58 protein-coding genes and 1 pseudogene (2 of these 59 running past the window's edge) are annotated in these 57,671 nt (G+C 37.0%); 51 read left to right on the forward strand and 8 right to left on the reverse strand.

The features are described from left to right. The 15 genes from AMET_RS03020 to flhA all read left to right on the forward strand — a co-directional run. Window positions 1-1,268, forward strand: partial view of a B12-binding domain-containing radical SAM protein gene (locus AMET_RS03020; protein ID WP_011971736.1) — the 3' portion only. The gene continues 94 nt to the left of window position 1, outside the view; 1,268 of the gene's 1,362 nt are visible here — the last part of the coding sequence; its start codon lies beyond the left edge, outside the window; its stop codon occupies window positions 1,266-1,268. Between the two features lie 124 nt (window positions 1,269-1,392). Continuing rightward, complete coding sequence (locus AMET_RS24090) at window positions 1,393-3,276, forward strand: ABC transporter substrate-binding protein (RefSeq protein WP_011971737.1); 1,884 nt, start codon at window positions 1,393-1,395, stop codon at window positions 3,274-3,276. Continuing rightward, window positions 3,263-4,048 (forward strand): Na-translocating system protein MpsC family protein, encoded by a 786-nt coding sequence (locus AMET_RS03030; RefSeq protein WP_011971738.1) that lies wholly within the window; start codon window positions 3,263-3,265, stop codon window positions 4,046-4,048. Before AMET_RS24090 ends, AMET_RS03030 begins: the two co-directional genes overlap by 14 nt. 313 nt (window positions 4,049-4,361) lie before the next feature. Further along, window positions 4,362-5,717 carry a uracil-xanthine permease family protein gene (locus AMET_RS03035; RefSeq protein WP_011971739.1) on the forward strand — a complete coding sequence of 452 codons (1,356 nt, stop codon included), beginning with the start codon at window positions 4,362-4,364 and terminating at the stop codon, window positions 5,715-5,717. 2 nt (window positions 5,718-5,719) lie between these two features. Continuing rightward, a complete protein-coding gene (locus AMET_RS03040) occupies window positions 5,720-6,523 on the forward strand; it encodes an FAD binding domain-containing protein (RefSeq protein WP_011971740.1) in 804 nt (267 codons plus the stop codon). After that, on the forward strand, window positions 6,513-6,980 hold the full coding sequence (locus tag AMET_RS03045) for a (2Fe-2S)-binding protein (RefSeq protein WP_011971741.1): 468 nt from the start codon (window positions 6,513-6,515) through the stop codon (window positions 6,978-6,980). The genes AMET_RS03040 and AMET_RS03045 overlap by 11 nt, the downstream gene beginning before the upstream one ends. Next, entirely contained in the window at window positions 6,964-9,258 is a 2,295-nt protein-coding gene (locus AMET_RS03050; RefSeq protein WP_011971742.1) for a xanthine dehydrogenase family protein molybdopterin-binding subunit, read from the forward strand. The genes AMET_RS03045 and AMET_RS03050 overlap by 17 nt, the downstream gene beginning before the upstream one ends. 534 nt (window positions 9,259-9,792) lie before the next feature. Continuing rightward, window positions 9,793-11,346 (forward strand): flagellar basal-body MS-ring/collar protein FliF, encoded by a 1,554-nt coding sequence (gene fliF / locus AMET_RS03055; RefSeq protein WP_011971743.1) that lies wholly within the window; start codon window positions 9,793-9,795, stop codon window positions 11,344-11,346. 10 nt (window positions 11,347-11,356) lie between these two features. Beyond that, a complete protein-coding gene (gene fliG, locus AMET_RS03060; protein ID WP_011971744.1) occupies window positions 11,357-12,376 on the forward strand; it encodes a flagellar motor switch protein FliG in 1,020 nt (339 codons plus the stop codon). After that, window positions 12,369-12,545, forward strand: a complete 177-nt coding sequence (locus AMET_RS24755) for a hypothetical protein (protein ID WP_330368673.1) — start codon at window positions 12,369-12,371, stop codon at window positions 12,543-12,545. Before fliG ends, AMET_RS24755 begins: the two co-directional genes overlap by 8 nt. A gap of 24 nt (window positions 12,546-12,569) precedes the next feature. Further along, window positions 12,570-12,986 (forward strand): flagellar basal body-associated FliL family protein, encoded by a 417-nt coding sequence (locus AMET_RS03065; RefSeq protein WP_011971745.1) that lies wholly within the window; start codon window positions 12,570-12,572, stop codon window positions 12,984-12,986. A 3-nt stretch (window positions 12,987-12,989) separates the two neighbouring features. After that, entirely contained in the window at window positions 12,990-13,994 is a 1,005-nt protein-coding gene (fliM, locus tag AMET_RS03070) for a flagellar motor switch protein FliM (RefSeq protein WP_334290549.1), read from the forward strand. Beyond that, complete coding sequence (gene fliN, locus AMET_RS03075; protein ID WP_011971747.1) at window positions 13,987-14,418, forward strand: flagellar motor switch protein FliN; 432 nt, start codon at window positions 13,987-13,989, stop codon at window positions 14,416-14,418. Before fliM ends, fliN begins: the two co-directional genes overlap by 8 nt. Before the next feature lie 133 nt (window positions 14,419-14,551). Then, on the forward strand, window positions 14,552-14,914 hold the full coding sequence (locus AMET_RS03080; RefSeq protein WP_011971748.1) for a response regulator: 363 nt from the start codon (window positions 14,552-14,554) through the stop codon (window positions 14,912-14,914). Window positions 14,915-14,978: 64 nt separating this feature from the next. Further along, window positions 14,979-17,006, forward strand: a complete 2,028-nt coding sequence (flhA, locus tag AMET_RS03085) for a flagellar biosynthesis protein FlhA (protein ID WP_011971749.1) — start codon at window positions 14,979-14,981, stop codon at window positions 17,004-17,006. Between the two features lie 94 nt (window positions 17,007-17,100). Here the strand turns inward: flhA and AMET_RS03090 are convergent, their stop codons facing one another. Beyond that, window positions 17,101-18,432 (reverse strand): MATE family efflux transporter, encoded by a 1,332-nt coding sequence (locus AMET_RS03090; RefSeq protein ID WP_011971750.1) that lies wholly within the window; start codon window positions 18,430-18,432, stop codon window positions 17,101-17,103. Window positions 18,433-18,519: 87 nt separating this feature from the next. On the opposite strand from AMET_RS03090, the gene AMET_RS03095 reads away from it, so the two are divergent. The 7 genes from AMET_RS03095 to ltrA all read left to right on the forward strand — a co-directional run bounded on the left by AMET_RS03095 (window position 18,520) and on the right by ltrA (window position 25,745). Continuing rightward, entirely contained in the window at window positions 18,520-19,341 is an 822-nt protein-coding gene (locus tag AMET_RS03095) for a MerR family transcriptional regulator (RefSeq protein WP_011971751.1), read from the forward strand. Between the two features lie 504 nt (window positions 19,342-19,845). Then, window positions 19,846-20,574 carry a LytR/AlgR family response regulator transcription factor gene (locus AMET_RS03100; protein WP_011971752.1) on the forward strand — a complete coding sequence of 243 codons (729 nt, stop codon included), beginning with the start codon at window positions 19,846-19,848 and terminating at the stop codon, window positions 20,572-20,574. 9 nt (window positions 20,575-20,583) lie between these two features. Beyond that, window positions 20,584-21,906 carry a sensor histidine kinase gene (locus AMET_RS03105; protein WP_011971753.1) on the forward strand — a complete coding sequence of 441 codons (1,323 nt, stop codon included), beginning with the start codon at window positions 20,584-20,586 and terminating at the stop codon, window positions 21,904-21,906. 119 nt (window positions 21,907-22,025) lie between these two features. Beyond that, on the forward strand, window positions 22,026-22,607 hold the full coding sequence (locus AMET_RS03110; protein WP_011971754.1) for an accessory gene regulator ArgB-like protein: 582 nt from the start codon (window positions 22,026-22,028) through the stop codon (window positions 22,605-22,607). A 32-nt stretch (window positions 22,608-22,639) separates the two neighbouring features. Beyond that, window positions 22,640-22,762: a cyclic lactone autoinducer peptide gene (locus AMET_RS24760; RefSeq protein WP_083760809.1), complete on the forward strand. Its 123-nt coding sequence runs from the start codon at window positions 22,640-22,642 to the stop codon at window positions 22,760-22,762. Between the two features lie 157 nt (window positions 22,763-22,919). After that, entirely contained in the window at window positions 22,920-23,750 is an 831-nt protein-coding gene (locus AMET_RS03115; RefSeq protein WP_011971755.1) for a hypothetical protein, read from the forward strand. A 756-nt stretch (window positions 23,751-24,506) separates the two neighbouring features. Further along, on the forward strand, window positions 24,507-25,745 hold the full coding sequence (ltrA, locus tag AMET_RS03120; RefSeq protein WP_011971756.1) for a group II intron reverse transcriptase/maturase: 1,239 nt from the start codon (window positions 24,507-24,509) through the stop codon (window positions 25,743-25,745). An 86-nt stretch (window positions 25,746-25,831) separates the two neighbouring features. Here the strand turns inward: ltrA and AMET_RS03125 are convergent, their stop codons facing one another. Then, entirely contained in the window at window positions 25,832-27,439 is a 1,608-nt protein-coding gene (locus AMET_RS03125; RefSeq protein WP_011971757.1) for an IS1634 family transposase, read from the reverse strand. 253 nt (window positions 27,440-27,692) lie between these two features. Between AMET_RS03125 and AMET_RS03130 the strand changes: the two genes are divergently transcribed. From AMET_RS03130 to AMET_RS03200, 21 genes and pseudogenes are all read left to right on the forward strand, one after another. Beyond that, window positions 27,693-28,028: a hypothetical protein gene (locus AMET_RS03130; RefSeq protein ID WP_041720288.1), complete on the forward strand. Its 336-nt coding sequence runs from the start codon at window positions 27,693-27,695 to the stop codon at window positions 28,026-28,028. Window positions 28,029-28,105: 77 nt separating this feature from the next. Further along, complete coding sequence (locus AMET_RS25510; protein WP_011971758.1) at window positions 28,106-28,270, forward strand: hypothetical protein; 165 nt, start codon at window positions 28,106-28,108, stop codon at window positions 28,268-28,270. Window positions 28,271-28,405: 135 nt separating this feature from the next. Next, window positions 28,406-28,717, forward strand: coding sequence for a hypothetical protein (locus tag AMET_RS03135; protein WP_011971759.1), 312 nt, complete (start codon window positions 28,406-28,408; stop codon window positions 28,715-28,717). 159 nt (window positions 28,718-28,876) lie between these two features. Further along, window positions 28,877-29,029, forward strand: coding sequence for a hypothetical protein (locus AMET_RS26145; protein ID WP_198135383.1), 153 nt, complete (start codon window positions 28,877-28,879; stop codon window positions 29,027-29,029). 23 nt (window positions 29,030-29,052) lie between these two features. Beyond that, on the forward strand, window positions 29,053-29,181 hold the full coding sequence (locus AMET_RS24765; protein WP_011971761.1) for a cyclic lactone autoinducer peptide: 129 nt from the start codon (window positions 29,053-29,055) through the stop codon (window positions 29,179-29,181). Window positions 29,182-29,214: 33 nt separating this feature from the next. Continuing rightward, entirely contained in the window at window positions 29,215-30,099 is an 885-nt protein-coding gene (locus AMET_RS03140; RefSeq protein WP_011971762.1) for a hypothetical protein, read from the forward strand. A 355-nt stretch (window positions 30,100-30,454) separates the two neighbouring features. Then, window positions 30,455-31,186 carry a hypothetical protein gene (locus tag AMET_RS03145; RefSeq protein ID WP_011971763.1) on the forward strand — a complete coding sequence of 244 codons (732 nt, stop codon included), beginning with the start codon at window positions 30,455-30,457 and terminating at the stop codon, window positions 31,184-31,186. A 268-nt stretch (window positions 31,187-31,454) separates the two neighbouring features. After that, on the forward strand, window positions 31,455-31,640 hold the full coding sequence (locus AMET_RS03150) for a hypothetical protein (protein ID WP_011971764.1): 186 nt from the start codon (window positions 31,455-31,457) through the stop codon (window positions 31,638-31,640). A gap of 90 nt (window positions 31,641-31,730) precedes the next feature. Beyond that, window positions 31,731-32,150: a GHKL domain-containing protein gene (locus AMET_RS03155; protein ID WP_207636411.1), complete on the forward strand. Its 420-nt coding sequence runs from the start codon at window positions 31,731-31,733 to the stop codon at window positions 32,148-32,150. Between the two features lie 231 nt (window positions 32,151-32,381). Continuing rightward, a pseudogene (locus tag AMET_RS27260) lies at window positions 32,382-32,489 on the forward strand (accessory gene regulator B family protein); the annotation flags it as partial. 6 nt (window positions 32,490-32,495) lie between these two features. Further along, window positions 32,496-32,996 carry a hypothetical protein gene (locus AMET_RS25340; RefSeq protein WP_011971766.1) on the forward strand — a complete coding sequence of 167 codons (501 nt, stop codon included), beginning with the start codon at window positions 32,496-32,498 and terminating at the stop codon, window positions 32,994-32,996. A 3-nt stretch (window positions 32,997-32,999) separates the two neighbouring features. Further along, window positions 33,000-33,356: a hypothetical protein gene (locus AMET_RS25345; protein WP_011971767.1), complete on the forward strand. Its 357-nt coding sequence runs from the start codon at window positions 33,000-33,002 to the stop codon at window positions 33,354-33,356. A 7-nt stretch (window positions 33,357-33,363) separates the two neighbouring features. Continuing rightward, window positions 33,364-33,837 carry a hypothetical protein gene (locus AMET_RS03165; RefSeq protein ID WP_011971768.1) on the forward strand — a complete coding sequence of 158 codons (474 nt, stop codon included), beginning with the start codon at window positions 33,364-33,366 and terminating at the stop codon, window positions 33,835-33,837. 154 nt (window positions 33,838-33,991) lie between these two features. Next, a complete protein-coding gene (locus AMET_RS03170; protein ID WP_157047139.1) occupies window positions 33,992-34,561 on the forward strand; it encodes a transposase in 570 nt (189 codons plus the stop codon). After that, window positions 34,562-34,801 carry a hypothetical protein gene (locus tag AMET_RS24770; protein ID WP_083760813.1) on the forward strand — a complete coding sequence of 80 codons (240 nt, stop codon included), beginning with the start codon at window positions 34,562-34,564 and terminating at the stop codon, window positions 34,799-34,801. 367 nt (window positions 34,802-35,168) lie between these two features. Next, window positions 35,169-35,672 carry an ECF transporter S component gene (locus AMET_RS03175; RefSeq protein ID WP_011971769.1) on the forward strand — a complete coding sequence of 168 codons (504 nt, stop codon included), beginning with the start codon at window positions 35,169-35,171 and terminating at the stop codon, window positions 35,670-35,672. Between the two features lie 171 nt (window positions 35,673-35,843). Further along, window positions 35,844-36,581, forward strand: coding sequence for a DUF881 domain-containing protein (locus tag AMET_RS03180; RefSeq protein ID WP_011971770.1), 738 nt, complete (start codon window positions 35,844-35,846; stop codon window positions 36,579-36,581). A gap of 202 nt (window positions 36,582-36,783) precedes the next feature. Then, complete coding sequence (gene nuoE / locus AMET_RS03185) at window positions 36,784-37,293, forward strand: NADH-quinone oxidoreductase subunit NuoE (RefSeq protein WP_011971771.1); 510 nt, start codon at window positions 36,784-36,786, stop codon at window positions 37,291-37,293. Between the two features lie 11 nt (window positions 37,294-37,304). Beyond that, window positions 37,305-37,694 (forward strand): (2Fe-2S) ferredoxin domain-containing protein, encoded by a 390-nt coding sequence (locus tag AMET_RS03190; RefSeq protein ID WP_011971772.1) that lies wholly within the window; start codon window positions 37,305-37,307, stop codon window positions 37,692-37,694. A gap of 18 nt (window positions 37,695-37,712) precedes the next feature. Beyond that, window positions 37,713-39,356, forward strand: a complete 1,644-nt coding sequence (locus AMET_RS03195) for a NuoF family protein (protein ID WP_011971773.1) — start codon at window positions 37,713-37,715, stop codon at window positions 39,354-39,356. A gap of 91 nt (window positions 39,357-39,447) precedes the next feature. Then, on the forward strand, window positions 39,448-41,196 hold the full coding sequence (locus tag AMET_RS03200; protein WP_011971774.1) for an NADH-dependent [FeFe] hydrogenase, group A6: 1,749 nt from the start codon (window positions 39,448-39,450) through the stop codon (window positions 41,194-41,196). A gap of 111 nt (window positions 41,197-41,307) precedes the next feature. Here AMET_RS03200 and AMET_RS03205 read toward each other — a convergent pair whose 3' ends face one another. From AMET_RS03205 to aroF, 3 genes are all read right to left on the reverse strand, one after another. Next, entirely contained in the window at window positions 41,308-43,278 is a 1,971-nt protein-coding gene (locus AMET_RS03205; protein ID WP_011971775.1) for a TRAP transporter permease, read from the reverse strand. A gap of 141 nt (window positions 43,279-43,419) precedes the next feature. Further along, window positions 43,420-44,409, reverse strand: a complete 990-nt coding sequence (locus AMET_RS03210) for a TAXI family TRAP transporter solute-binding subunit (RefSeq protein ID WP_011971776.1) — start codon at window positions 44,407-44,409, stop codon at window positions 43,420-43,422. Between the two features lie 37 nt (window positions 44,410-44,446). Further along, complete coding sequence (aroF, locus tag AMET_RS03215; RefSeq protein ID WP_011971777.1) at window positions 44,447-45,445, reverse strand: 3-deoxy-7-phosphoheptulonate synthase; 999 nt, start codon at window positions 45,443-45,445, stop codon at window positions 44,447-44,449. Between the two features lie 593 nt (window positions 45,446-46,038). On the opposite strand from aroF, the gene AMET_RS03220 reads away from it, so the two are divergent. The 6 genes from AMET_RS03220 to AMET_RS03245 are packed head-to-tail and all read left to right on the forward strand — an operon-like array spanning window position 46,039 to window position 52,322. Beyond that, window positions 46,039-47,166: a prephenate dehydrogenase gene (locus AMET_RS03220; RefSeq protein ID WP_011971779.1), complete on the forward strand. Its 1,128-nt coding sequence runs from the start codon at window positions 46,039-46,041 to the stop codon at window positions 47,164-47,166. Then, the gene (gene aroA / locus AMET_RS03225) at window positions 47,150-48,427 is read left to right on the forward strand and encodes a 3-phosphoshikimate 1-carboxyvinyltransferase (protein WP_011971780.1); all 1,278 of its coding nucleotides are present in this window, start codon (window positions 47,150-47,152) and stop codon (window positions 48,425-48,427) included. Before AMET_RS03220 ends, aroA begins: the two co-directional genes overlap by 17 nt. Before the next feature lie 32 nt (window positions 48,428-48,459). Continuing rightward, window positions 48,460-49,287, forward strand: coding sequence for a prephenate dehydratase (gene pheA, locus AMET_RS03230; RefSeq protein WP_011971781.1), 828 nt, complete (start codon window positions 48,460-48,462; stop codon window positions 49,285-49,287). Window positions 49,288-49,299: 12 nt separating this feature from the next. After that, entirely contained in the window at window positions 49,300-50,442 is a 1,143-nt protein-coding gene (gene aroC / locus AMET_RS03235; protein ID WP_011971782.1) for a chorismate synthase, read from the forward strand. Beyond that, window positions 50,418-51,488, forward strand: coding sequence for a 3-dehydroquinate synthase (gene aroB, locus AMET_RS03240; RefSeq protein ID WP_011971783.1), 1,071 nt, complete (start codon window positions 50,418-50,420; stop codon window positions 51,486-51,488). The genes aroC and aroB overlap by 25 nt, the downstream gene beginning before the upstream one ends. Window positions 51,489-51,512: 24 nt before the next feature. Next, on the forward strand, window positions 51,513-52,322 hold the full coding sequence (locus AMET_RS03245) for a chorismate mutase (RefSeq protein WP_011971784.1): 810 nt from the start codon (window positions 51,513-51,515) through the stop codon (window positions 52,320-52,322). 82 nt (window positions 52,323-52,404) lie between these two features. On the opposite strand, the gene argH is transcribed toward AMET_RS03245, so the two are convergent. The 3 genes from argH to AMET_RS03260 all read right to left on the reverse strand — a co-directional run bounded on the left by argH (window position 52,405) and on the right by AMET_RS03260 (window position 55,668). Further along, entirely contained in the window at window positions 52,405-53,787 is a 1,383-nt protein-coding gene (gene argH, locus AMET_RS03250) for an argininosuccinate lyase (RefSeq protein ID WP_011971785.1), read from the reverse strand. Continuing rightward, a complete protein-coding gene (locus tag AMET_RS03255) occupies window positions 53,784-55,028 on the reverse strand; it encodes an argininosuccinate synthase (RefSeq protein ID WP_011971786.1) in 1,245 nt (414 codons plus the stop codon). The genes argH and AMET_RS03255 overlap by 4 nt, the downstream gene beginning before the upstream one ends. 205 nt (window positions 55,029-55,233) lie before the next feature. After that, entirely contained in the window at window positions 55,234-55,668 is a 435-nt protein-coding gene (locus AMET_RS03260) for a C40 family peptidase (RefSeq protein WP_011971787.1), read from the reverse strand. 399 nt (window positions 55,669-56,067) lie between these two features. Between AMET_RS03260 and AMET_RS03265 the strand changes: the two genes are divergently transcribed. Continuing rightward, a complete protein-coding gene (locus AMET_RS03265; RefSeq protein ID WP_011971788.1) occupies window positions 56,068-57,558 on the forward strand; it encodes a sensor histidine kinase in 1,491 nt (496 codons plus the stop codon). Further along, a protein-coding gene (locus tag AMET_RS03270) for a response regulator transcription factor (RefSeq protein WP_011971789.1) crosses the window boundary here: on the forward strand, window positions 57,530-57,671 show its start. It continues 548 nt past the right edge of the window; the window shows 142 of its 690 coding nt (coding positions 1-142); the start codon lies at window positions 57,530-57,532; its stop codon lies beyond the right edge, outside the window. The genes AMET_RS03265 and AMET_RS03270 overlap by 29 nt, the downstream gene beginning before the upstream one ends.

The raw sequence follows: 57,671 nt of genomic DNA on the forward strand, positions 1-57,671 counted from the left end.
ATGCCATGTTGGAGAATCAACATCATGTGGAGATTGTTGATATGATGTCAGAAAAAATTACATTGGAGGATAAATTAAAGGCGTTTCAACCAGAGGTAGTTGGGATTACATCCCTCTGTATAGATGTGTTTGCAGTCAGAGCCTTAGCAGAAGCTGTGAAAAAGTATGATCCTAGTATCATTACAATGGTTGGCGGAACTCAAAGCTTTCTTAATCCTGAAGCTTTTTTTACAGAGACAATCGATCATGTCATGAAATATACCAACACTGAAAATATGACAACATTGTTTGGTTATTTACAGAGAGGAGAACAACCTCCCATCATCCATGGAATCTGTAGTGGTGTGAATGATTTCAAAACCACAGATAAATGTGGAATGAACCAATATGTTCATCCCAATAGGAAGGCCACAGCTAAATACCGAAGACAATATTCTTATTTTGGATATAGGCCCTGTGCCATCATGGGAACATCCCAGGGCTGTTCCAAGACCTGTAGCTTTTGTTTAAGATGGAGAATAGAAGGGGCTACAGAAAGATATTTGCCCATGGATTTTGTAAAAGAAGAAATTCGAAGCATTGAAGAAGATAATATTATGGTTTTTGATAATGATTTTTTGCATAATGGGGATAGGATCGAAGAACTTTGCAATTTTTTACAAGAAGAGGGAATCCATAAGAATTTTATTTGCTATGCCAGTGTCAATAGTATTTTGAGCAATAAAGAAGTGATTAAGAGGTTTACAAAGCTAGGCTTAAGCACTGTATTAGTGGGTTATGAAACATTTAAGGAAGAGGAGCTAAAAAAATATCAAAAGAAATCAAGTACCGATGACAACCTAAATGCCAGTCAGTTTTTAAAAGAGATAGGACTAGATGTATGGGCATCCTTCATGATCCATCCCGATTGGAGTGTAGCGGATTTTAAGGAATTTAGAAGGTATTTAAAGAAGTTAAATCCTGAAATATCAACATTTTCTCCCCTGACACCCTTTCCCAATCTGCCTTTATACAATGAGTACAAGGATAGGCTTCTGATTCAGAAGGAAGAATATGAAAAGTGGAGCTTTGGACAAGTTACCATCAATCCTTCAAAAATGAGTCTAAGAAAATATTATTACGAGATATTAAAAACGATTCTATATGTAAATTTAGTCAGAAACAATATCCTATATATGATCAGTAGGTTTGGCATCACAAGCATTTTGAGACTTTTTAAAGGTTCGATCAAAGCATTTATAAAATATATACAGCTGATGATGCAGTAAAAATTACCTGTGAATTAAATGACGTTTTATGAAGGAAATGAGGCTTATTTGCAGAAAAAGAGTATAGAATAGAAAAGAGTTTAGCACAGGAAGAACGAATGAGAAATATTTAGGGGATGTGCAAATGAATAAAAATAAGACATATATTGTTGTGATCATCATCATGATTCTATACATCTTTCCCATAGATAGAGTGCAGGGATTGGATGAGGCTGTATTGCAGCTACGATGGGATCATCAGTTTCAGTTTGCAGGTTATTATACAGCCCTATGGAATGGCTATTATGAGGAAGAAGGATTGGAGGTAGAGATACGCTCTGCCTTTACAGAAGAGGGAGATGTGCTGCAGGCCACACAGGAGGTAGCAGAAGGTGATGCGGATTTTGGTGTGGGAGCCGTAGACATTCTGATCGCCAATGATGAAGGATTGGATTTGGCGGTGCTGGCATCTATATTCCAACGAAGTGCAGTGGAATTTTTTATGAAGGAAGAGACTCCCTTTAGTACCATGGCAGATTTAGTGAATTTGCAGGTGGCAAGAAGAAAAGATGATTTGATGGATATTGAGCTACAGGCCATGCTGATGGCGGAAGGAATTGATCCTAAACAATTGAAGTTATATGAACACCGAGGGAATTTCGCTATAGAAGATTTAGGTGATGATGGTTTTGACATGGTACCAATATATTTGAGAAATATTCTGACTTACCCTGAGGAGGAAGGGGTGCAATTAAAATCAATCAGGCCAATAGATTATGGCATCGATTTTTATGGAGATAGTCTTTTTACAAGGGGCAGTCTGGCCAAAGAAAATCCTGACAAAGTAGAAGCATTCAAAAGAGCCAGCCTAAAGGGCTGGGAATATGCATTGGAAAACCCTGAAGAAATAATTGAAAAGATGGTTGTAGCCTTTCCACCACAGGAAAAAACAGAGAAAGAATTTAGAGCCTTTAATGTATTTCAAGCTAGGGAGGTTCTGGAGCTTACCCTTCATCCCGTGGTTGAGATTGGAAATATCAACCCACATCGATGGTGGGGCACCCAGGAAGTATTAAAAAAATTAAATCTAGTTTCTGGTGATCTAGATAGAGAGAATTTTATATTTAGCTATGACAGAATATTGCAACAACAGGCAGAGCGAAAAGAGAAATTTCTACAAATATTTTCTTTAATAAGTGTAGTGATCCTTTTGATTGTGCTGATTATCTATTTAACGGCCAAAAGTACCATTAGAAAGTTAGAGAAAATGTTTCAGCGGGAATGGGAGGAAAATAAAAGAAAAGAGGGAATTATTATCTATCAAGCAAGATTAGCTGCCATGGGGGAAATGATTGCTAATATAGCCCACCAATGGCGACAACCGCTGAATAATCTAGGCTTGATTCTTAATAATATAGAGGATGCCTATCACTATGAGGAGTTAACAAAGAAAAGTCTAGAGGAGGATATAGAGCGCTCTAGGAGATTGATTCACAAAATGTCAGAGACCATTGATGACTTTAGAAATTTTTCCAATCCTAACACAAAAAAAGATGAATTTTCAATACATGAAAACATCATGATGGTGTTAGACCTAATGGAAGAAAGAATAAAGCTTCACCATATTGAGGTGGTTTTTAAAGATATTTCTACAAAGAAGGCCTATGGATATAGTAATCAATTTGCCCAAGGGATTTTTAATGTGATCAGCAATTCAATAGACGCATTAATAGACGAAAAAGGTGGAAAAAGACAAATTTTTATTGGTATTTATGAACAAGGCAATGATGTGATTACAGAAATAGAAGATACTGGTGGGGGAATCAGTGAGGCCATAGCAGATAAAGTATTTGATCTCTACTTTACCACCAAAGAAGACACACAGGGAACGGGATTGGGATTGTATATGACTAAGGTGATTATAGAGAAAAATTTAAAGGGAAGCCTTCATTGGAAAAATACAGACAGAGGGGTTAAAATGATGATCAGGATACCTTGTAAGGGGGTGGATGGAAATGTCACAGACTGAGAAGAATAGTGTGCTCTATCATTTAAAGGTACTCTACGTAGAGGATGAACCTGATACCAGAGAGGAAATGACAAAGTTTCTAAAGAGGCGGGTTGGAAAGCTCTATGTTGCAAAAAATGGACTGGAGGGCATAGCCGCATTCGACCAAAATCAGCCACATATTGTTGTAACTGATTTGAAGATGCCGGTTATGGATGGCCTAGAGATGATCAAGGCCATTAGAAACAGGGAGCATCAACCTGCCATTATCATTACCTCAGCCCTTTCAGATAGTGAGACAATACTGGCGGCAGTGGATATCGGGATTGTGAAATATGTCGTTAAACCCATTCATCCTAAGGAGCTTATGATGAGCATGGAATCCATTGGTAAGGAAATATTAAGCCATCAAATTGACATAGGAGATGTAAACCATATTTGGCTAGGAGATAAAGAAAAAAAAGCAGAGCTAGAGAAAAGAATAAAAAGTGAATTGGCTCATTTTATAAAAAAATATAGTGGGAGGGGGCCAAAGGATCTTCAGGTTTTTATAGAGGGAAATCACATACAGGTCAATATATTCGAATCCCTAACAGCCTTTGAACTTCAGCTGATTGCTAATAATAGAAACCATAGCTTAGTGGAGTATAATCGGAAATTATTTTATATGGAAGGATCCAGCAAAATAGAGAAGGCCCTGACGCTTATTATTGGGATGCCTGTTACATTAAAAGAAGTATATTGTGATTGCAGGAAAAAAATTGACGAGATAACGTTTTCAATCTCTACTTGAAGTTAATCTAAAAATACGTTATAATATTATCAAAGTATTATCGAAAGATTGTGAATTTTAGATGGAATTTAATCCTCAGCAAATTTATATTAAACCCAAGATGAAATGAAGTGCTACAGGAGATCCCAGATCCCATAGGTAGGCTCCTTTGGTAAAAGATTGTAATATTATAAAACTGCATATATGTTGATAATGAGTAAAGATAACGAATTTTGTTAGGCTTTAAAGGATCAGCACTGAAGAAGGAAAACTTCTTTTGTGCTGATCTTTTTTATTGATAAGAAACAAAAAAATTCATGGGGGCGATTATTGTATGGTTGAAAATTCGAGTAAAAGTAGGTCTGTATTTAATGTAGATGGAGTTCCTTCTTTGGGGAAAGCGGCACCTCTAGGGCTTCAGCATGTCTTGGCCATGATTGTAGGAAATGTCACACCAGCCATTATTATTGCAGGGGTTGTTGGACTGAATTCACCAGACCGAACATTATTGGTACAAATGGCTATGTTTATCGCAGGGATCGCGACACTCATACAACTGTATCCCATAGGGAGAGTTGGATCTAGACTGCCGATTATAATGGGTGTTAGTTTTGCTTATGTACCTTCTATGATTGCTATAGGAGCACAGCATGGTATTGCAGGGATTTTTGGAGCTCAGCTGGTAGGTGGATTAGTTGCAATCGTAGTGGGTATATTTATCAAACCAATCAGAAAATATTTTCCACCTCTTGTTGCAGGAACCGTTGTATTTACCATTGGACTCTCTCTTTATCCCATCGCCATTAACTATATGGCTGGGGGAGTAGGAGCAGCAACCTATGGATCTTTTACCAATTGGGGGATTGCGTTGATCACCCTTACTGTGGTATTATTCTGTAATCAATTTGCAAAGGGTTATTTCAAATTAGCATCGATATTAGTTGGTATTATTGTGGGGTATGTGATTGCTATTATGATAGGAATTGTTAATTTCACGCCAGTTGCGGAAGCTGCATGGATAGCTATTCCAAGACCATTGCACTTTGGAATTGAATTTTACCCATCGGCTATTATTACCATGGTGATTATGTATATCGTCAATTCTGTTCAAGCTGTGGGGGACTTATCTGCCACAACCATGGGGGGCATGGGTAGAGAGGTAACGGACGAAGAACTGTCAGGGGGCATTATAGGTAATGGGGTATCCAGTGTGGTTGCATCCTTCTTTGGAGGACTACCTACTGCAACCTATAGCCAAAACGTTGGTATTGTAGCCATGACAAAGGTAGTGAGCAGATTTGTATTGGCCCTGGCTGCAGGATTAATTTTAATTGGTGGATTTGTTCCTAAATTCGGAGCCATCATGACCACCATTCCCCAAAGTGTATTGGGAGGGGCTACCATTACGGTCTTTGCCATCATCACCATGACGGGGATTAAGTTGATTATTCAAGATGAATTATCCGGTAGGAATGTGACCATCGTTGGATTAGCTGTAGCCCTTGGTATGGGGATTACAACAGTTCCACAATCACTGGAATTATTTCCAGATTGGGTTATGATGGTATTTGGTAGTTCTCCAGTGGTCATTGCCACTGTTGTTGTATTTACTTTAAATATCATACTACCTAAAAAATCCTTAGCCGATGAAAAAGCGGAAAGAGAAGAGATGGAAATGAAGGAGGGATAAAGTTGATTGACATAAAAAATTATGTCGTCCCTAAAAGCATAGATGAAGCATATGAAGTCTTAGCTTCCAATAGATTAGCAATGCTATTGGGAGGGGGCGCCTTTATTAGGATGGGAAATAAGAGAACGAACTATATGATAGATCTTTCAAAATGTAATATTGAGGGAATCATAGAAACGGAAACAGATATTGAAATAGGCGCCATGACTACATTTGGAGAGATGGAAAGATCTGATGTACTAAAAAAACATTTTAATGACTTACTAGCATGTTCTGTTAAGGAAATCGTAGGGGTACAGCTTAGAAATATTGTAACAGTTGGAGGCACCGTTTATTCTAGATATGGTTTTTCTGATTTGATTACAGGGTTATTGGCTCTAGATACCTATGTGAATCTCCATAAAGGAGGCCTCATTCCCTTGGAGACGTTTTTAATAAAAGGTCCTGAAAGCAAGGATATACTTAAAAGCGTCCTCATTAAAAAAGACAACAGAAAAGCTGCCTTTAAAGCCATGAGAAACTCAAAGGGAGACTATGCCATTTTAAATGCTGCTGTATCAAAGGTAGGAAATGATATTAAAATCGCTGTAGGAGCAAGACCTGGAAGAGCTACATTAGCATATGAAACCATGGCATATCTCAAGGAAAATGGAATCTCAACAGAGAGTTTACCCCATGCCTTGGATCTTTTAACTAAAGAAATGAACTTTGGAACCAATGGAAGAGGAAGCCAAGCCTATAGAGAAAAAATCTGTAGGGTATTGGTGAAGAATGGACTGGAGGAGGTGGGTTTTCATGAAGATTAATGTCAAAATTAATGATGAAAATACATCCTTTGAAATTAGTCCCGATGAATACTTAGTGGAGACCCTAAGGAAAAATGGCTATATAGGAGTCAGACAGGGCTGTGATACTGGAACCTGTGGTGTCTGTACCATTCATGTAGATGGAAAGGCTGTGTTATCCTGTGTACTGCTGTCCGCAAAGGTAGATGGCTCTGAAATTACCACCATAGAAGGTGTGCAGGAGAAAGCAAAGGTAATTGGAAAACATTTAGTTGATGAAGGTGTGGACCAATGTGGATACTGTAGTAGCGGGACCATCATGAGTATTTTGTATTTGGAAAAGTGCATTGAAAATCCTACAGACGAAGAAATCCTTCACTATTTAAATGGTAATTTATGCAGATGCACAGGATATGTTGGACAACTAAGGGCGATCAAAAAGTACTTTGGAGGGAGATTACATGAAAATCGTAAATAGTAGCATACCTAAAATAGATGGCATGAGTTTAGTCACAGGGAAGCCTGCTTATACTGATGATCTCGCTCCTAAGGATGCATTGGTGGTAAAGGTATTGAGAAGTCCCCACGCCTTTGCAAAAATCACAGACATTAATACTGCCATTGCTGAAAAGGTGCCTGGGGTAGCCTGTATTTTTACCTACAAGAATGTCATCAGAAAGGCCTTTACAAGGGCGGGACAATGCTATCCAGAGCTAGCACCCTATGATAAATTTTTATTGGATGAATATGTGAGGCATGTGGGCGATGATGTGGCCATTATTGCAGCTAAAGATGAAAAAACAGCCACAAAGGCCATGAAATTAATTAAAGTAAAATATGATGTACTACAACCCATATTAAATCTGGAGAAAGCAGAAGAAAGTGCCCCAGTCCATCCAGAGGAAGATATTTATACTAACTTAGAGGTGGGCTTTGACCGAGAAAAAAATACCGTGGCAAAGGTGGCATTTGAACTAGGAGATCTCGAAAATGCTTTAGAGGAAAGTGACGTCATCATAGAAAGAACCTATCGTACCCAAGCCCAAGCCCAAGGGATGATGGAAAGCCAAGCAAGCTATAGTTATTTAGATAATTACAATAGGCTAGTGGTGGTGTCTTCAACCCAAATCCCCTTTCATGTAAGACGGATTTTAGCACAGGCATTAGACATTCCCGCCAGTAAAATTAGAGTGGTCAAACCTCGAATAGGAGGAGGCTTTGGGTCGAAACAAACAGCTCAATCGGAATTTTACCCAGCCCTTGTCACCTTGAAAACTGGAAAACCTGCAAAAATTGTCTATAGTAGAAGAGAGGTTTTTAGAGGTACCAATTCAAGACATGCCATGACATTTACAATCAAAATAGGAGCCAGTCAATCAGGAAAGATCAAGGCAATTGATATGAATGGTTTGTGGGATACAGGGGCCTATGGAGAACATGCCCTAACCACCCTTGGATCAGCAGGTAAAAAGGTATTAACCCTATACAATAAAGTAGATGCCTGTCGCTTTTCAGGAAAGGCCTTTTATACAAACCATGTTCCTGGGGGCGCATTCAGGGGATTTGGTGTGACCCAGGGGATTTTTGTTTTGGAATCAGCGGTAAATGAGTTGGCCCATGAGCTTAAGATGGACCCTGTGAAATTAAGAGAAATCAATATGATCAAAAAAGGGGAAACAACCCGCTTATACAATATGGTGACAAAGGGTGCAGGAGATGCCCCCATGTATATGGACAGCTGTTTACTAGAGGAATGTGTAACAAGAGGAAAGCAGTTGATAGACTGGGATCATAAATATCCTAGGACAGAGCGTAGTGCCACAAAGGTAAGGGGAGTGGGAATGGCCATTTCACAACAGGGCTCAGGTCTTCCCAATATTGATATGGCTGCTGCCACCTTGAAACTCAATGATGATGGATTTTTTACTTTATTTTTAGGGGCATCTGATATAGGTACCGGTAGTGATACGATCTTGACACAAATAGCCGCTGAAGCCCTAGGGGTGGATATGGATAAAATTGTAACCTATACATCGGATACGGATTTAACACCCTTTGACAGTGGGGCCTATGCCTCTAGTACCACCTATACAACTGGGAATGCAATCATCGATGCGGCAGAAAAGATGATTCAACTGATCATCGCTACTGGAGCTAAGTACTTTGAGACCCAAGAAGAAAATATCCTATTTGATGGGACTAAAATTACATGTCAGGATAGTGGAGAAGAAATTACATTGGCGTCATTTTCGCAGAAAATCACCTATAGCATGATACATGAGCAATTATCCGTAACGGGCTCCTATGTGCCTAAAAAGGCAGCCCCCCCTTATATGGCTGGATTTGCTGAGGTTGAAGTAGATCTTGAAACCGGAAAGGTAGAAGTCATTGACTTTGTTGGTGTGGTGGATTGTGGTACTCCCATTAATCCAAATTTAGCCAGGATACAGGTGGAGGGTGGCATCGTTCAAGGAATTGGTTTTGCCCTTTATGAAGAAGTTAATTATACCAAGGAAGGAAGACTTATGAATGATACCTTCATGGAATATAAGATGCCCACTAGAAGGGATATCCAAAATATACAGGTGGAATTAGTTGCGGGATATGATGAAACGGGACCCTATGGAGCTAAATCCATAGGAGAAGTGGTCATCAATACAGTTGCACCGGCCATCACTGATGCAATCTATAATGCCTGTGGCGTTAGAATCAAAGAATTACCGGCTACACCAGAAAAAGTATTAATGCAGCTATAAGAGGCGACGTGGTGTGTGTGGCCAGGTTACGCAGATGTCACACCTGCTGTTAGGTGACAGGTTATAGAATGACAGATTAAAACGATGGAAAACCCTTTGGAGAAAAATCATACTCTGAAGGGTTTTTACTATTTTGAAAGTATTTAACTAGGATTGTTTTAGTGTATTATGGATGGCTAGAATATGACAATATATTACATTAATAAGCAAAATATCTACTTTCATTTAGTGCAAAGGTCCTCAATCTACAAAAATATACAAAAAAAAGGAGGAATATACAAAAAATAGACTAATTTGTTATGAGTTAATATTTTAGGTAAAGTGTGTGGACCTCAAATTTTATGTTGAATAGTAGCTCCTAAATAAAAGAGTGGTTAAACTAACAATTCAATAATTTCAAAAGGACATTAAAGGAGGAACATAATGACAAAGGGATTATAGGGAAAGAAATTAAGTGCTTTTCAATGCAATCAACACAGGTGTCAGTGGATTAACTGCAGAAAGATTTAATATTGGTAGAAATGAGGTAAATTGATGTCGGAAGTCGTAGAACAAATACGTAATCAGCTGAATGAATATATTCAAGGATTAGATAAGAACAAAAAGATTAAGATTGGCCTTTCGGCCCTTTTCATTTTAATCTCACTTACAGGAATTATATATTTTTTTTCAAGACCAGATTATGTGGTGTTATATAATAATTTGAACCCAGAAGAATCTGGGTCAGTGATGGAAACACTACAGGGTAGCAATATTCGCGCAGACTTTGGCGATACAAGTGGAACAATTCTTGTTAGAAAACAAGATGAAAAAAGAGCTCAAGTCGTTGTTGCTACACAGGGGTTGCCTACGGCACGTTTCTCCTATGAAGATGCTTTTTCGGGAAATTCGTGGATGATGACAAGTGAGGAACGAGCACAACGAATTCTAATTGCCCAGCAAAATTATTTAGCCAGTACTATGGAAGAAATCCCAGGGGTCAGTAAGGCTGTGGTAAACCTGACAATACCAGAAAGAACAGGGTTTATGATGGCTGACAATAACGCAAATGCCAAGGCTTCAGTTTGGCTTGATATATCAAGTAATGCGAACCTGGAAAGCGGTAGTATTAAAGGGATTGCCATCCTTGTGTCCAATGCAGTCCAAGGGCTTGAGCCAGAGAATGTAACGATTCACGGACCTGATGGTCGGGTGTTAAACCAAGAAGCAGGAAGCGATAGTAGCTTGCTAGGGGCAAGCGATCAAATGAACTTACAACAAGCAGTGCAAAAAGATCTAGAAAAAAGTATTACTGACTTCCTATCAAGCGTTTATGGACATGGTAATGTTGTTGTCATGGCAGGGGTGAGACTGGGCTTTGATAGCAATGTGACAGAACTAGTGGAGTTTGCACCACCTATTGAAGGTCAAGAAACTGGAATCATTCGAAGTATGCATGAATTAACCCATACTGCCATTGATGGTCCAGGAGGTGGAATTCCCGGAGTAGATCCAAATGTGGGAGACATCCCTCAAAATGTTGAAGATGATGAATATCTTTCTAGATATGACGAAGCCAGTCAAACAATTAATTATGAAATCAATGAACTGCGCCAAAAAATCGTAAAAGCACATGGACAGGTACATGACATTTCCGTAGCAGTATATGTAAATAAGAGCACATTGGCTGATGGGGACTTATCAGATCAAGAAAGAAGAGAACTGATTAATATTGTATCGGCAGCTGCAGGCTTGGATACAAGAGTTGTCCAAGTCGGTGTTCAAGAATTCAATGATTCTCTGGCGGATCAATGGCAGCTGGCTATGGATGGAAATTTGGCAGCAGGTGAAGGCGGCCAGCCATGGTGGTTAATTGGTTTGCTAGCAACATTGATATTAGGAGCAGCATACATTGTCATTAACAAAGTTAGAAAAAACCGAAGCCAAGAAGAAGAGATTCTAGTTCAAGATGTGATGATTCCAGATGAACTAGAGGAAATCAACTTAGACTTATCAGGCTCTCAAGTAAAACAGCAAATCGAAAAGTTAGTCAATAAGAAACCAGATGCAGTTGCCCAGATGTTGAAAAATTGGATCAATGAAGAATAGAGGTGAGGAGATGTCTAAGAGAGCAGGTAAAGGAGAATTAACAGGTCGGGAAAAAGCTGCGATTTTATTGATTAGTCTAGGACCAGAATATTCCGCACAAATATTCAAACATTTGACTGATGAGGAGATTGAAGAATTAACATTAGAAATCGCCAATATGCGTAGGGTTTCTCCCCTAGAAAAAGAAAAAGTACTGGCAGAATTTCACGAAGTTTGTATTGCCCAGGAATACATATCTGAGGGAGGTATCAATTACGCCAAGGATGTATTGGAAAAGGCCTTAGGCTCTCAGAAAGCAATGGATATTATTAATAAGCTAACAGCTTCATTACAAGTAAAACCCTTTGACTTTGCTAGAAAAGCCGATCCAAATCAGTTGTTAAGCTTTATACAAAATGAGCATCCACAAACAATTGCATTGATATTAGCATATCTATCCTCAACACAATCAGCACAAATACTATCGGCACTACCCCAGGCAAAGCAATCTGAAGTAGCAAGACGGATTGCAACCATGGATCGTACGTCGCCGGATATTATAAAAGAAGTAGAAATGGTTCTTGAAAGAAAACTATCTTCACTAGTTAATCAAGACTATACATCTACTGGAGGCATTCAAGCCATTGTCGACATACTAAATTCAGTAGACAGAGGAACAGAGAAAAATATAATGGATACATTGGAAATGCAAGATGCTGAATTGGCTGAAGAAATTAGGAAACGTATGTTTGTATTTGAAGATATTATTAGCTTAGATAGCACATCAATTCAAAGGTTTATTAGAGAAATTGATAATAAAGAACTGGCCATTGCACTAAAGGGAGCTACCGAAGAAGTGTCCGATGTAATCTATGGAAACATGTCTAAACGCATGGCAGAAATGATCAAAGAAGATATGGAATTCATGGGACCTGTACGATTGCGTGATGTAGAAGAAGCACAGCAGAAGATTGTAAATATCATTAGAAAACTAGAAGAAGCTGGTGAAATTATTATTGCTAGAGGTGGAGGAGATGAAGTAATTGTTTAAACTAAGAAGTAGAGAAGAAATTTTAAGAAAAGAGATTATGGTAGAAGGATTGCTATCAATACAAGCTGGGGAAAACCCAAGAATTATTGAAGAAAAACTAAAAGCATTTTTGTCGCCGAAGCTAAGACGAAATCAAGAAGAACGAAGTCAGGAACGTGTGGAAGCATAATAGCTCGAGAAATGAGGGAAAGACATGGAGACAAAGAAAGTAATCATTTATGCGCTAATTGCATTGGTCTTGTCCACTGTTGTTTTTGGAGGAATTTTATACTTTACAATATTTAGAACGCCTGATGAAATGCCAGCAGAGGTAAAGGTATATGAATATAATTTAGGTGGATTTAGCACAAACTTAAGTACCGTTAGAAGTTATTTTAAGGGCGAAATGGTGATTGAAACAACTGAGAAAGCATTACTAAGCGTTTTTGTAGAGAAGAACGCTGAGTTACGGGACCAAATCATCAAAGTCTTTATTGGAAAAGAATCTGTAGATATTTTGGATCCTGATGGACAACAACAATTGAGAGAAGAATTAATCCGTGTGATTTCAAATGTAACAAAATCTGATAAGATAACAAACTTATACTTTGTAGATTACATAATCCAGTAGGAGGTGAAGTTGTTGTCTGACGTACTGTCACAAAATGAAATTGATGACCTATTTCAAGCACTAAACTCAGGTGAAGTTGAAATTGATGAAATGAAGGATGAAAAGATAGAAAAGAAGATTAAAAGTTATGACTTTAAAAGTCCCAAAAAACTCGCGAAAGACCAATTAAGAACATTACAAATCATTCATGATAATTTTTCCGGAATGTTAAATACGTTTTTAGCAGGTTATTTAAGAACCTACGTTCAAGCAGAGGTATTAACTGTAGAAGAACTTTCTTATTATGAATTTAGTAATTCTGTTGTGAATCCAGCAGTGTTATCAATTATAAACTTTACGCCTTTAGAGGGACAGATTATAGTTGATATCTCTCCAAGTATTTCATTTACTTTAATCGAGAGAATTCTTGGAGGAATGGGAAAAGAGACAGAAGAAATACGACCTTTTACAGAAATAGAAACAACCTTAATCAAAAACTTAATGAGACAGGTAATCAACTTGATGATTGATCCATGGGAAAATGTCATTGAACTGCAACCTAAGCTAGATAAGATTGAAACCAACTCCCAGTTTGCTCAAATTGTGTCTCCCAATGACACTGTGGCTTTAATCACTCTAAATCTAAAGATTGGTGATGTGGAGGGGATGATGAATATTTGTATCCCACACATTGTGATTGAACCCATTTTAGATAAGTTAAGTACAAAGCTTTGGTTTTCAAATAGTAGTAAACCAGTAACAGAAAGAGATAAAAAGGCATTACAAAAAAGAGTGGAAAAAAGCGCAGTGGACATTACAGCTCAGTTAGGCAGTACATGTGTAACTGTCAAAGATTTTCTGGAACTACAGATGGGCGACGTTATTATGTTGGACAATCCAGTAGACAAAGAGCTACAGATATTGGTAGGAGACAAAATAAGATATCGGGGCCTTCCTGGAACCTCAAAGAATAAATTGGCTGTAAAGGTGACGGGAATTGACCAGAAGGGGGATGAGATATATGAATGATGATATGATTTCGCAAGAAGAAATTGATGCGCTGCTTAAGGGCAGTACTAATATATCCTCAGATAATGATAGGATAGATGAAGTACAACCATCTACAAAACAAAGCAAAGTAAGTGTACAGCCCATTCAATTTCAGGCATTTGAACAAGTATCTAGCAAAGGGGTTCCTGAGAATATTTCAACGATTCAAGATGTCCCTCTGAGTGTGACTGTAGAGCTAGGGAGAACTGTAAAGAAAATTAGTGAGGTACTGGAGTTTGGGCCAGGAACCATCATTGAAGTCGAAAAACTGGTTGGAGAGCATGTAGATATATTAGTGAATGGTCAATATGTAGCCAAGGGTGAGGTTGTTGTCATAGATGAGAATTATGGAACTAGAATTACAGAGATCGCAAAAGTAGGTAATCGATTATCAAAAATCTAATAAAAAACCACTCATTTATCAACAAAACTTAACGAAATAAGCTAAAGTGAACGATAAATACTTCAAAAAAATGATAAATATAGTAACCCTCATGCAAATAATTTTGTGATTGTAATCATAAGGAGGAAGAGATATGTCGAATAGAGTTCTAATTGTTGATGATGCAGGATTTATGAGAATGACGATCAAGGATGTGTTAACCAAAAATGGATATGAAGTCGTAGGAGAAGCAGAAAACGGTTTGAAGGCAGTAGAGAAATTTAAAGAATTAGAGCCAACACTTACGATAATGGATATCACCATGCCTGAAATGAATGGTATAGAAGCGGTTAAAGAAATAAAGAAGATAGATGCCAATGCGAAGGTCATCATGTGTTCTGCTATGGGACAAAAGTCTATGGTAATTGAAGCTATTAAAGCAGGAGCAAAGGACTTCATTGTAAAACCCTTCCAAGAAGATGGTGTGATCCAAGCTGTACAAAAGGTGTTAGGGTAAAGAAGGGAACTAAAATCCTAGCATGCATATATAGAACGAATAACAAGGTTTAAGGAGGCACAAAATGAAGTTTGGTGATATTATCGTGGCAGTAGCCGTGATTGCCATTGTAATCATAATTATTATTCCTATACCATTAGCAGCAGTAGATGTGCTATTAAGCTTTAATATATCATTGGCGCTCCTGATTTTGTTAATTGCAATGTATACAAAGGAAGCTTTAGAATTTTCTATTTTTCCATCGATACTTCTTTTAACAACTTTATTACGGCTGTCGTTGAATATCACAACAACAAGATATATTTTATCAACTGGTAATGCTGGGAGTTTGATTGATACCTTTGGTAACTTTGTAATTGGTGGAGATGCAATCGTTGGATTTATTGTCTTTCTAATTATTGTGATTGTGCAGTTTCTAGTCATTACAAAAGGATCTGAAAGGGTAGCTGAAGTAGCAGCAAGGTTTACATTAGATGCCATGCCAGGTAAACAAATGGCCATTGATGCAGATTTAAATGCGGGCCTGATAGATGATCATCAAGCCCGTGATCGAAGAAAAAAGATACAAAGAGAAGCGGATTTCTACGGTGCCATGGATGGAGCCAGTAAATTTGTAAAGGGAGACGCCATCGCAGGAATAATCATTACCATGATTAACATCGTGGCAGGCTTTGCAATTGGATCTATGGGTGGCTTAAGCATGGGCGAAGCCATGAGAACATATACGCTGTTGACTGTGGGTGATGGACTTGTGAGTCAAATACCTGCCCTATTAATATCAACCGCAACTGGCATTGTGGTGACAAGAGCAGCTTCAGAAGACAATCTAGGTAGCGATGTAATTAGTCAGCTCTTTAAACAGCCTAAAATTATGTTTATTATTTCTGGGTTTCTCATGGCTTTTGCATTTGCAACACCGATGCCAGTTTTTCCTTTCTTTTCCTTAGGCACTTTATTTCTTTATATAGGAATGAATTTAAGGAAAAAATTCCGGGAATCAGAAATTGAAACACAGCCAGATGAAATTCAAGAGGCAGCAGATGAAAAAAGAAAGCCAGAAAATGTTATGCCATTATTGAATGTAGATCCAATCGAACTAGAATTTGGCTACGGCATTATTCCTTTGGCTGATAGCAACCAAGGGGGAGACCTGTTTGACCGATTGGTGATGATTCGTAGACAGTGTGCCATGGAACTTGGGGTAATTGTCCCTATGATTAGACTTCGTGATAACATTCAACTAGAACCCAATCAATATGTGATTAAGATAAAGGGTGTTGAGATCACATCTGGGGAAATTGTATTTGATCACTATCTAGCAATGAATCCTGGATTGGCTGAGGGAGAATTAGAAGGTATCGACACTGTGGAGCCAGCATTTGGCCTTCCAGCTAAATGGATCAATGAGGAAGAACGAGAAAATGCAGAGATGTATGGCTATACCGTTGTAGATCCACCTTCAATTATTGCGACCCATTTAACTGAAGTTATTAAAAAGCACTCTCATGAGTTACTAGGTAGACAAGAAGTGAAGAAATTGATTGATAATGTAAAAGAAACAAACTCTGTTTTAGTTGAAGAATTAATCCCAAGTCAATTGAGTCTTGGTGAAGTACAGAAAGTGTTGGCTAATTTGCTAAAGGAAGGTGTCTCAATAAGAAACATGGTGACGATACTCGAAACCTTAGCAGATCATGCATCTATGACCCGTGATGTAGATATGTTGACAGAATATGTGAGACAAGGATTAGGACGTGCCATTACAAAACAATTCATCACAACCCAACCTGCAAAGGTGATTACATTGGAACAAAGTTTGGAACAAAAAATAATGGATTCATTGCAACAAACGGAAAGAGGTACATTTATATCAATTGATCCAGAAATTGTTCAAGTGATATTAAGAAATCTTTCAAAGCAAGTTCAAAATATGATGTCCCTAGGCGAACAACCTATTGTGATTACGGCACCCATCGTTCGATTATATTTCAAAAGATTATCTGAACAACTTACATCTGATTTGGTTGTTTTATCTTATAATGAAGTGGACCCTTCAGTAGAAATGGAATCAGTAGGGGCAGTGAGTGTTTAAAAGAAAGTTAAAAAAGTAGATAAAAACCAAAGGGACGGTTCTTGTGATTTCACTAGTAAACACAAGAGCCGCCCCCTTTGGTTTTTATCAGTGGCTACATATAGCTATACCTTTTTTTGTATTTAATTAGATAAAGAAGACACATCAGCATTGATAAAAATTCTGCAAGTGTAATTGCCCACCATGCACCAGTTACTCCCATGATTAATGGTAGTAACAACAATCCTATAGCTATGAAAACAAAGGTGCGCATAAAAGAAATGATTGCTGAAACCTTACCATTTGAAAAAGCTGTAAACATTGCTGAGCTAAAGATATTAAACCCTGAAAATAAAAAGCTAATACTAAATATGGTAAAACCATCAAGGGCAATCGTATATACATTGCTAGCTTTCTGGGCAAAAATCTGTATTAAGAAAGGTGCAAATAGAAGGGAATTTACAAAGGCTGCCAGTGATCCTGCAAAGGTAAATATCATAGAATATTTAAAAATTCTTTTTATCTGTATAATATTTTGACTACCATAGTTATAGCTTATGATAGGTGCAACCCCCATTGAAAACCCTAAGAATATTGCAGTTAGCAAAAACTGTGTATAAAGTAGTACTGTAATTGCTGCCACTCCATCTATCCCTAAATACTTCATCATAATTAAATTATATAATAAAGTTACTATGGCAAGGGATAAATTAGTCACCATTTCCGAAGAGCCATTAATACAAGTTTGTACTAAAACCTTTGTGTCAAATTGTGGTCTTACCAAATAAAGTATACCTTTTCTGTAAAAAGAAAAATAAAACAATCCAATTACAGCAGGTATGGCCATCCCGATACCTGTTGCAAGTGCCGCACCCATAAGTCCCATGCCTAATGTAACGATAAAGTAGTAATCAAGTACAATGTTTGCACATCCTCCAATAACAGTCAAAGCCAAACCTATTTTGGGTCTTCCTGCTGTTATAAAAAAATTCAAGAAAAGCATTTGAAGTATAGCTAAAGGGGTGAAAAATAAAAAAGTAGTAGCATATTCATGACTAAGATAAAAAAGTTCTTTATTGGCTCCCAGTATTGAAAGTATTGGTTTAATAAAGAGTAGTCCCAAAAGCATAATACCTAAGCCAATAGCAGTACCAACAAGAATGATAAGGGTGAAATTTTTTCTAGCTTCCTCTAATTTTTCTTCTCCTATTTTCTTTGCTATTATGGCACTTCCTCCTGTGGCCAACATTAAACCCATTGCTAGAATCGTACTTAATATTGGATAAACAATATTAACTGCAGACAATGCATTTATACTGACAAACCTTGCTACAAAGATTCCATCAATTATTGAATAAATGGACATGAAAACCATCATAACAATGGTTGGTAAAGCAAATTTCAAAAGTGAAACTAAGTTGTACTCTTTTGCGATTGAATTTTCCACGAAATTAATCCTCCTTGTTGATTATAGAGCTAACATGATTTATAATAAAGTATGGTGTAACACTATAGTCAAGAGGTGATTTATAGAATGAAAAAGAAATCCCATATTTATTTCACCACAGGTGAGTTTGCCAATCTAGTTGGTGTTAGTAAGGACACATTGTTTCATTATGATAAAATAGGTGTTTTTTCACCTGAAATAAAAGGAAATAATCATTATCGATATTACTCAGTTTACCAAGCTGAAGTCTTTAATGTTATTGCCACCCTTAAGGAAGTGAATATGCCCCTTAAAGAAATAAAAGCCTATCTCAATAAAAGAACTCCTGATGAGTACATTCTTTTGTTAGAAAAAGAAGAAGCCTCCCTTGATACAAAGATAAGAGAGTTGCAAAAAATGAAGGGTCTTATTTCTCAAAAAATTAGTATTACAAAATCTGCAGTTGGAATAAATACATCAGAAATTCTTCTTGAAGAAAAGATTAAAGATGAGTTTTTAGTAATTACTAAGACAGTACCCTTTACAGGAGAAAAAAGTATAGCAGCCTCAATAAAAAAACACTACGAGTATCTGAATGAACATAATATTATTAGTCCTTATTCTTTAGGCTGTATGGTGGATTCAGAAAAAGTATTTGATGATCTTGATAGTTATGATTATTTTTTTACTAAAGTTTCCAAAACATCAGATTCTTATAATTTTATACGAGAAAAAGGAAGTTATTTAACCGCTTATCACACAAAAGGCTACTTAAATATTAAAGATACCTATGACAGAATATTGGAATTTGCAAAAAATGAAGGTTTAAAGCCAGAGGGTTATTTTTATGAGGATGTATTGTTAGACGAACTATCTGTTAAGGAATATGATCAGTATTTAATCCAGATTTCTATCAAAATTTTGAAATAAAAGTTTTTTTTCTAAAACTCCTTTCCGACTTATACATTGGTAGTATTGTCAGAAAGGAGCTTCTTTTTTTATTTGAGTAAATTTCATATTTCTTAATCATTGATTTTACTTATTTTTTATAGAAACAAAAAGGGGTTTCACCCCAATTTGTCGAATTAATTAAGTGTGAACCAAATCATCCGAAAGGAGTGAAACCACTTAATGTATATTAGACAAATGACTTTAATTTCCTTTGAAAAAATTATGAAATTTCAGCAGGAAACTAAATTAGAAAAAATTCAAACTGTAAAAGATCTCGTTCTAAACCTTAAGCAGAATCCAGTATTAAGATATTGCTGTGGTTTTAATGTTCTTTAAAAGAGGCGAAAACACTTGTCAGTAACAATACTAAAATAGAGTATAATGAAGATAGAGTAAGTAGTGTAATATATACTAATTTACGCTATCTTCATTATACAGAAAATCCAAACTTGTGATGAGGAAAATAGAATGGAGTGAACAGTCATGAAACTGAATATTGCAATATGCGATGATGACACCTATCATGTAGAATCCATTAAAGAATTTCTTTGTCAACTGACTAAGGAGCACGATACCGTCATTATTGAGGCATATAGTGGTGAAGAGCTGTTAGATAAGGCTCAAAACAAGTCTATAAACATAGCTTTTCTTGATATAGATATGGCAGGTATGAACGGAATAGAGGTTGGTAAAGAAATTAGAAAAATGTTTCCTGAAGCTATCATTGTTTTTCTTACTGGATATAAACACTATGCTCTGGAAGCTTTTAATCTAGAATCATTCCAGTACATAATCAAACCAATTACACACTCGAAGTTTCAAAGTTTGGTCGAAAAAATTATGATACGATTAAAAGAAAAAGAATCGTATAAGGAGCAATCAAGGTATTTCATTATAAAAAACCAAAAAGACGTAATCAAATTAGAGCATAATAAAATCTATTTCTTTGAAAGACAGGGTAAGAAAGTATTGGTTTTTTCGGACCAAGGGTCATATGAATTCAGAGATACCTTGAAGTCTGTTCTAATCAGCTTAGATAATGCTTTATTCGTAAGATGTCATCATGGTTTTATCGTTAATACCCAAAAGATCTTAAAAGTTCAAGGAGATATGATTATGTTTAATGATATAGATAAAAACATACCAATTAGCAGACGATATAAACCTCTGATATTAGAACATCTCCAAAACAATATTTTTAGAGAAAAGTAGGTATTGAGCATGAATATAATAGCTAATCTGATTACTAATACCATAGACATATTTTTACTTTATCTATTTATTAGTTATACTGTAAATAACATGAAATTTCGACCAATTGAACCTAAAGACATGTACAAGCTATTGTTTCTTATTGCATTTAACACAACTATCAATCAATTTCTAGGTCTTGCAAATCTAGTTGGTTACATTCTTGTACTTTTTACAATGAGTTATACGCTTTCCTTGATTTTTAATAGAAGCTACTTAAATATAGCCCTTATTTTCCTATATGGATTAGCACTTCTGTTTCTTTCGGAGTTAATCGTTGTGTATGGGATAGCTCTAATATTCAACGTAGATCCATCAGAAATGCTAATGTTGAACACTTATCGCATACTGGCCATCATACTTGCTAAATTCATTTCCTTTATGGTTATACATAAATGGACAGAGCGTATGCCACTTTTAGAATCAATTAAAAACAAAAAGCAATTGCCCCTTGTATTAATGTTTCTTTTTAACACTATTATCATTTATCTGGTCTTTGTTTTCTACAGATATTTAGAAGGTAGTTTAGCAATAAGCAAAATCTTATTGTTTTCGGTTATATGTGCTGTATTATTATTTAACTGGCTAAGTTATATTTTAACGAGGAAAGTCGTATACCAAGAGCAGCAAGAAGAATTAATGAAGTTAAAAGTTAGAGAATATGAAAATCAAAGTCTTTATTTAAAGAATGCTGAAGAATTGATAGAGGGTATTCGATCCCAAAGGCATGATCTAAATAATTATATTGGCACTCTATATGGGCTGTTATCTTTAAATAAAATCGAAACGGCTAAACAATATATAGAAAGTATCGAAGAAGAATTCTCTAGTGTAAATGAGATTATAGATATAGGGCATCCAATCATTATGGTATTGGTTGATCTTAAAAGAGAAAAAGCACGGAGAGAAAAAATATCTTTTGATATTGACATTGATGTGCCTAGGAATTTAACCATTGATGATATTGACTTATCCATCGTTTTAAGTAATGTGTTAGATAATGCTATTGAAGCATGTATAAGCTCAAATTCCTTTAACATGACGATTGATTTGAAGATGTACGTTAATGAAGGATACCTTATTATAAAGATAGTAAATACCAAATCCCCTTCTTATTCTATAAATGAAGAAAGTATAGAACAATCATTTACAACAAAGCCAGATAAATCTAACCATGGAATTGGATTAAGAAATATAAAAAAAGTAATTGTTCAAAACAATGGATATATAAAATTGAATGATAAGGGCACTGTTATGGAGATACAAATAGCTCTGCCTCAAATAGAAAGATGACCTAGTAAAGTAGGTCATCTTTTGTTAGTTAGGACACCTTTTCAACCACTTAAGCCAATTGTATTGATTATAAATCATCTTGCATGCTATATTAAGTTTAAAAGTAAAGGAAGGTAAAAATGATTAATAAATTGGCTTGCTATACTGCAAATAAAATGGTGCAAACTAATGCTATCACTAGACAAGATATAGATTCTTATATCTTTGGAACTGAGATGTTAATCATTACATTAGCAAAAGGTATAGGATTGTTTGTTATCGCTTGTTTCTTTGGCCTGTTGATAGAGGCGACAATATTTATTTTAGCCTTTAGCTCTTTAAGAATGCAAGCAGGAGGATTTCATGCTAGGTCATTTTTAAAATGTTTTTTCATTACAGATATTATCACATTCACTTCTATTTATATCGCATACATAATTCCCACTGATTTTATTTTGATATCTCAGATTGCATTTCTCATTTGGACTATCCAATTAATTCTTCAATTCGCACCCATTGAAACTCCCAATAAACCATTAACATCTCATGAAAAAAGGCTTTACAAAACTAGAAGTTATATTGTGGTAATCATTGGAACTATACTCGCTTTAGCGTTAAGTTGGACAAGTCCACATCACTCTATATATGGATTGATTTTTTCACTAGGTTTCTTTTGTGAAGGTATTACTTTAGTACCTTTATTTTCAAAGAAAGCATTATAAACTTAAAATATAAGTCAGAGGAGGTGATCAAAGTGAAATTTACTAGCATTGCAATGAGTTGGTTAGCAGCTGTTGTACTTGTATTTGCTGAAGTTGGTGGTAGTATCAATTGTATTGGATTCTTGTATCAACCGAAGTACCCTGGAAAGAAATAGTGAACTTTAAAAGAATAAAAGGATTATTACCGAGTTTCGATGTGAGTTTTAATTAAATAATACGGAAATAGGGAAAAAATGGAGTGTGGGTAAATTTTTATCTGAGAAGACAACTAAACTAACTAAATTAAAAAAATACTTTAAGGAGAGTGTATTTATGAAAAAAACATTGAATTTCACATCAATATTAATAATTATGATAATGTTACTTACAACTATAGTGCCTTCTTTTGCATTAGAATCTAATGATTCACCTTATGTTTATACAAGAGATGGTGTAGAACATACTGTGAAAGTTATTGTTGATAACAATAAAGAAAGAGTTGTTGAAAGAACAGATTCTGATGGTAACACTTTTATAACAACATATGATAAAATTAATAATATGATAATAAGAGAAGAAAAAGCAAATGGGTTGAATGCCCAATCAGTAAGCGAGCCTGTTATAATGGACTTAAACGTATATAATAGTAATCATACGGTTAGTCCCAGACACATTGAAGATGATGTTGAAGTGATTTATAGAGGCACGATTTTTAAAGATCATTATTACAGAAGAAGAGATATAGTTACGTCTGTATCTCATTCAGTATGGTATAATCTAACTATTGATGATGACTCTATAGCCACACCTGCTTTAAATCCAAGTAATTCATCCGATGCAACTACCATTAGAAGAGCTACATATTTTCGAGATGACATTGAAATGCTTGATAGTCGTGGGAGTAGTTTCGCTGGAGGTATCGTTGTGGAAGTATTAACTATGGATTTGTCTACTGCGAAATCTTTTGTTGTTGGAACATCCCTAAGTCTCTCAAATTCCTATCAAAGCACTCGTTCAGGTGATTATGAGGATGCAGTTTTTGACGCATTATACGCTTTTACAAACGTAATTTTTCCATTTTCTATTATTATTGATGGAGCTCTATCTTGTGCAGCTGCACAAAATGCAAAAAATTCTTTTAATTTAATTAAACAATCCCTATAGCAGTTTGTACAAAAGAAGGGGAGTACCCAACCGATTGTTTACTTAATATGTGACACTTTTGCTTTGGATATTTATCATATTTATATTTGTTTGAAAGAACATGTATTTCTTTTGCACTTAACAACTCCTTTAAATAGTAGAATTAAGTGCTATTTAAAGGAGTTTTATGTATATGTATAGCTATTTGTTACCTGCATTCCCGAGTGTGTCCTGAACAAAGTAAGACAAAGAAAGGAGGTTTAAAACGTCTGAAATGATGCTATCTAAAAGATGAAGGTCGGTCCTTCGAAATCGGTATGCAGATACGGGTTTCAAACTGCCCATAGGTGCTGTAGATTAATGTCTTCGGTATTGAGCGTTATGGGAAAAAGGCTGTATAAACAGTCAAGTGTGAACTGCGAAGCTGAACGAAAGTGAATAACCATTAAAGCATCGTTATCAGGAAAAATGCATGTCAAAACCAGTGTAGTCGGGAAATGCTGGGATAAGTCTGGAAGAAATCTGCTTACTGACCAGATGACAGCCGGTGCATAGGTTGCAGGAGCGTAGTTTAGGCTTTTAGATGGAACAGGAGAACCTGTTGACGGATGTTAAGAGAAGAATCCAAGCACAAGAAATGTTAGGATGCAAGTATCGAAGCCGTGAACAGGGGCGGATGAGTCCGTAGTAGTGAAGAAACGACGGTAATAGTCGTGGAGCAAAGGGACTCACTTAATCAATCCTAAAATGTAGGTCAACCACAGATGGGAGGAATCTATGAAGAAGGAGAAACCCTTTCAAATTACAAAACGCGCAGTGTTTGAGGCATTTAAAAAAGTAGAAGCTAACAAAGGTGCTCCAGGCATTGATGAGGTAACACTCCAAGAATATGAAAACAACTTGGAAGATAACCTCTATAAATTATGGAATAGCATGTCTTCAGGAAGTTACTTTCCGCAAGCTGTACGCGGTGTAGAAATTCCCAAGAAAAACGGAGGAGTTAGAGTCTTAGGTGTTCCAAGTATTGACGATCGTATCGCACAAAATGTTATGGTCTCGGAGCTAAATCCCAAAGTAGAACCCATTTTTTATGAGGATTCATATGGGTATAGAGAGAATAAAAGTGCTATAGATGCTATCGAAGTGACGAGAAAACGGTGTTGGGAGTATGACTGGTTAATTGAGTTTGACATCGTGGGTCTATTCGACAACATTAATCACGACCTTCTCATGAAAGCAGTGAAGCAACATACAAATGAGAAGTGGGTTATCCTATATATTGAAAGAACACTAAAAGTGCCGATGGTTATGTCAGATGGAATACACGTCGAAAGAACAAAAGGAACCCCCCAAGGTGGAGTAATCAGCGCAGTGCTTGCAAATCTCTTTATGCACTATGCTTTTGACCACTGGATGACACGAAAACACTCAAATAACCCTTGGGTACGTTACGCAGATGATGGATTAATACACAGTCATAGTTTAAAAGAAGCAGAAGTACTCTTGCTTAAACTAGGAGAGCGATTTAAAGATTGCCACCTAGAAATCCATCCAAATAAAACCAAGATTATTTACTGCAAAGATGACAACAGGAAACAAAACCATATCCACACCAACTTTGATTTTCTAGGATATACATTCAGAGCTCGTACGGTGAAAACAAAGAAGGGAAATTATTTCACAGGATTCACCCCGGCAGTTAGCAAAATTGCCATAAAGAGCTTCATGGATAAAATTAAGAAACTAAGAAAGAATTCCTATCTGTCTTTAACCGAATTAGCAGAGAAAATGAACCCTATTATTCGAGGTTGGGCTAACTATTTCGATAAATTTACAGCAAGTAAAGTTCATGCAATTCTATCGTGTGTCAATTTGAGTCTTGCCAGATGGATGATGAAGAAGTCTAAACGCTATAAAAATAAATTTATGGCAGCTTTAAGGAGATTAAGCTCTATTGCAGAAGAAACACCATCACTGTTTGTCCACTGGAAGATGGGCATATGTCCCAAGAACTGATTAAGAAGAGCCGGATGAAGGGAGACTTTCAAGTCCAGGTTCTGTGAGAGACTCGGGGGGGCAGTTCCCTGGGTCTACTCGACAATTTATAACGAGGGTGGTTCCACCTCCAGGGCTTCATAGAGCTTTTTCTGTTTATCAGTGACCTCGCCTAGTATCCGACCATGTCCAGGCGCCTCAAATGACTCAATCACATCGAGTTCATCCAATAATCCTTGCAGCGTCCACTTATCAAAAAGATCTGCATCTTGCATCCTCTTTTTCACATAGGATAAGTAGATGAGTGCAATAAATTCAATAAAAAGCTTGCCGTTCAAGCATAATTCAGAAGAAACCTGCATTCTCCTGAAATTCAATCGCTCTTTAAGGTTGCCGAAACCTTTTTCGACGATATCCTTGCTTCTATAGACAGATAATGCCTCAAAGGGTTTATTGACCTCATTAGATAGCAATGCAAAATACCCATAGTTCTTAGCAGCTTCGCTCATAGCTTCTTCATTCGGAACAATCTTGCGCCCACGCTTAGGTGTTTCTGTAACGGTGAAATACTTGTCATAGTCTTTTAATCGATAATCCTTACGCGAATTATCTTTCAAGTCATTGTAAAGGCTCGTCAGGTAGTCATTCATATCCGCTTGGTCTTTTGCTACTTTTTCAGGATTATAGAACAGCAACAGATAAGCACGACGTGTCTCTTTAATTGTGTCCCCTTTATAGGGACGTTCCTGCTCGTAGTCCCAATCGATGGTGCGGCATATGCCATAAGTGGCGAATTGAGTTTCGAAATTGGACCAAAGCTTCAGGTTGGCGCGTTTTTCTTCCATAACGCTTTTGACATAATTCAGCCCAAGCTTGATACCAATCAGAAACTTCTGATGATTCTTATACAGCATATCGATGTTTTTCTTGCTGTAGAAGCCACGGTCTAAAACGACACGAACCTTTTTGTAACCCATGACATCGAACTCTGTCATTAATTGCTTGACTGTTTTGACATCCGTGATATTGCCTGCAAGCTTTCTGTAGTAGAATGGCAATCCTGATTCTTCACCAAATAGCAGGGCTAGGTTGATTTGCGGCAATCGGTCATGTTCTTTGTTGCGGCCTTTCTTTACTTGACTAAGTGTTTCTGAATAACTGGATATGGAAGTAATATCAAAAGCCCAGTATTCCTTTTCAATGCGCCTTTTACCTTGTTTTTCAAAGAAACGCATCCTGCTTTCTTCGTCAATGGATTGGAACAACTCACTGCTTCGCTGAGATGGGATATCTTCTCCATAAGGGTGTATATGTAGCTTCTGCCAATGAGGGAAACGGCTCAAAGCATTGCTTTCTTCCAGTATCAAATAATAGGCGATGGATAAGATTTTCTTATAGTCTTCAGGAAAGCAGGCTTTGAGATCGGCAGTAATTCCAACTGTCTTTCCGATCTGGTCAAACAGATAAGTGGCACCAAAGAAGCAACGCTGATAGTTTGTGATTGCAACCGGTCCTGGCTTAGCAGGAGCTAGCTCTTCTTGCTGCTCCTTCTTCTGATAATTACGAGTAGATACTATATTTCCAGTCACTGGATCAATTTTTCCCAGAAGCTTTCGTCTTGCTCTGGACTGCTGCTTTTCCTTATCCCAATAGGATTCATTTTGATAAGCATAGGTGATACCAGTTTTCTTATTTATTTGATAAACGATACCCATAAATTCACCACCCCTCGTTATACATTACAATGTATAACGAGGTAAAAGTCAATAAAAATAAGACTTAAACAATTGATTTTACTGGGTTTATAACGAATTTACTCGTTACACTTTTCGGGAATTCAGGTTGTTAGTCAGTGAGTGTATTTTCTATAAATAATGAAATGTTATACTTTCACCTCAAAATATAAAAGGTTAATCAAACTTATTTAATATATGATGATTCATGATTGTACCGAGGAGGGAAATTTAGATGAAAAAATTTACACTTTCAGAATTTCTCATTATATTCTTCCTTATTATAATGGTACCTAAGGGAGGACTATCTTTAATTGGCCTTAACGGAATCATTGCACTAATAATAGGTATATTCTTGAGTCTTGCTAACCGAATACCGAAACTATCAAATAAAGTTAAAGGAGTTGCTATTTCTGATATTGTTACTTTTCTCTTGATTATTCTTTGGTTTATTACGTTTGAGGATGAACAGGCGACAGGACTTACCTACAAAGCGGCAGGAATACTTCTGGTATGGATAGTAAGTTTCTTGACAAGGGTCGTAAAAAAAGAAAATAATGAGCCGAAATAAATTTATATAGAAGAATGAAAGGCTCTTTTTAAAATCTCAGACAAGAGAACAAGAGGAACCTTGAAAAACCTGTAGCAATGAGAACCTTCCCCGTTGGCAATGCCAGTTTTAGTGATGATGGATTCGTTTTAGTACAGGAAGAAAATGGATTGGGAATCATCGATTTGCAGGAAAAATACGTTATTCCTCCAACCATAGAAGGTATCCTCCTAGACGGTTATGTTGTTGATGTCTATTATTAGTCCCATCTTTTAACCTAGAAGATGGGTTTTCACAGCATTAGAATGTACAAAACAGCGCGCTCTGACGTCACTCTGATTCTCTTGAAGTAAAATAATGATTATGGTTAAATTGGAGGTGCTATAGTGTGGAGAGGCATGTTGATACTAGGAGGATTTATTGCAGTAGTAGAAACATATGAGTACATAAAAAAGCAACGAGTAGAAAAGAATGCTATCTATTTAAACTTACGAGGGAAGTTTATAGAATGGGAAGTAATCAATAGGCCCTATACAGTATATTATAGACATGTCTGCAATGTTAGAAATTTGTATATACTAGTTTATTACATTGAGAATAGTCATGGTGAAATTTTTAGAGTTAATATGGCACAATCAGAGTATTATAACGGAGTTGATCGCACTCAAGATTTAAATAAGGGTGACAAAGTACATATAAAGTACATATAAAATTAAAAAAATACCCTGATGAAAGTTTATATATTTTTATGGAAAATATATGAACTATTTTAAATAAAAGTTAAAGAAGTCAAAGGGACGCTGAAGTCAAAGGGACGCTTTGACTGACACCTATATTTGATAATGATAATATAATCATGGGTGATGAAAATGCCAAGAAATGCTAGAGAAAAAAGTCAAACAGGAATGAATCATGTAATGATGCGGGGGATAGATAAAAGGAATATTTTTGTCGCAGAGGATAATTATGATAAATTCTTGCATCTTATAGAGAAGGAAACAAGAGACCGGCGCCAGTATTAGCCAACTTGAGAGGATATTGAGTATTGGTAGGAGTCTTATTCAAAAAGTTATGGACAGTGGGGACGGTTCTCGTTGGCGTATTTGCTGAAGTTGGTGGTAGTATCAATTGTATTGGTTTCTTGTATCAACCTAAGTATCCTGGAAAGAAATAGTGAACTAAAAAACTATTTGAGAGGGGTAATGAAATGAAAAAAATAATATCATTAGTATTAGTATTTTGTATGTCCTTTGTTTTTACAGTTTCAGCACAGAGCAATTTTAACCACCTAGAGATAAACTCAGAAGTACAGAAGTATATGAGTAATTTGAGTAAGGTTGAAAGAGATATGCTCGAAGAAAGATTACATAAACCAGGGCTTACAAATTTAAGTGAACTGTCAGTTGAAGAGCAGAAAATAGCAGATGAAAATGTAAAAGAACTTAATAACTTGCTTTGGGCAATGGTGCATGAAGGAAAACCAGTGTTAATTTATAGTACATCCAACGATGATGTATATGTATCTGTTACAGATGGTCACGTAGAAGTAATATCATATGAAAAAGAAAATATAATGACCGTTAACGGTAGAGAAATAGCTTATGAACAAGAAGTTTCCTATCAGCAAGAAAAAGTGGTATCATTTAATGGCCAGGATGTCATATATGCAGAAGATGAATTAGAGCAAGACCTTGTAGGGGATGATATTATTGCACCAATGTCAAGTTACGTAACGATTCCAAACCCTGGTGGGAGTTGGACATATATTACAACAAGAGTCGTAGACAATACATGGATGGAAAGCATTATAGACATAGGTGCAGGTGCTTTAGTTACTTTTATATTAGCAAGGTTAGCAGGGCTTCTTCCTCCAGAAGCGGACTATGCAGGTGTATTTGCATCAACTATACTTGCTTCGGGAATTGCTGCTCAAACAAACACTCTCAGATTCACTCAGCAAAAGTTCGAGCATCAAACACATTTTAAAACATATGCATATAATGAACGTGCATTAGGTCTTGATATGCAGGGTAACTATGTACCGGCAGGTGATTGGTTTGATAGGTATGTTGCATGGGCACCTAATTTATAAATCTGTCGTTCAAAATTTATTGTAGTGCTTTAAAGAACTTAAGATATTATATCCCTCATATTTGGATCAAGATACCATCATCCGACTATGGGGGAATTGTACTTCATCTTGTTAGCATATCAATAAAAATTTTACTATGTATTACAATAAATAAGATAAAACTATGAAGTAACCTAAGTAAATAGAAGCCTATACAATTATTTTTTTAGAGATTGATAGAAGGATATTCTTCATAGTTTTCAATCATACAGAGATGGTCAAGGGATATTGATCATTTAAAGTTTTGTAGGGATGATTTATATAAATGAACTTTAGAAAGAAAAATCAGTAAACATGGAAGAAAGGGAGATATTGAATGGATAAAAAACGTTATTTTCTTGCTTTAATTATTACGATTACCCTATTTTTAACTTCTTGTAACAATGACGGCATCGATAGTATTAATATTTTTGAATTGCCTTGGGAATCCTTAACCTTAAAAAATTTTTTGCAAGTTCCAATAATTATTGCCATAATACATATACCTCTAGGCCTACGGGTTATTTATAGAGAAATATTTTTTTCCCAATGGGCAGGAAAAAAAATAATGAAGGTGAAGCTAAAAAAAATCAATTATTCTCTTTGGATTGTATTGATAGCATTACTAGGATTGATAGGGTTTATCTATATTAGCGCTAATAATTATGTCCAATTTCTTATGGAGTCAAGTTTATCACAAGAAATCATAGAAGGAATGATTTTAATGAGGCTTTTGAGATACATTGCTGTACTGTATGTATTTTTGCAACTTGGACTTTTATTGGTCTTACGGCTTCTACGACAACTAGAAATAAGAGAAAATGGAATTAATCATGGAATAGGGTTTATCCCTTGGGAAAACATAGTCTTAGCTGAATGGAAAGAAGCAGGCACTTTAGAGATACACTATTATTGGACCTCTAAACCTTTTTTACTGTTTTTCTGGAAAAAGAATAAAAAAGAGATACAAGAGAAAGCAAATTGTTGTTTGAAGATTAATATTGAAGAGAAGGCAAGGATAAATCGGCACTTAGAAAGATTTATTCCAGATCGTATAATAGCTAGATAGGGTATATTAGTTGTTTTACTATATGATGACTCATGATTGTATAGAGGAGAGTAATTTACATGAAAAAATTTACACTTTCAGAATTTCTCATTATATTCTCATTATTATAATGGTACCTAAGGGAGGACTATCTTTAATTGGCCTTAACGGAATCATTGCACTAATAATAGGTATATTCTTGAGTCTTGCTAATCGAATGCGTACAGTGGGGACGGTTCTCGTTGACGTGCATTTTAGAATATGATATGTTCAAGTAGGGGGGCTAGAGATGCCAAGGGAAGCAAGAGAAAGGATCAAAGAAATGGACAATCCCAAAAGCATATCAGACCTTCAAAAACTAGAAAAAGATAAACGAAATAAGATATTAGGAAAAGCCAAGGAAATTGAGGGGATTTCTATTCTCCAGATTTCAAGAATAACTGGGATTACTAGACAAGTGATCAAGAAAACTTAGCAACGAGAACCGTCCCTGTTGCACTGTATCGAAGAAGAATTCTCTAGTGTAAATGAGATTATAGATATAGGCCATCCAATCATTATGGTATTGGTTGATATTAAAAGAGAAAAAGCACGGAGAGAAAAAATATCTTTTGATATTGAAATTGATGTGCCTAGGAATTTAACCATTGATGATATTGACTTATCGATCGTTTTAAGTAATGTGCTAGATAATGCTATTGAAGCATGTATAAGCTCGAATTCCGTTAACATGACGATTGATTTGAAGATGTACGTTAATGAAGGATACCTTATTATAAAGATAGTAAACACCAAATCACCTTCTTATTTTATAGATGAAGAAAGTATAGAACAATCATTTACAACAAAGCCAGATAAATCTAACCATGGAATTGGATTAAGAAATATAAAAAAAGTAATTGTTCAAAACAATGGATATATAAAATTGAATGATAAGGGCACTGTTATGGAGATACAAATAGCTCTGCCTCAAATAGAAAGATGACCTGGTAAAGTAGGTCATCTTTTGTTAGTTAGGACACCTTTTCAACCACTTAAGCCAATTGTATTGATTATAAATCATCTTGCATGCTATATTAAGTTTAAAAGTTGAATAATATGATGAGATAGAACCATGTGTGTACTTTTTCAGTACCACCATGCGCTTAGCTGTCACGAATATACTAACCTTTACAAAAATATATGTTAATAAACCTAGCCTCAATTTTTTTTACCAATCTTCCTTATTATTTCCATTATTCTAGTACCCATAGATGCACCACTAGATACCCCTAATAAACCATTAGAAAACTATGAAATAAACAAATATAGAAAAAGAAGTCTAGCAACAGTGGTTTTTGCTGAAAATAACTCTTTATCTTCGGATGAAAAAAACATATCACACACAAATAAAGTAGATCTATCTGTTGAATTGAAAGAAGTAGATGTTTTTACTGAAACAGTTGATAATTTTCCTAGAGATGTTTTTGAAGAAGTATTTACAAAAGAAGGTATAGAGTTCTTAAGAGAATATTTTAATGCTGATATAATTTATACAGAAGATTATGTGAGTGTGAAAATTAAAACTAGAATACTACCATCTGCTGAACAAGGACTTGTTTTTTATGCAGACGGAATTCCAGTAAATGTTAGTCCTGAAGGTACTACTCGGGTAGCTAAAGATACAAAAGTAATATCAAGAACAGATGCTGAGCATGAACATAATATTATTAGCCATTCTAATCACGATGATGCTAAAATAATTGAAGACTTCTTTACCGCTTCTATTGAGAAGACTAGTTCAAATAAATCAGAAGTTGTTTTCAGAACTAGTGCAGGAGAATTAATTTAGATAATGGCTGAAAAAGAAGATGAATCTATTAATATTTCCAGTAAAGGTTATGGTGATATATATTATCCTGGTGACTGGGTTCACTGTAATAGATTTAATGGACAACTTACAGATGATATACATTATGATTGGAGGAATGGAACTGCTTTAGAGCGAGCTGCTGCTTTGAGAAATTTTTATTCAAGTGATTGTCATATAGCAATAGTTCAAGCAGGCAGTAGGTGTACAGGTATAGGTTCATGTAATTGTAATACAAATGAAGGACCTGCATATTGCTCCGGTTTTACTAAAGATAAAGATTCTGGAGTCCATTGCCCTTACACATATCATAAACACTCAGGATTAGTAGTTCCTAGATAATATTATTATGGAAAAAACTAATTATATTATTTTTATTATACTTATTATTATATTTGCTGTTTTAATCAATAACTATTTTAATCCAGATAAAACAAGAATAGAAATTACATCAGTACAAAAGATAGAAATTTATGAATTTGACAGTTTCTCTAAATTTAGCAATAATCAAATAGGTGTCATCTATGATGAAGGAAAGTTATCAAAATTTATGATAATAATAAATTCGTTAGATACATCAGAAGGGATTAAAAAAATAGATCTTCCGGATAATATTAATCTAGAGTCTTTTGAGTACTACTTCCACATAAGGCCTGAATTTGAGTATATTGAGGATGATAAAATACAAAAAGGTTCTTTTCTTCTACATATTTTAATTGACAACCTGGAAGGAAAATCATACATAACTTTTTCAGGAACGGAATTAGTCTATATTCTAGATAAAAAAAGCACAAAGATTCTAGAGGAAATATTTTCTATGTAAAGACAATGAAGCTAAGGGGACGTTTGGGGATCAGTGAAAAAGTCTCTAGTAAAGAATTAACAATATGATAATAGCTCTTGCTTAAAAACATATAAAAACTAGTGAAAGCATTGAATTCACTAGTTTTTTATGTAGGAGACAATGGGGACGGTTCTTGTTGGCGTACATTTTTAAATATGATATATTGCAAGTAGGGGTGATAGAGATGCCAAGGGAAGCAAGACAAAGAAGTAAAACAGGAATTTATCATGTGATAGTACGAGGAATAAACCAACAAAATATTTTTGAAGATAATGAAGATAGGAAAAGGTACTTAGAAACAATGGCGAGATTTAAGAATGAGCTTGGTTTTGAAGTATATGCATATTGCCTACTGAATAATCATGTTCATTTATTAATCAAAGAAAAAGAAGTAAAACTATCAAAGATATTTAAAAAGATTGGCACAAGCTATGTGCACTATTTCAATTGCAAATATGAGAGGAATGGACATTTATTTCAAGATCGGTATAAAAGCGAAGTAGTAGAAACTGATTCATATCTTCATACAGTCACAAGATATATACATCAGAATCCTGTGAAAGCAAAAGTATCAAGTATAAAAGATTATAAATGGAGCAGTTACAATCATTATATTGAAGGACATGGTATCACCGATGTTGAATTTTACCTGAGGATGCTGAGTAGAGAAAAAGACATGGCGATAAAAAGATATATACATTAGATGAATGAGTTTAGTGATGAACAGTGTTTAGAAATTAAAAATAATATAAGATTAACTGATGAAAAAGCAAGAGAACGGATCAAAGAAATGGACAATCCCAAAAGCATATCAGACCTTCAAAAACTAGAAAAAGATAAACGAAATAAGATATTAGGAAAAGCCAAGGAAATTGAGGGGATTTCTATTCTCCAGATTTCAAGAATAACTGGGATTACTAGACAAGTGATCAAGAAAACTTAGCAACGAGAACCGTCCCAGTTGCACAACTCCTGTTGCACAACTGTTGCACCAAAAATATGTAAACTTATGATAATTATTCCATATTTTGATTATTTATGTTACTATAGTGTATGCTATGTTTTATATATAGAATTAATCTAAACGAAAGGGGGGGGAGAATATGGAAGATATAAGAGATGAAGTGAAAATAAAGGTGTTGTTAAGACTTTTTTAAATTTTGACAATATGATTACGCCAATGTTCACAAAAGGAAATTGGGTTTTCCTATATTATTGAGCTACCTACCTGTAATATGTTTATCCTAAATTGACATAGATATAATGACATAGATATAATAACGAGTATTCTTTCTGGAGGTGTAAGATAAATGATAGCAAAGGTAAGGGACAAAAACAATTATATAGCAAGGACTGGGGTGCTATTGGCTTTGGCATTGGTATTTCAAATTGGATTCACAGGTTTTGCTCAGCCAGTGGTTGGCCCCTTAGTGAATATGGTATTAATCATGAGTGTGATAAAAGTGGGGGTAACTGCTGGCATGATGATAGGATGCCTCACTCCCTTGGTTGCATTTTTAGTAGGCATCATGGGACTGTTTCCTGTGGTACCCTTTATTATGATGGGAAACTGTCTATTTGTTGTTCTTTTTCATGTGATGAGAAAAAATAAAGGAAGGCAATGGGAGTATATTGCTTTAGGAATAGCTGCCATTGGGAAGGCTGGATTTTTAGCCTTCTCCATAAGGTATGTGGTGGTGTTCTTTGTGCCTCAGATACCGCCACCATTAATTGCGGCACTGTCTCTACCACAGTTTTATACATCTCTTGTGGGGGGATTAATGGCAATTGTTGTTTCAAGGTTGTTCAGGTAAATCGATATATAAAATTAAATGATAAGGGCACTGTTATGGAGATACAAATAGCTCTGCCTCAAACACAAAAGATGCCCTAGTAAATTAGGTCATCTTTTGATAATTAGGACACCTTTATTATGACATTCACTTCGATTTATATGGAATAAGTTTAAACAGGAGGGACATTAAATGAATAATCTCAGTGGAAGACTTATGATCGTGATGCTATGTGTATTTTTAGGGATTAGCATTTCAATACATTATAAAAGCAACAAAACTACCAGTAATAAAGCTTTTATACCTCAATTTAACAGACAACAAATATCTATTGAATTAAATGAACTAAAAAATGAGAGAACCATGCTTATGGAGGAATTAACAAATTTAGAAAAACGAGTCGCAGAATATAAGATATCTCGAGATGATGAGAATGTAATTATAAATAATCTGAAAACTGATTTACAGCGATATCATATGATGATTGGATCTACAGATGTAAAAGGACCTGGATTGAAAATTACGCTTACTGATTCTCCAAGCTCCCCAGCATATGATTTTAATAGTGCGTCAAGCGTACTTATGTATAACTATGAAATGATAGTATATTTAATTAGTATTCTAAATGCCACAATGGCAGAGGCAATTTCAATCAATGATCAAAGATATATAGATAATACAGCGATATATTTTACTTCAAATAATATCATGGTTAATTCAGTTCCTATGAAACCACCTTTTGTCATTACTGCCATAGGGACTCCTGAGGATTTAGAGTCTGCGCTATACATAAGGCAGGGATTTATGTGGGAAATGGAAACTTTTTACAATAACGTTCAAGTAGAGGTTGAAAAAGTAGATGAGGTTATTATTCCAAGATACGACGATGATATTGACTATAAATATGCCAAACCTGCTGAAAATATATAGAAAAATCATTAAGTAGAATAGAGGTTATCATAAACAAACCAATGATATTTAAATAGAGATAAAAAACAAATAAAATCTATTATTAAATTAACTACTGACTCTGGCTGGAGTCGGTTTTATTTTTTGTATAAATCATCAAAAAATAACTAAAACTAACATTTGAATATCATAAATTATCAAAATTGACAGGAGGGAAGCATAGATGGCGGAGGATCTAAAGGAACAAGAAAGAAATGATCTTGAAAAGCCATTACCTAAGGAAAAATACCAAGAACTAGAAGCCTATATTGATGATTTGCCGTCACTTGAGGGTCGATTAATTCAAATACTTCATAAAGCACAACAAATATTTGGATATTTACCTAGAGATATTCAACTGTTTGTGGCTAGGAGGTTGGGTATATCTGGGGCAAAGGTAAATGGTGTCATTACTTTTTATAGCTATTTTACACAGGAGCCTAGGGGTGAGCATACCATTAATGTTTGTACTGGGACGGCTTGTTTTGTCAAAGGGATCGGAAAAATCATTGAAGAATTGGAAAGTCAACTCAATATAAAGCTTGGAAAGACCACTGAAGATATGAAATTTACATTGAAGGATGTACGTTGTGTTGGGGCCTGTGGGCTTGCGCCGTTAATTGTGGTGGATGAAAAAGTCTATGGTAGGGTGAAACCAGAGGATGTAGAAAAAATTATGTCGGAGTATCCATAGGAGGAGATCGGGTGTCATCTATTAAATCTTTAGAAGAATTACAAAAAATAAGAGAAGAAGTACAGCAAGGAATGGACTTAAGAAAATCAGAGGATGAAAAGCATATCAAAATTATGGTGGGAATGGCCACCTGTGGAATCGCAGCTGGAGCAAGAGATACATTTAATACACTTTTAGAGGAAATAGATAAGCGAAAAATGAAAAATGTGTACTTAGTTCAAGTGGGGTGTATGGGTTATTGTCATGATGAACCTATTGTACAGGTCAATGCACCCGGTGCGTCCCCTGTTTTGTATGGTCACATTAATCAGGAAAAAGCAATTGAAATCATAGGGAAGCACATCGAAAAAGGTGAACTATTACAGGATTTAATTATCTCTAAATCCTTTGATCGGGTTTAAAGTATTGGAGGGAAGTTAATGAAACAATACCGCTTACATATGTTGGTTTGCGCAGGAACCGCCTGTGAATCCCAAGAGAGTAAAGAGATCATTAAGAATCTAGAGGAAACATTAAAAGAAAAGGGATATGAAAAAGAAGTACAAATTGTTAAAACAGGATGCTTTGGATTTTGTGAGAAGGGACCCATTATTAAAATTCACCCGGACCATGTTTTTTATGTAGAGGTGAAACCAGAGGATGTTAATGAAATTGTAGAAGAGCATGTGATTAAGGGGAGAGTCGTCGAACGATTACTTTACGAGGAACCTGCCCTGGAACAGAAAATTACGCAGCAAGAAAAAATGTCTTTTTATAAAAAACAATTAAGACTGGCATTAAGAAATTGTGGTTTTATTAATCCAGAGAATATAAAGGAATATATTGCTGAAGATGGTTACTTAGCCTTGGGACGAGCAGTAAAAGAAATGACTCCAGAGGCAGTAATTGAAGTTATAAAGGCAAGTGGATTAAGAGGTCGGGGCGGTGGCGGATTTCCCACAGGAAGGAAATGGGAGCTAACCCATGGAAACAAAAATGATCTGAAGTTTATTATTTGTAATGCAGATGAGGGAGATCCTGGAGCCTTTATGGATCGAAGTATATTGGAGGGAGACCCCCATAGCATCCTTGAGGCAATGGCCATAGCCGGATATGCCATTGGTGCTGAAAAAGGATATATCTATATCAGGGCAGAGTACCCCCTGGCGATTCAACGGCTGAACATTGCCATAGAGCAAGCTAGAGAATATGGACTTCTGGGGGAGCGTATTTTTGATAGTGATTTCAATTTCGATATAGAACTGAAGTATGGAGCGGGAGCCTTTGTTTGTGGAGAAGAAACAGCACTTCTTAATTCCATAGAAGGGGGAAGAGGAGAGCCAAATGCCAAGCCCCCATTTCCTGCTGAAAGTGGTCTATGGGATAAACCCACCTGTGTTAATAATGTAGAAACACTGGCCAATATTCCACAAATTCTTTTGAAGGGTTCGGAGTGGTTTAGCCGTATTGGAACAAAGGATAGTAAGGGGACAAAGGTATTTGCACTGGCTGGAAAGGTAAATAATGTAGGGCTAGTGGAGGTTCCCATGGGGATCACCCTAAGGGAGATTATCTTTGATATTGGAGGGGGCATCAGGGACAATAAAAAGTTTAAAGCTGTACAAACAGGAGGACCCTCTGGTGGTTGTATTCCTGAAGCCTATCTAGATACCCATGTGGACTATCAAACCCTACAGGAGGTTGGCTCTATCATGGGATCAGGGGGAATGATTGTAATGGACGAGGATGACTGTATGGTGAATATTACAAAGTTCTACCTTGAATTTGCTGAAGATGAATCCTGTGGGAAGTGTACCCCCTGTAGAATCGGAAATAAGAGACTTCACGAAATATTAATTAGAATTACCAATGGCAAAGGAACACGAGAGGATTTACATAATCTAAAAAGTCTAGGAGAAATCATTAAGGATAGCTCTCTTTGTGGATTAGGCCAAAGCTCCCCCAATCCTATTTTGAGTACACTGGAATATTTTGAAGATGAATACAAAGCCCATGTGATGGATAAAACATGTCCAGCTGGGGTATGTGCTATGGGTAAGAAAAAGGCTAAGGCCACAACATAAAGTGAACTGGTTTCAGGAAGCTGAAACATCGGGGAGTCAGGCCCGAACCAGATAAGCCCGAAGATGAAATCTTGATAAAGGTGGTGTGAATTTGAAGGAATCAGTTAGTGTAACAATCAATGATAAAAAGGTAAAAGTGCCTAGAGAATATACGATTTTGAATGCAGCCATAGAGGCTGGGGTCAAGATCCCCACCCTATGCCATTTAGACCTCCACGACTTGAAAATGGTGAACCGAACTGCATCCTGTCGAGTTTGTATGGTGGAGGTGGCGGATAGTCCAAGGTTGGCTCCTGCCTGTGCAACACCAGTGAAGGATGGCATGATCATTCGGACAGATACCTATAGAGCGATAAAGGCTCGAAGAACATCGGTTGAACTACTATTATCCAACCATCCTACCGATTGTTTGATCTGTCAAAGAAATTTAAAATGTGAGCTGCAATCCCTTGCGAAGGAATTGAATGTTCGAGAAATACATTATTCGGGAAAACGAAACAAATATCATTTAGACACATCTAGCCAGGCAGTCATTAAAAATCAGGATAAATGCATTTTATGCCGAAGATGTGAAACGGCATGTAATGAGATACAAACCTGTGGTATTTTATCTGCACTAAACAGAGGATTTGATACAGTGGTGGGGCCTGCATTTAATTTGCCAATGGTGGAAACCTCCTGCACCTATTGTGGACAATGTGTTGCAGTGTGTCCAACCGCTGCATTGACAGAGGTGAATCATACCCGGAAGGTATGGAAGGCACTCCATGATCCAGATAAATATGTGGTGGTTCAAACTGCCCCAGCGATTCGAGTTGCCCTAGGAGAATTATTTGGTATGGAGGCGGGAAGCCTTGTAACTGGAAAACTGGCGGCATCCTTAAGGCGCCTAGGGTTTGATCAAGTTTATGATACGGATTTTGGCGCAGATGTCACCATCATGGAGGAGGCCAAGGAATTAATAGATCGATTGGAAAACGGAGGTAGGCTGCCGATGTTAACCAGTTGCTGTCCTGCTTGGGTAAGCTTTATTGAGCATCAGTTTCCTGACATGGTGGATATACCCTCTAGCTGCAAATCTCCTCATATTATGTTTGGAACCATAGCAAAGACCTACTTAGCTGAAAAAATGGGAATCGATCCTAAAAAGATGGTGGTGGTTTCGATTATGCCATGTGTAGCTAAAAAGGCAGAGGCAGCTAGGACGGAACTGAGTATTGATGATCACGATAATGTGGATATTGTCATTACCACCAGGGAGCTAGGGGATATGCTAAAGGAAGCTGGTATCGATTTTGATAAATTAGCAGATGAAGACTATGACCATCCCCTGGGAGAATCCACAGGAGCCTCTGTTATTTTTGGCACAACCGGTGGCGTCATCGAAGCAGCCATGAGAACAGCCTATGAGTGGATTACCGGAGAAGAACTAGAGCAAGTAGAATTCCACCAGCTTCGGGGAATGGATGGACTAAGAGAAGCCACTGTAGATCTAAAGGGACGAGAAATAAAAATAGGGATTGCCCATGGATTGGGAAATGCCAGACAGCTACTGGAGGATATTCGAAATGGTAAATCTGAATATCATGCCATTGAAATCATGGCGTGTCCGGGAGGCTGTATCGGTGGTGGTGGTCAGCCTTATCATTATGGTAATGATGAAGTGGTTAAGGCAAGACAACGCTCTCTTTACAAAGAGGACCAAGGAAAGAAAATCAGAAAATCCCATGAGAATCCTGAAGTCATCAAAATGTATGAAGAATATTTAGGAGAGCCTTTTTATGGTGAGTTAGCCCATAAATTATTACATACAAAATATACACCTAAGGAGAGAATATAATAGGAGACAAGATAAAAAACCTTCTTACGAAGGTTTTTTATCTTGTCTTTATGATTTTGATTGACTCTGATTGTATTCTAAAGCTTGAATTTTGAAATGTTTTTCTCTATTTCATTGGGGAATTTGTTCTTCAACAGAAGCAGAAGCTTCTTTTTTGTTGATTAGGGTTTGCCATACTAGGATTGTAATAAAGAATCCAAGGCCTACTAAATCATAATAAACAGATGGTTGAATGGTTAGATATGCTGTGATTAAAAGAATAGCTTGCTGAAGCAGGTTATTCTTAGTGATCAGCCACCTCTGAAGCACACTGGTTAAAGCGATAATGCCAACTGTAGCTGAAAGGGTAGCCATGACTGCTGGCCCGATACTAGCATCTTGTAAAAGTAGGATCGGGTTGGTGATAAAGAAGAAAGGAATAATAAATCCAGTTAACCCTAATTTCATGGCGATATATGACGTTTTGTTTTCATCAGCTCCTGATATTCCTGCTGCTACATAGGAAGACATGGCCACTGGTGGCGTTATGTTGGATAGTGATGCATACATCAGTACAAACATATGGGCTGCGATAGGAATTGCACCAGCTCTTATTAATACTGGTGCCGCCACTGCGGCTACAATTACATAAGCTGCTATTCCTGGAACCCCCATGCCCAGGACGATACTAATCAGCATGATAAGAATGCCACCTAAGAGTAACTGGCCTTCCCCTACAAACTGTGTGACTTCATATCCAAAGGTCAGACCTAACCCTGTCAAGGAGACTGTACCAACAACAATACCAATGATGACACATGCCACGCCTACACCAACAACGCTTCTAGCACCTTCATCAAGTGCTTGTAGAATGGTTCTAGGATACATTCGCGTCTCTTTCTTCAACCAACTGGCAACAATTGTAGAAAACATTGCAAATATAGCCGCATATAATGCTGTATAACCGAGGAATAGGATAATGATCAATGTGATTAAAGGTAAGCATAAATGTCCTCTTTGTTTAATCACTTCCATTGCCTTTGGAAGATTTTCTTTAGAAATGCCCCTTAGACCTTGCTTTTTTGCCTCAAAGTGTACGGCCAAGATAAGAGATAAGTAGTACAAAAAAGCAGGTATGGCAGCTGCAAACATTATTGTGACATAGGGTACACCTAAATACTCAGCCATAACGAAACCGACTGCCCCCATGATAGGAGGTGCAAATTGACCACCTGTGGAAGCCACAGCCTCAACAGCACCAGCAAAATCAGCTTTATATCCATTTTTCTTCATCAGAGGTATGGTGATTACTCCTGTAGTGGCCACATTGGCCAGCGCACTTCCATTAATCATTCCCATTAAAGCACTTGCAAGAACCGCTACCTTAGCAGGTCCCCCAGCGGTACCGCCGGCAACAGACAATGCTAAATCATTAATAAACTCACTAAACCCACTATATTTTAGAAAAACACCAAACAGGATAAAAACAAAAATAAATGTAGTGGAAACCCCTACGCCTACTCCTAAAATACCCTGACTGCCCCAAAACATATGTTGTACAACACGTCTCCAAGAAAAGCCCCCGTGTCCAAATGCCCCTGGAATGTATTGACCTAAAAAATTATAAAGAAAAAATATTGCTGCCAATACTGCTAGGTTTTTAACAACTCGCCTTGATACCTCAAAAACCAAAAGGATAGCAACGGATGCAATGATATAGTCCATGGGAAGAAGATAGCCGCCACGTAAAACAATATTTTGATAGTTTAAAAGTAGATATCCAAAGGATCCTATACTAAGGGCAATGCAGACAATGTCCCAAATAGGTGGTACGCTTCTCACTTTTTTTTCTTTGGAATAGGTAGGATATAATAAAAATGCCATGGTGAATAAGAAAATGATATGCCATGCTCTTAATCTAATTGCATCAAAAACTCCAAAACCAGTTGCATATAATTGAAATAAGGACCAGAATACTGCGATTATGGTGACGACTTTACTAAAGCTTCCTAAATAAACTCTTACTTTATATACATCTTCATTTTTTTCTAAAATTTCCTTTGCTTTACCTGTGATTTCCTCCTGTTTCTCTTCATTAAGCACTTGAAAACCCCCTTTTCTGATAAACTTATTAAGATTACCTTTTTAAAATGTACATAAAATGCCCGTCAAGGTGGGATTGGATTTAGTCCATTTCAACCTCTACAGGCATTTTAATGTATGATATTATAAATTAAGGTAAAGCTATTCTATTATTCCAACTTCTCGATAATATCTTTCTGCTCCTGGGTGTAGAGGCATGCCAGAGAGATCACTTGCTGCATTTTCAATTTTAATTTGCTCTACTATTCTGTGAGCATCTTTTAATGCAGGTTTATCTACATTTTCCCAGAAGGTCTTCATTAAGTCATAGATTAAATCATCGGATACCGATGCGTCTGCCATTAACATCATCTTAATTGCAACTGTATCAATGCCTTCAGTCTGGTTAGGGTAAGCATCTGCAGGTATGGTAAAACGTGAGTACCAAGGATAGTCATCCATTAAAGATTCAATTATGTCCTCATCCATACTTAAAAGAGCGCCATCGGCAGTGGATATCATTTCTGTTACGGCTGCAGTTGGAAGACCTGCCTGTATGTAGGCACCGTCTATTTGATTGTTTCTCATTAGATCAATCGCTTCAGTAAAACCAACAAAATGAGGTCGAATACCATCAGGATAATCGATACCGTATGCTCTAAGCAATACGCCTGTTTCAACTTCAACTGTAGAACCAGCTGCTCCAGGAGTAAAATTTTTCCCTTCTATCTGGGAAATATTTGTCACACCAGAACCTTTTCTCACAACAAATTGATTTGGGTTATAGTAGAGTCCTGCAATAATTCGCAGATCTTCATAGGGTCTACCTTCAAAGGTTCCTGTACCTTCTAAAGCTTCTAGCATAATACCTGAAGTGGCAAAACTAATCTGAGCATCGCCATCTCTCATCAGGTTTAAGTTGTGAACACCACCATCAGAAGCCTGTGAAGAAACCCTTACATTATCTAACTCAGTATTCCAAACATTGGCCATGGCAGCCCCTAATGGATAAAGGGTACCTGTAGTTGTTGCTGTTGGGAAATTGATACGCACAGTCTGATTCCCATCACCAGCCACATCGCTATTTCCTCCGCAGGCTGTTAATAGTACCAGCCCTAGAATTATCATACAAACAATACTTAACTTCTTCATTACTTTTCCCCCTTAGAATGTTGTGAATCATATATGATTATATTTTTGCTATTTTTTCGATTGACCTCATTAGGTGAGCAAATTTAGAGGGCTTCAAGGATTGTGCACCATCGGACACAGCCAACTCTGGTTGGTGATGAACCTCTATGATTAACCCATCAGCACCTACTGCAATGGAAGCCTTGGATAAGGGTTCCACCATAGACCATCTTCCAGCGGCATGGCTAGGATCAATAATAATGGGAAGATGACTTAACTCCTTAATTGCGGGGACAGCACTAATGTCTAATGTGTTCCTTGTGTAGGTTTCAAAGGTACGGATACCTCTTTCGCAAAGGATCACATTGAGGTTGCCTTCAGACATAATGTATTCAGCCGACATTAAAAGTTCTTCAAGGGTGGCAGACATTCCCCTTTTCAATAAAATCGGTTTATTAGATTTTCCCGCCCTTTTCAATAGGGGAAAGTTTTGCATATTTCGAGCGCCAATTTGTAAAATATCAGCATATTCCTCCACCACATCAAAGGTATCCTGGCACATAACCTCAGTGACAATGGGCATTCCCGTGGCTTCCTTGGCTTTTTTCAAAAGCTTCAGACCTTCTTCTTGCATTCCCTGGAAGCTGTAGGGGGAGGTTCTTGGCTTAAAGGCCCCACCTCTTAGAAATTGGGCCCCCTCTTTTTTGACAGCATGGGCGATGGTCATGAGCTGCTCTTCGCTTTCAACGGCACAAGGGCCTGCCATAATGGCAATATGCCCGCCGCCTATTTTGAAGCCATCTACATCAATAACCGTATCTTCAGGCTGGAAAAGTCGACTGGCTAATTTATAAGGGGACAATACCCTTATCAATTTTTCTACAGACTCATTTGCTTCGATTTGACCGGGGTTGATTCTTCTTGTATCACCAACTAAGCCTAATAGGCAGTGGTCATCTCCTTGGACTACATGGACATGGCATCCTAAACTAATCATCTTATTTTTGATTTTTTCGATTATTTCCTGTGGTGTCTTGGGTTTCATTACAATTACCATTTTTATTCCTCCTTTATTTTTAAAAAAAATTTAAGTGCTTATATATAAAAAAGGTGGATTCCTAAGAGGAATCCACCTGTATAACAAAGATTGAGGTATAGTTGTGAGTAAAACTATACGGGTATCCATTGTTGGCTGATTTTGTTCCTTAGAAAGAAATATTGTTCTCTATTATTTTTCCATGCAAAATAGCTGGCGCTAAAAAAGTAAAAGCCCCAGTAAAAGTTAAAATAATAGCGATTCAATTGACTATTCTCTCTAATGGTATTTAACATAGAAATCATCCCATCCTTCATCTTGTATTCATTATCCCCTAGCAAACTTAAAACATGCGTAGAAATTTACAGAATGTTTTAAAAGTGATTATATAGCGAAAAGTTCAGGGTGTCAACGAAAAAAATTTTAATAGTACGGAAAATATTTTAAGTGGGTATATGGGATAGAAGAAAAACCTGTTGAATTTGTTAAAAAATTGTATAGAGCAAAAAAACATTGCTTGACAATTATAGAAATATTCAGTAAAGTAGTTAATTAAAAATAAGATTACGTGAATTGCTTGCAGAAATCAATGTTGTACGAGGGGGTGAATGCTAATGATTCCGTTTCAGAGAGTGGTCATTATAGGTATGGGGTTAATCGGTGGGTCTATTGCATTGGCCCTAAGGAAGGCGGGATATGAGGGGGAAATTATTGGATGTGATTCATCACGGCAATCCTTGGAGGAGGCTGAAGCCATAGGAGCCATTGACCAAGGCTATCAAGACCTAGGGGAAGGCGTAAAAGAAGTAGATCTTGTGATTCTAGCCGTACCCCTTGGTTATTATAGGCAAGTCCTTAAAGAAATAGCTGAATCGCTTCCTAAGGATGTTGTTGTTACGGACGTAGGCAGTGTAAAAGGCTGTGTAGAGGAGATCATATCACAGGAGTTATCCCAAAGCATTCAATTTGTAGGGGGCCATCCCATGACAGGATCGGAAAAAGGAGGGTTCCATGCAGCCAGTCCTTTTCTCTATGAAAATGCCTATTACTTCCTCACACCCAATCCTTATACCAAGGAGGAAACCATTGAGGGACTAAAGGATTTTGTTAAGCTACTGGGAGCATTTCCTGTAGTGGTAGAGACCAAGCAACATGATGAGATTGTTGCCCTTATTAGCCATATACCCCATCTAGCAGCGGTTTTACTGGCAAATATGCTGGATAGGAAAAATAGTATTTCCTATATACCCTTTGTTGGTGGTGGATTTAGGGATACAACTCGAATAGCTGCAGGTAACCCGAAAATGTGGCAGGATATTTTTTTCTATAATAAAAAAGAAATTCTAGAGGGCATCGATACCCTTGGGGAAATGCTTCAGGAGTTCAAGGTGCTATTACAGGATGATGAATCAGAAGAAGTGCTAGAAAATTTACAAAGGGCAAAATTAATCAGAGATAGTATCCCACATACCTCTAGAGACTATATCCCTCCTCTCTACGATTTGATTATTGACGTGGGAGATCGACCTGGGGTTCTAGGAGAGCTTACCCAAATCATGGGTAAGAACAATATAAATATCAAAGAAATTGAAATTCTACATGCCAGAGAAGGGGAAACCGGAGCCATAAGAATTGCCTTGGCCTCCAAAACAGAAGAAGAAAAGGCGTTACATGTTTTAAAACAAGGGGGATTTTCATTAACCTATCGTAAAGGAGAGGGCCAAGATGTTGGTAACAAATAAAGTGGAGAAGTTAGAAGGAAAAATGACGGTTCCGGGAGATAAGTCCATCTCTCATAGGGCTATCATGCTGTCTAGTATTAGTAAAGGCACCAGCAGAGTGAAGGGATTTCTTCGGGGAGAGGATTGCCTCAGTACCATTAGTTGCTTTAGAGATTTAGGGATTGATATAGAAGACAGAGGCACTGAAATCATCATCCAGGGAAAGGGACTTCATGGTCTAAGTGAACCCTTGAATGTATTAGATGCTGGGAACTCTGGCACCACCATTAGACTCATATCTGGTATATTGGCTGGTCAGAAGTTTTTAACCATTGTGACTGGGGATGCCTCCCTAAGAAAAAGACCCATGGAGCGAATCGCCACACCCCTAAGAAAAATGGGAGCATTTATTGAAGGAAGAGATTATGGCAACCTAGCACCCTTAGTCATTCGTGGGGGGAACCTAAAGGGAATGGATTATGCTTCCCCTGTATCCAGTGCTCAAGTAAAATCAGCTATTTTACTGGCGGGACTTTATGGTGAAGGAGATACGATTGTCAGAGAAAAAATCACCTCACGTGATCATACGGAAAAAATGCTGAAGGGCCTAGGGGCTAATATCTCTACAGACCAAGGTGTGACTAGGCTAGGGAAATCAGAGCTCTACGGTCAATCAATAGAAGTACCGGGAGATATTTCTTCTGCGGCCTTTTTTATGGCCGGGGCAGCAGCGCTACCAGGCTCTTTCTTAATCACTGAAGGTGTAGGGCTAAACCCCACCCGTACGGGTATTATTGATGTGTTACGGGACATGGGAGGGGATATTGAAATCCATAACCTCCGACAAAGTGGTGGAGAAGAAATTGGGGATATCATGATTAGAGGAAAGAAGCTTTATGGGACTGAAATTGGTAAAGAGATAATACCTCGATTGATTGACGAAATTCCAGTGCTAGCCATCATTGCTGCTACAGCTGAAGGAAAGACCATCATTACCGGGGCAGAGGAGCTAAAAGTGAAGGAATCCAATCGGATTACGGCCATGGTAACCGAGATGCAAAAAGTTGGAATCAAGGTGACAGAGCTACCTGATGGTATGGAGATAGAGGGAGGACAGGTCATCACTGGAGGCAGGGTAGAGAGCTATGGGGATCATCGTATCGCCATGGCCATGGCTATATGTGGTTTGTTTGCCCAAGAGCCTATCAAAATAAATGACAGTCAATGTATCGATATATCCTTCCCGAACTTTGAAGAGAAATTAAAGGCCGTTGTTAGATAAATCAAAGATAGCGTTAGAAAGAAGGGGCTGAAATGAAGATAGGATATTTAGGGCCTGAGGGCTCCTATAGCTATACCGCAGCAAAGTGTTATGCTCCCCAAGGAACATTAATTAGCATGAGGGGCTTTAGGGAAATTATTCAGGGTGTAGAGAATGGAACAATAGAGGAAGGCATCCTGCCGATAGAGAATTCTACAGAGGGAGCTGTTACCCAAACAATGGATGCCCTTATGGAAACAGTGGATTCTAAAATCAAAGGAGAGCTGGTTCTTCAAATACGACATAATCTGTTGAGCTTAGGGGAAAGTATAGGAGAGATCAACTATGTCGCCTCCCATCCCCAAGCCCTTGAACAATGTCGCGAGTTTTTAGCAACTCATTACCCCCATGCGGTGTTAATTCCCAGTGAAAGCTCTTCGGCTGCTTGTCAAATGATAAAAGAGAAAGACCAGGCCTCTGCCTATGCAGCCATTGCCAACAGCTGGGCAGGGGAGAACAATGGACTAAAAACCCTTTGCAAGGATATACAGGATAATAAAAATAACCAAACCCGCTTTATTATCATAGGAATAGAAGATACAATAACTACAGGTAATGACAAAACTTCTATTGCTTTTTCCTTTCATGAGGATTACCCTGGGAGCCTGTATGGCATCTTAAGGGAGTTCGCCCAGGAAAAAATAAATTTAACAAGAGTGGAATCCCGTCCGGCCAAAGCAGAGCTAGGGAAATATATTTTTTATATTGATTTCAATGGTCATGGAGAGGATCAAAAGTGTAAAAGCGTGTTAGAACGTATCAGAAAAGAAGTCAATAAATTCAAGATTTTTGGGTCCTATCCCATAGGTAGGGTTTACTAAGGAGATGAGAATATGTTTCGATTACTGACGGCAGGAGAATCCCATGGAAAAAGTTTAGTAGGGGTGATAGAAGGATTTCCTGCAAATGTGAAAATAGATATAGAGGAAATCAACAGAGACTTGGGCCGAAGGCAAAGGGGCTACGGTCGAGGGGGTAGAATGAAAATAGAAAAGGATCGGGTGGAGATTTTATCGGGGGTCAGGGGAGGTAAAACCCTAGGCAGTCCAATTTCCTTCCTGATCGAGAACAAGGATTATGCCAATTGGGAGCCCTATATGAACCCCGAGGCTGTGGATGGAGAAGAAAAAAGGGTGACCCAGCCCCGTCCTGGTCATGGGGATCTAACAGGGACTCTTAAATATGGGTTTGATGATATTCGCAACGTTCTAGAAAGAAGTAGCGCCAGGGAAACAGCTGTAAGGGTAGCCATAGGGAGTCTGGCAAAACAATTGATGAGAGAATTTCATATCGAGGTGTATAGTCATGTGACGGCCATCGGTAGCGTATCCCTAGGGGAGCCAGTAGAAAATATAGAAAAAATCAAGAGAGCAGAGGATTCTGAAGTGAGATGTCTTGACCCAGAGGTAGAAAAGGCCATGATTGAGGAAATCAAAAGGGCTAAAGAAGAGGGAGACTCCCTAGGGGGCATTTTTGAAATTCATGTCACTGGTGTACCTAGAGGATTAGGAAGCTATGTTCAGTGGGACCATAAGCTAGATGCTAAGCTGGCCCATGCCCTTATGAGTATACAGGCAATCAAAGGGGTGGAGGTAGGCTGTGGATTTGACCAGGCCCAGAAAAAGGGTTCACAGGTTCACGATGAAATCTTTTTTAGTCAAGAAAAGGATTACTATCGAAAGACTAACTATGCAGGGGGTATAGAAGGGGGGATGTCTAATGGAGAAAACATCCACCTTAGATGTGCCATGAAACCCATACCCACTCTTTACAAACCCCTTCGGACTGTAGATATAGAAACAAAGGAAGCTGTCCTAGCCACAGTGGAGCGAAGCGATAGCTGTGCGGTTCCAGCGGCCTCCATTGTGGGGGAGATGGTAGCCATTACTGTTATTGCCCAAGAATTTTTAAAAAAATTCGGCTCAGATTCTTTAGAGGAGATTCGAAAAACATGGAAAAGTTATACATCAATTTAGATGAAAATAGTTATTGGATTTATATCGGGAAAGGATTGCTGCCAACCCTAGGAAAACATGTAGCCGGTGCAGACAAAATCCTACTCATTACCGATGAAAATGTAGAAAAATATTATGGAGATCAAATAACCCAGATAGTAGAGGGTCGTATTTTAGAAAAAGTGATCCTACGCCCAGGGGAACCAACAAAAAATCTTGGAAATGTAGGGCATTTGCTAGAGATTATGTTAGAGAAGGGTCTTACCCGAAGCTCCAAGGTGATTGCCCTAGGGGGTGGTGTCATCGGAGATATCGCAGGCTTTACGGCCTCTATCTATATGCGGGGAATTGATTTTATCCAAGTCCCAACAACCCTATTAGCCCAAGTAGACAGTAGTGTAGGAGGGAAAACTGGAGTCAATCTGGAACAGGGTAAAAATATGGTAGGAAGCTTTTATCAGCCCAAGGTTGTTGTGATTGACATCGATTTATTAAAAACATTGCCTCATAGAGAGTTGATTAGTGGCCTTGGTGAAATCATTAAATACGGTATTATTTATGATGGTGAGTTTTTTGATTACATCAATGAAAATCTATGGAATCTATTAGCCTTAGAAGAAACCGTGGTGACGAAGATAATCAAGCGTTGCTGTGAAATAAAAGCAGCCATTGTTTCACAGGATGAACAGGAGATGGGTGTAAGAAAAATATTAAATTTTGGTCATACCATAGGGCATGGTATAGAAGCCTTAACCCACTATGAGAAATACACCCATGGGGAAGCTGTCATACTAGGGATGTATTATGAGGCCCAAATAGCTAAAAATAGGGGTTATATAGATGAAAGTTACTTTAGAGACATAGAGATGATTATTAGAAAGACAGGGTTGGATTTAAATATAAGCCAATTTATATTAACGGACTTATTGGATGCCATGACAAAAGATAAGAAAAACAAAGGAGGCAAAATCTCATTTATTTTACCTAGGGGAAAGGGAAATGTTCAAGAGGTTTTGTTGACTCCAGAGGAGTTAGCTACTTTTTTATATACATATTTATATGTATAACTGAGCGTAAAGGTGGAGAATAGTTTGGAAATAATAGAGGAACTTCGAAAAGAAATTGATGAATGTGACCGCGTATTAATGAAAACATTTGAAAAAAGAATGGAATTGGTTATGAAGATTTTAGAAAATAAACGAAAAAATAACCTACCGATCTTCCATGCCCAAAGAGAGCAAGAGATAATGGAGAAAGCGTTGCGAAACATAAATGGGGAACAGTATGTACAGGAAGCAGAGCAGTTTTTGCAAGGAATCATGAAATTAAGTAGAAGTATACAGTCCAAAAATCTTTTTCCATATAATATTGTACTGGCAGGATTCATGGGGACGGGTAAATCTACTGTGGGGAGAGATTTATCTCAAAAGCTAGAGATGAGGTATGTGGACACAGATGCAATGATCGAAGAAAGAATGGGTATGACCATTAAAAAAATATTTAAAGAGTATGGAGAAGCATATTTTAGAAAGCTGGAAGAGGAATTGGTGGCAGAGGTGAGTCATCTTAAAAATACGATTATTTTCTGTGGTGGGGGTGTGGTTCTGAAGGGACAAAATGTCTCTAATTTAAAATTAAATGGAAGAGTGATACTGCTTCAAGCAGAGCCAGAGAACATTTATCAACGAATTAAACAAGATGATACAAGACCTGTACTTAAGGATCAGATGAGCCTAGAGGGTATAGAGAACCTATTAAAACAGAGAAATAAAGCTTATAGCGAATCTGCCGATATGGTAATACAAACTGATGATAAAACGGTAGATGAGATTAGTACTGAAATCATTACGAAGTTATACGCTATGAATCAGTCTTTCCAACAGAAGGAAGGCAAAAAATGAGACATAAAAAAAGAGGTAGATGATAATCATCTACCTCTTTTACATCAACATAACCCAAACTTTAAATATGGAATTTCCACATTTAAGAAAGAACCTCTTCAATAAAGACTCTAGCTTGATTCACCATAATCAAAACATTGGTAGGAGATGTGGAGCCCTGTGAAATTTTAGAGGCAACACAATTCTCGATTTGAATCACTTCAAGTATATCTTCTGTAAATGTTGGTGAAAAGTTTTGGAATTCATCTAAGGTTAAATCTTCAATGGTTTTGCTGGTTTGTACACAGTGCAATACCATTTTTCCAACGATTTCGTGGGCACTTCTAAAGGGAACCCCTTTTTTCACTAGATAATCAGCGACATCGGTGGCGTTCATGAAGCCTTCCTTTGTGGCCTTTTTCATGTTTTCTTTTTTAAAGGTGGTGCTTTTGATCATTTCATTAAAAATTTCTAAACAACCCTTTACATTATCTACTGTATCAAATAGAGGGATTTTATCCTCCTGCATATCCTTGTTATAGGCTAAAGGTAAAGCCTTCATCATGGTCATGATATTCACTTGGTTCCCATAGACTCGGCCGGTTTTTCCTCTGATTAATTCTGCAAGATCAGGATTTTTCTTTTGGGGCATAATGCTACTACCGGTGCTATAGGCATCATCCATTTCGATGAAGCCAAACTCTGCAGTATTCCAAATAATCAATTCCTCACAGAATCGACTGAGGTGCATCATAATGATGGAGGCAGTATTGTTAAATTCGATGATAAAGTCTCGGTCACTGACAGCATCTAATGAGTTTTCGCAGATGGCGTCAAATCCAAGCTCTTTTGCCAAGAAGACTCTGTCGGTGGCATAGGTGGTACCTGCTAAGGCACCAGCACCCAAGGGCATCACATTGACTCTCTTATAGCAGTCCAATAGTCGTTCGTGATCTCTTTTGAACATTTGGAAATAAGCCATAAAATGATGTCCTAATGTCACAGCCTGGGCTCTTTGAAGATGTGTATAGCCTGGCATAATGGTATCAACGTGTTTTTCAGCAATATCAGTAAATGTTATCAACAATTGCTTAATTAATTCACAGATTTCAAGGATTTCTTCTCGTAAATAGAGACGGATATCCACAGCCACTTGGTCATTTCGACTTCGTGCTGTATGGAGCTTTTTACCAACTTCTCCGATGGAATCGATCAAAAGCGTTTCAATGTTCATATGGATATCCTCTAGCTCTAATTGAAATTCAACTTTGCCCGCTTCAATATCAGCTAAGATGGATTGAAGTCCCTCTACAATTAGTTGTGATTCCTGCTTTGTAATGATGTTAGCGTGAGCCAGCATTTTTGCATGGGCAACACTGCCGGCTATATCGTATTTATACAGTTTTTGATCAAATTCGATGGATGCGTTAAATTGATCTACAAGTGCAGCTGTATTTTTGGAAAAACGCCCACCCCATAGTTTCATATGATTTTCTTTTCCTTTGCCTCACCTTGTAGCTTTTCCTCAAGCATTAAGGCACGAATGGTTAATGGTAGGGCAAATAAGTTTATAAATCCTTCAGCATCCTGTTGGTTATAAACATGGTCTTCTCCAAATGTAACAAAGTCCTCATTGTATAGAGAGAAAGGAGAAGCGGAAGCAACAGCCGTACAATTTCCTTTGTAGAGCTTTAATTTAACTTGGCCTGTCACAAACTCTTGTGTACTATTAACGAATTGATCTAGTGCATCTTTCAGTGGTGTATGCCAAAGACCATCATAAACCAACTGTGCATATTTTACAGAAATGCCCTTCTTAAAGCTTGTGGTATCTCTGTCTAATGTTAATTTTTCTAATGCCTTATGTGCTGCAAATAATAGGGTACCACCTGGTGTTTCGTAAACCCCACGGGATTTCATTCCAACTAGACGATTTTCAACAATATCAATAATGCCTACCCCATGGGCGCCACCAAGTTTATTTAATGTAGTCAGCATGTCAATCGGTTCGTATTTGACACCGTCAACTGCCACAGGAATTCCTTTGTAAAATTCAAGTTCAACATAGGTAGGTGTATCCGGTGACTTTTCAGGGGACACACTGAGCTTATAGATAGTATCATCATGCTCATTCCATGGATTTTCAAGATTACCACCCTCATGGCTAATATGCCAAATGTTTTCATCACGGCTATAAATGTCTTTCTTTGTAACGGGGATTGGAATCCCATGCTGTACTGCATAATCAATGCAATCTTCTCTAGATTTTAAATCCCATGTTCTCCAAGGTGCAATGATTTTAAGATTTGGATTCAATGCCTTAATCGTAGCTTCAAATCGTACTTGATCATTTCCTTTGCCAGTGGCTCCGTGGGCAATGGCAACAGCCCCTTCTTTTTCAGCGATTTCTACTAGTTTTTTCGAAATCAATGGTCTTGCAAAGGAAGTACCTAATAAGTAATCATCTTCATATACAGCGCCGGCCTTAAGGGTAGGGAATATATAATCAGTAATGAATTCTTCAGTGACATCAACAATATAAGCCTTAGAAGCACCGGTTGCCAGGGCCTTCTTTTTAATAGCTGCAAAATCCTCTGTTTGCCCGACATTCACACAGGCCGCGATGACCTCATAGCCATAGGTTTCTTCTAACCATTTAAGTATCACGGAAGTGTCTAAGCCTCCAGAATAAGCTAATACAACTTTTTTCTTGTTTTTTGTTTCCATATTGAAAACCTCCTCGACTTTATCTTAAATCCTATTATAACAAAAAAATAGAATTATGCAATATAAATATGCAAATTAATTAATAAATATACATAAAAAATAAATAATATGTCATGAAATAAAAAAAAACACCTAATTGATCTAGGTCAATAGAGAAACCTAGGACAAAAAGACGTTTTAAAATTTATGAATTTACTGGATATCATTACGTAACCAGACGAATTCCCCCTCGGAACTTTACTTTCCAATAGCCGTGGATTGAGCTGATTTTAAACCCTCTCGTCAGCATCACATGGGCAAATTCATTGGAGTTGATCATGATTCCTGTATGAGTCACAACACCTCTGTTGATCGCAAAATATACTAGATCTAAAGTCTGGAGAGACTCGAAAGGAACAGATTCTCCATCTAGACTCTGTAATCCTCTTAAATATCTCTCGGGATCATATCGATACCAGTTAGATTTAACATCAAAGCCATCTCCTGAGGGAAGGTCGATCCCAAATTCTTTGTAAACCAGAATCAAAAATCCCAAGCAATCTAGTCCTTCTTCTAAAGAGCGGCCATTATGTCGGAATCGTGCATATCTAAAATTTTCAACTAAAGAATTTAATTTATCTTCGTCATATTTTGTTATCATATAATCATCCCTTTTATTATTAAAGTTTTTTTACAAATTTTATTCTAGATTAATTCTCATTCTAGTTTATGAAAATGAGAGACAATTGGTGTTTTATAAAAAAATTCACCACGGATATGCTTAAATATGAAAAGGGAAGAAGGAACATGTTTTTCAAGCTATTGCCATTGCCAATGCCGATACAGTATTTCAAGAGGGAGGATCCATTATTCATCATTTAGTTGAAGGATTAGAAATACATCGAAGGTAAATAATTAATAAACATTTAATAATTTGTTTAATCACAGTTCATAAATATAAATTATAATAGTAGTATACAGGAAACTTAATTTAGCACGAATGGATAGGATGCATAATAGATAAAAAAAGGTGCAACACATTAGAAAAGAGGATTAACCTATGACCATTAAGTGGAGACTGAGAATTTCATACATTGCTATGCTGATCATTCCATGTATACTCATGCTGATTGGAGGATGGCTCCTTAGTGAAGTGCTGGATTATGGTGGGAATTATGAGCTTTTAGAAAATCATAATCCCCTAGAGAAAACCTTAGATATAAGCCAACAGATGCTAGGTGTCATTAATAGACAAATACTAGAGGATCCTGACCAGTTAGCTAATCAGGATTATATTAAACAGTTAGAAAGTGGGGTTGCCCTCAGTAATGCAGGTATGATTATTAGAAAGGATGACGAAATCATTCATGTGCCGGAATTTTTAGAGGAAAGAAAAAATGAGATTACATTACTCCCCTTTAAAGGCGAAGGAATACAGGGCGAATCTATTTTAGGTAATCCCAAAGAGATGATCCAGATGCGACTGTATGATTTTTATTTTTCCGATAGTAGTGAAGGAAGTGTGTATTTAGTGGTAAACACACTGCCGCTGAGAGCAGGACTGCTAAAACTCCGAAAGCTATTCACAATCTTCTCATTACTTGCCTTGGGATTGACCAATGGAATTTTAACTATTTTAGTCTATAGAAGTATTATTACTCCTTTGAAGGAATTGCAATATGCTTCTAATGAAATTAGGGAAGGCAATTTAGACTATACAATTGATAACCACTTTCACGATGAGTTTGGAGAAGCCATTAAATCCTTTGAGGGAATGCGGGGAAAATTAAAGGAATCTTTAGAAAGTCAGCAACAGTATGAGGAAAACCGTAAAATATTAATTTCAAATATCTCTCATGATTTAAAAACACCAATCACATCGATCAAAGGATATATTGAAGGAATTAAGGATGGTGTGGCAGATACTCCGGAAAAGATGGATAAATATATAGGAACCATCTATAAAAAAGCAGAAGATATGGATCACTTGATTGAGAATTTATTTCTTTTGTCAAAGCTAGATCTACAAAAGCTTCCCTTTGATTTTAAAGTCTTTGATATTGTGGGCTATCTGAAGGATATTGGGGAGGAATTAAATTTTGATCTAAAGAAAAAACAAATACAGTTATCATTAAAGCTCCCAGAGGAGAATATAATGATCAATGCAGATGGAAATAACTTGAGAAGAGTCATTACAAATGTCGTTGATAATTGTATTAAATATGCAGATCGCACACCAATTGAAATTCATTTAACCCTAAAGAATCGGAAGGAAGATGTACTGGTAGAGATCCAAGATAATGGAAGGGGAATTTCCAAGGAAGCATTGCCCCATATATTTGATGATTTTTATCGAGCGGACCCTTCAAGAAATGCCAATACTGTAGGGAGTGGATTAGGTCTGGCCATTTTCAAGAAAATAATTGAAGAGCATGATGGAACGGTTTGGATTGAAAGTGAAGTCAACCAAGGGACTCGCGTATACTTTACCCTCCCCAAATATGCTAGAGAGGAGCAGACAGATGAAAAAGATATTGATTCTAGAAGATGACATTAGTATTGCTGAACTACAACGAGATTATTTAGAAATTAATCAATTTGATGTGGATATTGAAGCAAGAGGAGATGAAGGATTACAAAGAGCCTTAAATCATGACTACGATT

Origin of the sequence: Alkaliphilus metalliredigens QYMF, from assembly GCF_000016985.1 — a bacterium.
Classification (GTDB): domain Bacteria; phylum Bacillota; class Clostridia; order Peptostreptococcales; family Natronincolaceae; genus Alkaliphilus_A; species Alkaliphilus_A metalliredigens.

What these genes read in the sequence shown, in the direction of transcription:
- AMET_RS03130 (WP_041720288.1), top strand. Translation starts at nt 27,693, where the DNA reads ATGAAAAAATTTACACTTTCAGAATTTCTCATTATATTCTTCCTTATT.
- pheA (WP_011971781.1), top strand. Translation starts at nt 48,460, where the DNA reads ATGAAGATAGGATATTTAGGGCCTGAGGGCTCCTATAGCTATACCGCA.
- AMET_RS03175 (WP_011971769.1), top strand. Translation starts at nt 35,169, where the DNA reads ATGATAGCAAAGGTAAGGGACAAAAACAATTATATAGCAAGGACTGGG.
- AMET_RS25510 (WP_011971758.1), top strand. Translation starts at nt 28,106, where the DNA reads ATGAGAACCTTCCCCGTTGGCAATGCCAGTTTTAGTGATGATGGATTC.
- AMET_RS03180 (WP_011971770.1), top strand. Translation starts at nt 35,844, where the DNA reads ATGAATAATCTCAGTGGAAGACTTATGATCGTGATGCTATGTGTATTT.
- AMET_RS24090 (WP_011971737.1), top strand. Translation starts at nt 1,393, where the DNA reads ATGAATAAAAATAAGACATATATTGTTGTGATCATCATCATGATTCTA.
- AMET_RS03260 (WP_011971787.1), bottom strand. Translation starts at nt 55,668, where the DNA reads ATGATAACAAAATATGACGAAGATAAATTAAATTCTTTAGTTGAAAAT.
- fliN (WP_011971747.1), top strand. Translation starts at nt 13,987, where the DNA reads ATGAATGATGATATGATTTCGCAAGAAGAAATTGATGCGCTGCTTAAG.
- AMET_RS03110 (WP_011971754.1), top strand. Translation starts at nt 22,026, where the DNA reads ATGATTAATAAATTGGCTTGCTATACTGCAAATAAAATGGTGCAAACT.
- AMET_RS03030 (WP_011971738.1), top strand. Translation starts at nt 3,263, where the DNA reads ATGTCACAGACTGAGAAGAATAGTGTGCTCTATCATTTAAAGGTACTC.
- aroB (WP_011971783.1), top strand. Translation starts at nt 50,418, where the DNA reads ATGGAAAAGTTATACATCAATTTAGATGAAAATAGTTATTGGATTTAT.
- AMET_RS24770 (WP_083760813.1), top strand. Translation starts at nt 34,562, where the DNA reads ATGAATGAGTTTAGTGATGAACAGTGTTTAGAAATTAAAAATAATATA.
- fliF (WP_011971743.1), top strand. Translation starts at nt 9,793, where the DNA reads ATGTCGGAAGTCGTAGAACAAATACGTAATCAGCTGAATGAATATATT.
- AMET_RS03045 (WP_011971741.1), top strand. Translation starts at nt 6,513, where the DNA reads ATGAAGATTAATGTCAAAATTAATGATGAAAATACATCCTTTGAAATT.
- AMET_RS03095 (WP_011971751.1), top strand. Translation starts at nt 18,520, where the DNA reads ATGAAAAAGAAATCCCATATTTATTTCACCACAGGTGAGTTTGCCAAT.
- fliG (WP_011971744.1), top strand. Translation starts at nt 11,357, where the DNA reads ATGTCTAAGAGAGCAGGTAAAGGAGAATTAACAGGTCGGGAAAAAGCT.
- AMET_RS03165 (WP_011971768.1), top strand. Translation starts at nt 33,364, where the DNA reads ATGGAAAAAACTAATTATATTATTTTTATTATACTTATTATTATATTT.
- AMET_RS03150 (WP_011971764.1), top strand. Translation starts at nt 31,455, where the DNA reads ATGCCAAGGGAAGCAAGAGAAAGGATCAAAGAAATGGACAATCCCAAA.
- AMET_RS03145 (WP_011971763.1), top strand. Translation starts at nt 30,455, where the DNA reads ATGGATAAAAAACGTTATTTTCTTGCTTTAATTATTACGATTACCCTA.
- AMET_RS03035 (WP_011971739.1), top strand. Translation starts at nt 4,362, where the DNA reads ATGGTTGAAAATTCGAGTAAAAGTAGGTCTGTATTTAATGTAGATGGA.
- ltrA (WP_011971756.1), top strand. Translation starts at nt 24,507, where the DNA reads ATGAAGAAGGAGAAACCCTTTCAAATTACAAAACGCGCAGTGTTTGAG.
- nuoE (WP_011971771.1), top strand. Translation starts at nt 36,784, where the DNA reads ATGGCGGAGGATCTAAAGGAACAAGAAAGAAATGATCTTGAAAAGCCA.
- AMET_RS26145 (WP_198135383.1), top strand. Translation starts at nt 28,877, where the DNA reads ATGCCAAGAAATGCTAGAGAAAAAAGTCAAACAGGAATGAATCATGTA.
- AMET_RS03065 (WP_011971745.1), top strand. Translation starts at nt 12,570, where the DNA reads ATGGAGACAAAGAAAGTAATCATTTATGCGCTAATTGCATTGGTCTTG.
- AMET_RS03100 (WP_011971752.1), top strand. Translation starts at nt 19,846, where the DNA reads ATGAAACTGAATATTGCAATATGCGATGATGACACCTATCATGTAGAA.
- aroC (WP_011971782.1), top strand. Translation starts at nt 49,300, where the DNA reads ATGTTTCGATTACTGACGGCAGGAGAATCCCATGGAAAAAGTTTAGTA.
- aroF (WP_011971777.1), bottom strand. Translation starts at nt 45,445, where the DNA reads ATGGTAATTGTAATGAAACCCAAGACACCACAGGAAATAATCGAAAAA.
- AMET_RS03115 (WP_011971755.1), top strand. Translation starts at nt 22,920, where the DNA reads ATGAAAAAAACATTGAATTTCACATCAATATTAATAATTATGATAATG.
- AMET_RS03135 (WP_011971759.1), top strand. Translation starts at nt 28,406, where the DNA reads ATGTTGATACTAGGAGGATTTATTGCAGTAGTAGAAACATATGAGTAC.
- AMET_RS03140 (WP_011971762.1), top strand. Translation starts at nt 29,215, where the DNA reads ATGAAAAAAATAATATCATTAGTATTAGTATTTTGTATGTCCTTTGTT.
- AMET_RS03220 (WP_011971779.1), top strand. Translation starts at nt 46,039, where the DNA reads ATGATTCCGTTTCAGAGAGTGGTCATTATAGGTATGGGGTTAATCGGT.
- AMET_RS03265 (WP_011971788.1), top strand. Translation starts at nt 56,068, where the DNA reads ATGACCATTAAGTGGAGACTGAGAATTTCATACATTGCTATGCTGATC.
- flhA (WP_011971749.1), top strand. Translation starts at nt 14,979, where the DNA reads ATGAAGTTTGGTGATATTATCGTGGCAGTAGCCGTGATTGCCATTGTA.
- AMET_RS03050 (WP_011971742.1), top strand. Translation starts at nt 6,964, where the DNA reads ATGAAAATCGTAAATAGTAGCATACCTAAAATAGATGGCATGAGTTTA.
- AMET_RS03125 (WP_011971757.1), bottom strand. Translation starts at nt 27,439, where the DNA reads ATGGGTATCGTTTATCAAATAAATAAGAAAACTGGTATCACCTATGCT.
- AMET_RS03195 (WP_011971773.1), top strand. Translation starts at nt 37,713, where the DNA reads ATGAAACAATACCGCTTACATATGTTGGTTTGCGCAGGAACCGCCTGT.
- aroA (WP_011971780.1), top strand. Translation starts at nt 47,150, where the DNA reads ATGTTGGTAACAAATAAAGTGGAGAAGTTAGAAGGAAAAATGACGGTT.
- AMET_RS03210 (WP_011971776.1), bottom strand. Translation starts at nt 44,409, where the DNA reads ATGAAGAAGTTAAGTATTGTTTGTATGATAATTCTAGGGCTGGTACTA.
- AMET_RS03105 (WP_011971753.1), top strand. Translation starts at nt 20,584, where the DNA reads ATGAATATAATAGCTAATCTGATTACTAATACCATAGACATATTTTTA.
- AMET_RS03080 (WP_011971748.1), top strand. Translation starts at nt 14,552, where the DNA reads ATGTCGAATAGAGTTCTAATTGTTGATGATGCAGGATTTATGAGAATG.
- argH (WP_011971785.1), bottom strand. Translation starts at nt 53,787, where the DNA reads ATGAAACTATGGGGTGGGCGTTTTTCCAAAAATACAGCTGCACTTGTA.
- AMET_RS25345 (WP_011971767.1), top strand. Translation starts at nt 33,000, where the DNA reads ATGGCTGAAAAAGAAGATGAATCTATTAATATTTCCAGTAAAGGTTAT.
- AMET_RS03255 (WP_011971786.1), bottom strand. Translation starts at nt 55,028, where the DNA reads ATGGAAACAAAAAACAAGAAAAAAGTTGTATTAGCTTATTCTGGAGGC.